We start from the raw sequence: 54,737 nt of genomic DNA, 5'->3' as shown, positions 1-54,737 counted from the left end.
ACCCCCGGCTGGCCGACCCCGACGCGATCCTCGAAGGCCTGCGCGCGACGGTCCGCCAGGCCCACGCCCGCGGCATCAAGGTCGTCGGCGCCACCCTGATGCCCTTCGGCGGCCACCGCGGCTACACCGGCGCCCGCGAGTCGGTACGGCAGCAGATCAACGCCGAGATCCGCGCGGGCAGGGTCTACGACGCCGTCGTCGACTTCGACAAGGCGGTCCGCGACCCCTACAACCCGCGCAGGTTCCGCTCCGACTACGACTCGGGCGACCACCTCCACCCCAGCGACAAGGGGTACGAGCGCATGGCGGCGGCCTTCGACCTGGACGACCTGAAGGGGACGGCACCGGCGAAGCTCTGACGCGAGGTCCGGGGCCAGGGATCCGGGGCCAGGGATCCGGGATCCGGGGCCAGGGGCCAGGGATCAGGGGCCAGGGATCAGGCATCCGGGATCCGGAGTCAGGGATCCGGGATCCGGGGCCAGGGGCCAGGGATCCGGGGCCAGGGGTCAGGGGTCCGGGGCCAGGGGTCAAGGGTCAGGCATCCGGGGCCAGGGATCAGGCATCCGGGATCCGGGGCCAGGGGCCAGGGATCAGGGGCCAGGGATCAGGCATCCGGGATCCGGAGTCAGGGATCCGGGATCCGGGGCCAGGGGCCAGGGATCCGGGGCCAGGGATCAGGCATCCGGGATCCGGGGCCAGGGGCCAGGGATCAGGGGCCAGGGATCAGGCATCCGGGGCCAGGGGCCAGGGATCAGGCATCCGGGGCCAGGGATCAGGCATCCGGGATCCGGGGCCAGGGGCCAGGGATCAGGGGCCAGGGATCAGGCATCCGGGGCCAGGGATCAGGGATCAGGCATCCGGGGCCAGGGGTCAAGGGTCAGGCATCCGGGGCCAGGGATCAGGCATCCGGGATCCGGGGCCAGGGGCCAGGGATCAGGGGCCAGGGGTCAGGCATCCGGGGCCAGGGATCCGGGGCCAGGGGTCAGGGATCCAGGGTGCGGGGGTCAGGGATCCAGGGTGCGGGATCCGGCAACCCGAGAGGGCTGGTTCCGGTGGTGTGCCGGGTGCGGGCGCGTGGGGGCTGGTCGCGCAGTCCCCCCGCGCCCTCGAGGGGCATCCACTCATCCAGGAGGGATCAGTACCCCCCGCGCCGCCGGTCCCGCTCCTCCCGGCGCTGCTCCCGGCGCTCCTCGCGACGCTCACGACTGCGGTCCCGCAGAAGGTCGTGGCGGCCTTCGAGCATCCTGCGGTGGGCGTCGCGGACGTCGTCCCGGACGGACTCACCCAGCTCCCGAAGCGACGCCTTGCGGTCCAGCTTCTCCTGGCGGCGCTCCTCCTTCAGCCGCTGCCGCTCGGACCGCGTGAGCTTGCGCTCCACACCGACCCCGCCCCAGAAGGCGAAGCCCGTCACGATCACCCGCGGGGCGCCCGGATCACCCGGCACGCCCTCCTCACGCTGGTCGAAGCCGCCCATGATGCCGATGCCGCGCACGACGACCTCGACGCCGGGCGGCACGATCACCTGCATCCCGCCCATGATCGCGATGCAGTTGATCTCGACCACGCCGGCCGCGAAGTCCGCCTCCCGCAGGTCGATCTCGCCGCCGCCCCAGAAGGCGAAGGAGTTGAACCGCTTCGGCACCGTCCAGCGTCCCTTGCGCTGGAACCCCGACATGATCGCCACGGCCCACGTCGACGACTCTCCCCCGCCGACGATCCGCCCCGCCCAACCCCCGCTCTGCACGGGCCCCTTGGTCATCGAGATCCGAGGAGCGGAGACGACGCCCGCGCCGGACGGCAGGTCCCGGGTGATCGGCGCGAGTTCGCCGTACGTGCGCGCCTGATACGTCGCGTCCAGCCGTTCCCCGAACTCCTCCATGTCAAGGCGCCCCTCCGCGAGGGCGTCCCGCAAAACCTCGGCGACTCGTTCACGATCGGCGTCGGAGGCGCGCAGCTCCGGGGCATCCTCGGTCATACCCGCCAGCCTACGAGTTCCGGGCGACGGGCACTACGGCAACGCTGTCGCAGCCACTACGCGGTCGCCGTCCGCTCCGCGTACATCTTCGCGATCACCGCCTCGATGTCCGGCTCCCGCACGGACAGGTCCACCAGCGGATACTCCGCCGCGATCCGCGCCACCAGCGGCGCCGCCGACGCCGCCGCCGGGAACGCCAGCCACTGCCGGGGCCCCTCCACCTTCACCACCCGCGCGGGCGGCGGCGCCTCGATCGGCGGCAGTTCGCGCTCCAGGTCGACCACCAGGACCCGCTCGCTCTCCCCCACCTCGTGCAGACCGGTGAGCGGACCGTCGTACATCAGACGCCCGTGGTCGATGACCATCACCCGCGAACACAACTGCTCGATGTCCTGGAGATCGTGCGTGGTCAACAGCACCGTCGTGCCGTTCTCCGTGTTCAACTCCCGCAGGAACTCCCGCACCTTGCCCTTCGACACGACGTCAAGACCGATCGTCGGCTCGTCCAGGTACAGCACCTCCGGATCGTGCAACAGCGCCGCCGCGATGTCCCCGCGCATCCGCTGACCGAGCGACAGCTGCCGTACCGGAACATCCAACAACTCACCCAGTTCCAGGAGTTCGACGAGCCGGTCCAGGTTCTCCCGGTACCGCCCGTCGGGGATGCGGTACATGCGGTGCATCAGCCGGTACGAGTCGATCAACGGCAGGTCCCACCAAAGCGTCGTACGCTGCCCGAACACCACCCCGATACGGTGCGCCAGCCGCGACCGCTCCCGCGACGGATCGATGCCCGCGACCCGCAGCCGGCCACCGCTCGGCGTCAGGATGCCGGTGAGCATCTTGATCGTCGTCGACTTCCCGGCACCGTTCGGACCGATGTAACCGACCATCTCCCCCCGCGGCACGGTGAACGAGATCGAGTCGACCGCCCGCACCTCACGCCGCTCCCGCTTCATGAAGCCGGTCTTCTTGCGCACGTCGAAAACCTTCTCGACGCGATCCAGCTCGATGAACGCACGGTCCACTTCTAGCTCCCTGTACTCCGATACGACCGAAGCCCCGTCCGCCACACCACACCGGCCAGCGCACAGCACACGGCCGCCACCAGCGGCGAGACGAACGCCGTCCACGCGGGCAGCCCGAGCGGCAGCGGCCGCCCCAGCACATAGGCCGCCGGCACCCAGTTGACGAAGGCGAGCGGCAGCACGAACGTCACCCCCCGCACCAGATCCTTCGCGAAGATGGTCGGCGGATACTGCAACAGCGTCGTACCGCCGTACGTGAACGCGTTCTGCACCTCGGAGGCGTCCTGCGCCACGAACTGGAACGCGGCACCCCCGACGAACACCGCGCAGAAGATCCCGGCACCGCCCAGCACCATCACCGGCATCAACACCAGTTTGAGCGGCGTCCACTGCAGGTCGAGCTCCATCAGCGCATACCCCAGCACCAGCGCGCCCTGCGTCACCCGGCCCAGCCGCCGCAGCCCGAACCGGTCGGCGGCCACCTGCGCCAGCACCGGCGCCGGCCGCACGAGCAGCGTGTCGAGCGTGCCGTCACGCACCCGGCGGCCCAGCCGGTCCATCGAACCGATCGCCAGATCGGCCAGCCCGAAGGACACCGACGACAGGCCGTACAGGAAGGCGACCTCCGGCAGCGGATACCCGCCCAGCGCGTCCACCTGCGAGAACATCAGCAGGATCGCCACGAAGTCGAGCGCGGTCGCCGCGAAGTTGCCGACCGTGGTCATCACGAAAGAAGCCCGGTAAGCCATCGTGGAACGAATCCACATCGCCGCGATCAGACGGTACGTCCGCACCCCGTCCGCGACCCGGCCGGCCGGGGCCGCGTCCACCCGCCACCCACCCTCAGCCACCCTGAACCACCACCCGCCGCGTCGCCACGACCTGCACCAGCCGCCCCAGAGCCAGCAACGCCACCGCCCACCCGGCCTGGAACAGATACGTCCCCCACGGGTCCGCCTCCCCCAGCAGCACGTCCGCGGGGGCCTGCAACAACGACGACCACGGCAGAGCCCGCACCACCTCACCGAGCGCCCCCGGGAAGACGTTCAGCGGAAAGAGCATCCCCGAACAGAAGAACCCGACGAGCCACGCCATCTGCACCACACCCGTCCCGTCCAGCAGCCAGAACGCGCTCAGCGCCACCAGGAACCGGATGCCGTACCCCACCACCATCGCCAGCAGCACCGCGAAGAGAAAGGCACACCACGTCCCCACGTCACCCGGCACCGCGGCCGGGAAGACCAGCACCCCGAACGCGAACGGCACCACACCCCGCCCCACCAGCTGGAACACCGCCCGCCCCAGGTCCGCGGCCAGCCACCACAGTTGCAGATCCGCCGGCCGGTAAAGATCGATCGCGATGTCACCCGTCCGGATGCGCTCCATCAGCTCGTCCTCGACCCCGCCGCCCCCGATCGCCAGCGTCGACAACAGCGCCTGCCCCACCCACACATAGGTGACGGCCTGCGCCTGGTCGTACCCGCCCAGATGCGGCCGCTCCTCCCACAGCGCCAGATACGTGTAGACCAGAATCAGACCGAAGACGGTGTTGGTGAACACCCCCGCGGCCGTCGCCACCCGATACGTCGCGTACCGTCGAAAACCCCCCGCCGCGACGGCCAGGTACAACCGCGCCGTATCCACGGCAAACCGCCCTCCTCGCCCGCCCAGCCCGCACCGACACCGAAGCGCAGGAGCCTAGTCCGCGGGCTGTGGGCCACGCCACGCATTTTCCGGGCAAGCGCGTGCCGATTGTCGGGAACGGAACACGCGATGCGAGAGTCTTCATCCGGGGGCGCAGAAGGCGTACGAGGCGTACGGGAACGTAAGACGCGAAACAGGAGTCCGTGCACGACATGAGCGACGAGCCGCAGCCGCAACAGCCGACCGAGGGCTGGGCACCGAGAGAGCCCGAAGCGGCAGCCGAAACCGCAGGCAAGCCCAAGCGGCCCAAGCGCACCGGCTGGCGACGGATCATCCCCACCTGGCGCATGGTGCTCGGCACCTTCGTCATCGGCGTGCTGCTCCTGGCCGGCCTGTTCTTCCTCGGCTACTCCCTGGTCAAGATCCCGTCGGCCAACGCGTTCGCCATCAAGCAGAGCAACGTCTACCTCTACGCGGACGGCAGCCAGCTCGCCCGCGACGGCGAGGTCAACCGGGAGATCATCCCCCTCGCCCAGGTCTCCAAGGACGCCCAGCACGCCGTCCTGGCCGCCGAGGACCGCGATTTCTACAGCGAGTCCGCCATCGACCCCAAGGCGATGCTCCGCGCCGGCTGGAACACCGCCACCGGCAAGGGCAAGCAGTCCGGCTCCACGATCACCCAGCAGTACGTGAAGAACTACTACCTGGCCCAGGAGCAGACCGTCACCCGCAAGGTGAAGGAGTTCTTCATCTCGATCAAGCTCGACCGCACCGAGAGCAAGAGCCAGATCCTCGAGGGCTACCTCAACACCAGCTACTTCGGCCGCAACGCCTACGGCATCCAGGCCGCCGCCCAGGCCTACTACGGCGTCGACGCCACCGAGCTGGACCCCGCCAAGGGCGCCTACCTCGCCGCCCTGGTCAACGCCCCCAGCGAGTACGACGTCGTCGCCCACCCCGAGAACAAGGCCGCCGCCCAGGCCCGCTGGAACTACGTCCTCGACGGCATGGTCACCAAGGGCTGGCTCAGCGCCTCCGACCGCGCCGGCATGAAGTTCCCGATGCCGAAGGAAGCCACCGTCTCCACCGGCATGTCCGGACAGCGCGGCTACATCGTCGACGCGATCAAGGACTACCTCACCGAGAACAAGATCCTCGACAAGGACCAGCTCACCGCCGGCGGCTACCGCATCACCACCACCCTCGAGAAGAGCAAGCAGGACGCCTTCGTCGACGCGGTCAACGACCAGCTGATGGACAAGCTCGACAAGAAGAACCGCAAGGTCGACACCTACGTCCGCGCGGGCGGCGCCTCCGTCGACCCCAAGACCGGCAAGGTCGTCGCCATGTACGGCGGCATCGACTACGTGAAGCAGTACACGAACAACGCCACCCGCGGCGACTTCCAGGTCGGCTCCACCTTCAAGCCGTTCGTGTTCACCTCCGCCGTCCAGAACGACTCCGTGACGCAGGACGGCCGCACGATCACCCCGAACACCATCTACGACGGCACCAACAAGCGGCCCATCGTGGGCTGGGACGGCGGCACCTACGCCCCCGAGAACGAGGACCAGGGCTCGTACGGCAACATCACCGTCCGCGAGGCCACCGACAAGTCCGTCAACTCGGTGTACGCACAGATGGCCGTCGACGTCGGCTCCGACAAGGTGAAGCAGACCGCCATCGACCTCGGCCTCCCCGCCGACACCCCCGACCTCACCGCGTCCCCCTCCATCGCGCTCGGCCCCTCCACCGCCAGCGTCCTCGACATGGCCGAGGCCTACGCCACCCTCGCCAACCACGGCAAGCACGGCACGTACACGATGATCGAGAAGATCACCAAGGACGGCAAGGACGACATCCGGCTGCCCGCGAAGAAGACCAGCCAGGCCGTCAGCCGCGAAGCCGCCGACACCACCACCTCCATCCTGCAGAGCGTCGTCGAGGGCGGCACCGCCACCGCCGCCCAGGCCGCCGGCCGCCCCGCCGCGGGCAAGACCGGCACCGCCGAGGAAGACACCGCCGCCTGGTTCGCCGGCTACACCCCCGACCTCGCCACCGTCGTCTCCGTCATGGGCCAGGACCCCGTGACCGCCGCCCACAAGTCGCTGTACGGCGCCATGGGCCTGCAGCGGATCAACGGCGGCGGAGCACCCACCGAGATCTGGGCACAGTTCACCAAGACCGCCCTCGAGGGCGAGCCCGTCACCGACTTCGACCTCGAACTCCAGCCGGGCGCCGACGTGGTCCAGCCCCCCGTCACCGACATCCCGTCCGACCCCGCCACGGGCGACGAGAACACCGGCGGCACCACCGGAGACACCACCGGCGGCCAGGACGCCGAGGGCCAGACCGAGGGCCAGACCGGCGACCCCGCCACCGACGGCGGCACCACCGACGGCACCACCGGAGACACGACCACGGGCGGCACCACCGGAGACACGACAACCGGCGGCGACCCGACCACCGACGGCGGCACCACGGACGGCACCACCGGAGACACAACCGGCGGCGAAACGGCCACCGGCGGCACCACGGGAGACACCACAGGCGGCGACACTGGAGGCACGCCGGGCGGCGCGACGACCGGGGTGGGCCCGCAGCTCACCACACGGAGACAGTGACCACGCACATGACAGAAGTGGGGCTGGTGACCACGGTCACCAGCCCCACTTCTTTGCCGCTGTCCTACAGATACAGGCCGGTCGAGTCCTCGGACCCCTCGAACCGGTCCGCGGCCACCGCGTGCAGATCACGCTCACGCATGAGCACGTAAGCGATGCCCCGCACCTCCACCTCGGCCCGGTCCTCAGGATCGAACAGCACCCGGTCACCCGGCTCCACGGCCCGCACGTTCTGCCCCACCGCCACGACCTCCGCCCACGCCAGCCGACGACCGACGGCCGCGGTGGCCGGAATCAGAATCCCGCCACCCGAACGCCGCTCGCCCTCACTGGTGTCCTGCCGCACGAGCACACGGTCGTGCAGCATCCGGATGGGCAGCTTGTCGTGCTGGTCGCTGTGCTGGCTTCTCTTGGCGCTCACGCCTCTGAACCTACCTGCCTTCACCGGCCCGGAGGCCGCTGGGTCGGCCCCCACTCAGCTCCTACGCCGCCGAGTCCCCAGGGCGAGCAGCCCCACGACCCCGACGACAACCAGCGCGACCGGCACGACCCGCTCCAGCCGCGGCGCGCCTTCCTCGTCGACGAACCGCGCCTTCACATCACTCACGACCCGATTGGCCCCGACATAGGCCCGACCGAGCGTGTGATCGATATTGGAAACGACCTTGGCCTTGGCATCGCCCACGATCGTCTTCGGGTGCACCCGCACCCCGATCTCGTCGAGCGTCTCGGCCAGCAATTCGCGGCGGCGCTTGATGTCCGCCTCGATCTGCGCCGGGGTTCTCGTGTCCGACGTGTCCGCCACCGTACGGCCTCCGAAGTCAGCTGATGCTTGCTCCGGACAGTCTGTCAGCTCTGGGCCGGAACGCACCGTCTGGACCCCCCGTTACGCTAGACCGATGAGCGAGCGACTCCAGCCCGGGGACGTGGCCCCCGCCTTCACCCTCCCCGACGCCGACGGCAACCCGGTGTCCCTGTCCGACCACAAGGGCCGCAAGGTCATCGTCTACTTCTACCCGGCGGCCCTGACCCCAGGCTGCACCAAGCAGGCGTGCGACTTCACCGACAACCTCGAGCTGCTGGCCGGCGCGGGCTACGACGTCATCGGCATCTCCCCCGACAAGCCGGAGAAGCTGGCGAAGTTCCGCGAAAAGGAATCCCTGAAGATCGCCCTCCTCGCCGACCCCGACAAGACCGTCACCGAGGCCTACGCCGCCTACGGCGAGAAGAAGAACTACGGCAAGACCTACATGGGCGTCATCCGCTCCACGATCATCGTGGACGAGGAGGGCAAGGTAGAACGCGCCCTCTACAACGTCCGTGCGACCGGCCACGTGGCGAAGATCATCAAAGACTTGGGTATCTGAACGAAACCCAGACGTCAGGAGCCAGGTCGGGCCGCCGGGGCACCGGCCTGCGCTCCTCGCTCCACTCCCCCGGCGCAAGCCCCTCGGCCACCCACCGCCAGAAACGCACGGCACCGCCATTGGCGTCCTGAAACGCCACCTCCCACTCCCCCGGATGCCGCCCGACGACTTCCCGCACGGCCCGCATCCCCACCCCGCTCCGCCGGACCCCCCGCACGACGAAGAAGCTGTTGAGCACGCGGGTGCCCCCACTGAGCCCCCGCACAAAGGCAAACCCGACGGGACGCTCGCCGAGGCGGAAGAGATACGGCGCCCAGTCGACGTCACCGGAAAAGGCAGCCTCCAACCGCTCCTTCCGGAACGTCCCGTCGGCGTGGGGCAGTTGCCCCCCGAACTCGGACAGATCATGCCGGAAGAGAAGCCAGAGGCGTTCGACGGTGTGGCGGTCGGCGGGGGTTGCTGGGCGAATATCCAACGCTGCTGAGGTCATGAAAAAAGCCTCCCGAGCGGACAAGAGTCCGCACCTGGAAGGCCTCGCGGGTAAGCATATCAACCGTCTTTACGTTCCGAGCGTGACTGTCGAATAACCGCTCCGTTATTCCGTACGAGCCACGAACGTGTGGCCGAGATCGGAGGGGATCGATGGGGACCAGTGCGTATCCGAAGGAGCGGCTGGAGGAGGCTGCTCGGGGGGCGCGGACGTTGTCGGAGGCGTTGGAGAGGCTAGGGGTGGATCCGCGGAGCTCGACGCGGCGGTACATCTTCGAGCGGATGAAGAAGCTGGGCGTGGATGTCTCGCACTTCGAGCGTGAAGGGGTGCGATGGACCAAGGGAGTCCTTCAGGCAGCGGTCTCAGCCTCGACGAACATGTGCGAGGTACTGCGCCGCCTCGGGCTCGTGGCGGTCAGCGGACACCACACGCACATCAGCCGCCGGATCAAGGCGTACGGCATCGACACATCGCACTTCCAGGTACCGACACAGCGGGGCAAGGCATGGCGCCCGCGAACGCCGGAGGGGCTACTCGTCATGCAACCGACCGGCCAGGCCCGGCGCATCCCGAGCGATCGGCTCAGGTGGGCATTGACGACGACGGGCATGCCGGAGCGATGCGCCATGTGCGGCACGGAAGGGGTTTGGCGAGGGCACCCGCTCTCCCTGGAGGTCGACCACATCGACGGAAACTGGCGCGACAACCGCATCGAGAATCTGCGGTTTCTGTGCCCCAACTGTCACTCGACAACAGACAGTTACCGGGGTCGCGGCAAAGGCAGGGCTTCATGAGCAGCGGCATGAAGTACACCCGGGAACGTCTGGCCGAAGCCGCAGTGCGGTGTTCCGACATCGACGAGGTCATCGCCTACTTCGGCACCCGGCCATACGGCCAACTTCGCCGTCATCTCTTCCGGCGCTTCGACCACTTCGGGATCGATGTCTCGCACATGCCCCGCCAGAGGCGGGTGAGCCAAGCTCCTGCCAGACCAGCCACCGACGAATTGCGCCGAGCGGTCGAGGGAGCAACCTCCACCGCGAGTACGCTCCGCGCTCTGGGGATGGAGCCCTACAACAGCAGGTTGCGCGCTCAGCTCCGCTACTGGGTGGCTGAGGATGGTCTCGACACCTCTCACTTCCTGGGGCAGGCACATCAACGCGGCGGGCAAGGGACTGTGCCCCTCAGGCGGGCCGGGGACATCCTGGTCCAGCATGACGGCACCCGCCGGACAAAAACCCACCTGCTGCGCAGGGCGCTCTTGGAGGTGGGCGTGCCTGAGGAGTGCGCCGAGTGCGGAACGGGTCCCGAGTGGCTGGGCAAGCCCATGACCCTGGAGGTCGATCACATCAACGGTGACTGGAGCGACGACCGACAAGAGAACCTGCGGTTGCTGTGCCCCAACTGCCACGCGATCACCAGCACCTGGTGCCGAGGCGGCCGCAGGGCCTCAAGTCCTCGACTACGAGGCCGCCTCGCCGGGTAGCATGAGCGCGCGGGCGGCCGTGGCGGAACTGGCCTACGCGCAACACTTAGGATGTTGTGGGAGAAATCCCTTGAGGGTTCGAGTCCCTCCGGCCGCACACCTTTGATTCGAAGGCCCACCCAGTGCCGGGTGGGCCTTCGCCGTTATCAGCCCAACAGCTCCCGCACCACTGGCACCAACCCCCTGAACGCCTGCCCCCGATGGCTGATCGCGTTCTTCTCCTCCGCGGTCAGCTCGGCGCACGTCCGCGTATCCCCCTCCGGCTGGAGGATCGGGTCGTAGCCGAAGCCGTTCGTGCCCACCGGGGTGTGGCGGAGTACGCCTCGGAGCCGGCCCTCGACCACCCTCTCCGTGCCGTCCGGCAGGGCCAGCGCCGCCGCGCAGGCGAAGTGGGCGCCTCGGTGTTCGTCGGCGATGTCGGAGAGCTGGGCCAGGAGGAGGTCCAGGTTGGCCTTGTCGTCGCCGTGGCGGCCGGCCCAGCGGGCGGAGAAGATGCCGGGGGCGCCGTTGAGGACGTCCACGCAGAGGCCGGAGTCGTCGGCCACGGCGGGCAGGCCGGTTGCCTGGGCGAGGGCGTGAGCCTTGAGCAGGGCGTTCTCGGCGAAGGTGACGCCTGTTTCCTTGACGTCGGGGATGTCGGGGTACGCCTCCGCGCCGACGAGGTCGTGGGGCAGGGAGGCGTCGGCGAGGATCGCGCGGAGTTCGGTGATCTTTCCGGCGTTGCGGGTGGCGAGGATCAGGCGGGTCATGGGGTTCAGTATCCCGGCCCCATGGCCCTCGCTGCTTCCCGGTTTCCCGGCTGACCTACGGCGTGCAGACCTTCGTCAGTTCGCCCGCCGCGTCCGTGATCGGGCTGAGGTCGGGGGTGTTGTCGCCGTTCTCGACGGAGGTGCGGACGTTGGTGACTGCCGCGCCGAGGTCGTCGACGGCCTTGTTGACGTCGGCGTTGTCGGTCTTGTCGCCGATTTCGTCGAGGTTCTTGTCGATGGAGTTGAGGGACTCCTCGAGCTGCGTCGGGTCGTTCGACGCGCTCTCCACGGCCTGTTGGAGGTCGGTGACGCTGTCGGCGATGGCGTCGGCGGTCTGGACGCAGTCCAGTGCCTTGCTGACGGCGTCGCAGCCGGTGGTGAGGCCGGTCGTCAGTCCGACGGCGGCCACCGCGGCGACGATGGCGATTCGGCGACTTGGGCGGCGTCGGCTCGCGGCCATGGATCTGTTCCCTCCGTTGGCAGGGCCCCAGGTCGTGTCCTGGCCGGCCCTCGTGCTGGCCGGGCGCACGGCGGTGAGCCGTACGCCCGTACCGGTAGTGACGCGAGGACGGTCGGCGGGGTTGCGCCCTGTGGCCGTCCTTCTTGGTGCGTCCTTTACTTTTCGAGGACGCTATCAAGTGCCTTGTGCTGGAGGGCTGCCAGGTCGGTGCAGCCGGCGACGGCGAGGTCGAGGAGGGCGTTGAGTTCGTCGCGGGCGAAGGGTTCGGCTTCGGCGGTGCCCTGGACCTCGACGAAGCGGCCGTCGCCGGTGCAGACGACGTTCATGTCGGTCTCGGCGCGGACGTCCTCTTCGTAGCAGAGGTCCAGCAGGGGGACGCCTCCCACGATGCCGACCGAGACCGCGCTGACGGTTCCGGTGAGGGGCTGGCGGCCGGCTTTGATGAGTTTCTTGCCCTGGGCCCAGGTGATGGCGTCGGCGAGGGCGACGTAGGCGCCGGTGATCGCGGCGGTGCGGGTGCCGCCGTCGGCCTGGAGGACGTCGCAGTCGAGGACGATGGTGTTCTCGCCGAGGGCCTTGTAGTCGATGACGGCGCGCAGGGAGCGGCCGATGAGGCGGCTGATCTCGTGGGTGCGGCCGCCGATCTTGCCGCGGACGGATTCGCGGTCGCCGCGGGTGTTGGTGGCGCGGGGGAGCATCGAGTACTCGGCGGTGACCCAGCCTTCGCCGCTGCCTTTGCGCCAGCGGGGGACGCCTTCGGTGACGGAGGCGGTGCAGAAGACTTTGGTGTCGCCGAAGGAGACGAGGACGGATCCTTCGGCGTGCTTGCTCCAGCCGCGTTCGATGGTGACCGGGCGGAGTTGTTCGGGGGTGCGGCCGTCGATTCGAGACATGGTGTTGAGCCTAGCCGTACAGGGGGGAGGGGCCCGTCCCGTGGTGGGAATGGGCCCCTGCCGGGTGAGCGCGCGGCCTTTGGCGGGCGCGCGGACTCACATCAAATCTTCGATTTCCGCGGCGATGGGGTCGGCGTCGGTGCCGATGACGACCTGGATGGCGGTGCCCATCTTGACGACGCCGTGGGCGCCGGCGGCCTTCAGGGCGGCTTCGTCGACCTTGCTGGCGTCGACGACTTCGGTGCGGAGGCGGGTGATGCAGCCTTCGACCTCTTCGATGTTGTCGATGCCGCCGAGCCCGGCAACGATCTTCTCAGCCTTGGTGGCCATGTTCTTTCTCTCCCTGATCCGAACCGCTTTGTCGCAGTAACCCACAGTTGGCTCGCCTTCGCGAGCGATCGTGCCGCGCATCCGGACGGATGGCGCCGCGGCGTCGAAATCGCCCGCAGTTGGTCTACACCACTTGACAGGCAGCCGACAAACCGTGAGCTCTGGGGGCCGATTCAGGAGTGCGCGCGACGCGGTAGGCGGCGGTGCGAACGGTCGGCCGGAGAGGTAGCCGACAGTAGCTTTCCGGTCACGGGAATCGCGGGTTCCTTATGCGTCCTTCATCGTGCTAGAACAGGTCTACACCACTGAGTGGTGTAGACCACCACCCGATGGAGGAAGCATGAGTTCCGCCACCGCTACGGCGGCCCCCGCGAAGAAGCGGGGATCCGGCCTTTTCCAGGGCCTGCAGAAGGTCGGCCGTAGCCTACAGCTCCCGATCGCCGTACTGCCGGCGGCGGGCCTCATAGTCCGTCTCGGCCAGCCGGACGTCTTCGGGGCCGACGGCCTCGGCTGGGACAAGGTCGCCCTGGTCTTCGACAAGGCGGGCGGCGCCATTACCGGCAGCCTCCCGATGCTCTTCTGCATCGGTGTGGCCATCGGCTTCGCCAAGAAGTCCGACGGCTCGACCGCCCTCGCCGCGCTGGTCGGTTTCCTGGTCTACAGCAAGGTCCTCGAAGCCTTCCCAGTGACCGGCGCCAAGGTCACCAAGGGCGCGGACATAGCGGCGACCTACAACAACCCCGGTGTCCTCGGCGGCATCATCATGGGTCTCCTCACCGCCGTCCTCTGGCAGAGGTTCCACCGTACGAAGCTGGTCGACTGGCTCGGCTTCTTCAACGGCCGTCGACTCGTTCCGATCATCATGGCCTTCGTCGGCATCGTCGTCGGTGTCTTCTTCGGTCTGGTCTGGGAGCCCATCGGCGAGGGCATCGGGAACTTCGGCGAGTGGATGACCGGCCTGGGCTCCTTCGGTGCCGCCCTCTTCGGTCTGATCAACCGTGCGCTGATCCCCGTCGGCATGCACCAGTTCGTGAACACGGTGGCCTGGTTCCAGCTCGGTGACTTCACCGACGCCGCCGGCCAGGTCTTCCACGGCGATTACGGCCGCTTCCTCGCCGGCGACCCGACCGCCGGGATGTTCATGTCCGGCTTCTTCCCGATCATGATGTTCGGTCTGCCGGCTGCCGCGCTGGCCATCGCGCACACGGCTCGCCCCGAGCGCCGCAAGGCCGTGACGGGAATGATGGTCTCGCTCGCCCTGACGTCCTTCGTGACCGGTGTGACCGAGCCGATCGAGTTCTCGTTCATGTTCATCGCCCCGCTCCTGTACGTGATCCACGCGGTGCTGACCGCTGTGTCCATGGCCGTCACCTGGGGGCTGGGAGTCCACGCGGGCTTCAACTTCTCCGCGGGCTTCATCGACTACGCCCTCAACTGGAACCTCGCCACCAAGCCCTGGCTGATCATCCCGATCGGCCTGGTCTTCGCGGCGATCTACTACGCGGTCTTCCGCTTCGCCATCACCAAGTTCGATCTCCCCACCCCGGGCCGCGAGCCCGAGGAGGAGGTCGAGGACCTCACCAAGGCGTGAGACCTCGGCTGTAGCAGGCGTACGGTACGCAGCCACACGGCACGACGAAGGCCCCGGATCCGCCCGACAGGTTCCGGGGCCTTCGCGCGCACAGAGCTTCAGATCTCGTACGACTTCCTCGGCGCCGCCAGTTCCACCGGGCCGTCGTACACCGCGCGGGCGTCGGCCAGGTTGGTCTGGGGGTCGGTCCACGGGGGGATGTGGGTGAGGATCAGGCGGCGGGCTCCTGCCCTGCTCGCCGTCTCGCCCGCCTCGCGGCCGTTGAGGTGCAGGTCGGGGATGCTCTCCTTGCCGTGCGTGAAGGCGGCCTCGCACAGGAACAGGTCGGCTTCGCGGGCGAGTTCGTCCAGGGCCGGGCTGATGCCGGTGTCGCCGGAGTACGTCAGGGACTTCCCGGCGTGCTCGACGCGGATGCCGTACGCCTCCACGGGGTGGGCCACGCGTTCGGTGTGGACCGTGAACGGGCCGATCTCGAAGGTGGACGGCTTGACCGTGTGGAAGTCGAAGACCTCGCTCATAGAGGAGGCGGTGGGGGTGTCGGCGTAGGCCGTGGTGAGGCGGTGCTCGGTGCCTTCGGGGCCGTAGACCGGGATCGGGTCGCAGCGGCCGCCGTCGTGGCGGTAGTAGCGCGCGACGAAGTACGCGCACATGTCGATGCAGTGGTCGGCGTGCAGGTGGCTGAGGAAGATCGCGTCGAGGTCGTAGAGACCGCAGTGGCGCTGCAGCTCGCCAAGGGCACCGTTGCCCATGTCGAGAAGCAACCTGAAGCCGTCGGCCTCGACGAGGTAGCTCGAGCAGGCCGATTCCGCGGACGGGAACGACCCCGAGCAGCCGACGACGGTGAGCTTCATAAAGCAGAAACCTCCGCTGGCGGGAACTTTTCTGGGAAGGAGACGGGGGTCGTGCGGTCCGTCGAGCGTAAGGCGCAAAACTCATGGTCGCTCCTCCACCAGGGGCTGTTGTGGGGGAACTCACCTGTGGTGTCACCGGTTCGGCTGGACCCGGGGGCGTGCGGCGCACAGGAAGGGCGCGCAGAGGTGATCGCACGCCGGTAACGTCGGGCCCATGGATACGTCCTGGCTCGCGCTCGCCGCGGTGGTACTGCTCGCGGTGGTCGCCACGCTCGTCGACGGCTGGGGGCGCGGCCGGCGTCCGGCAGGGCGGCGGACGCGTCCGCCGGGGCGGCGGACGCGTCCGCCGGGGCGGCCGGCGGGGCCGCGCGGGCGCGGCGGGGCGCGGCCGCGGCCTGCGGAGATCTGGTGGGCGAACGTGCCGTACGAGGACGGGCCCGGGAGTAAGGACCGGCCCTGTCTGGTGCTGGTGGTGCACGGTGAGCGGGCGACCGTCGCGAAGATCACCAGCAAGGGCCGCGACGAGCGGGCCGGGGTGATCCCGTTGCCGCCGGGGTCGGTGGGCGACGCCCACGGGCGCGCGAGCTTCCTGGAGACGGACGAGCTGCGCGAGGTGCCGGTGCGGGAGTTCCGGCGGAGGGTGGGGGTGGTGGACCCGGTCCTGTGGGACCAGGTCCGTCACCTGGCTGCGTAAGGGCTGCTCAAGCGCTTAAGCCCGTCAAGGGCTCAGGCCCAGAGCTGGCCCTGGAGGGTTTCGATGGCCTCTTCCGTGGTGGCCGCCGTGTAGACACCCGTGGACAGGTACTTCCAGCCGCCGTCGGCGACGACGAACACGATGTCCGCGCCCTCGCCGGCCTTGACGGCCTTGTTGCCGACGCCGATCGCCGCGTGCAGGGCGGCGCCGGTGGAGACGCCCGCGAAGATGCCCTCCTGCTGGAGGAGCTCGCGGGTGCGGGTGACCGCGTCGGCGGAGCCGACGGAGAAGCGGGTGGTCAGGACGGAGGCGTCGTACAGCTCCGGTACGAAGCCCTCGTCGAGGTTGCGCAGCCCGTAGACGAGGTCGTCGTAGCGCGGCTCGGCGGCGACGATCTTGACGTCCGGCTTGTTCTCGCGGAGGTAGCGGCCGACGCCCATGAGGGTGCCGGTGGTGCCGAGGCCCGCGACGAAGTGGGTGACCGAGGGGAGGTCGGCCAGGATCTCGGGGCCGGTCGTCGCGTAGTGGGCGCCGGCGTTGTCCGGGTTGCCGTACTGGTAGAGCATCACCCAGTCGGGGTGTTCGGCGGAGAGCTCCTTGGCGACCCGTACGGCGGTGTTGGAGCCGCCGGCGGCGGGCGACGGGATGATTTCGGCGCCCCACATGCCGAGGAGTTCGCGGCGTTCCTGTGAGGTGTTCTCGGGCATCACGCAGACCATGCGGTAGCCCTTGAGCTTGGCGGCCATGGCGAGGGAGATGCCGGTGTTGCCCGAGGTGGGCTCGAGGATGGTGCAGCCGGGCGTGAGGCGGCCGTCCTTCTCGGCCTGCTCGATCATGTGCAGGGCGGGGCGGTCCTTGACGGAGCCGGTCGGGTTGCGGTCCTCCAGCTTCGCCCAGATGCGGACGTCGGCGGACGGCGAGAGCCGCGGCAGGCGCACCAGGGGGGTGTTGCCCACCGCGGCCAGCGGGGAGTCGTAGCGCATGGGGGGCAGCGGGCCTTAGACCATGCCGCCGGCCACGGCCGGCAGGATCGTGATGCTGTCGCCGTCGGTGAGCTTGGTGGTGATGCCGTCGAGGAAACGGACGTCCTCGTCGTTCAGGTAGACGTTGACGAAGCGGCGCAGTTCCCCGCCGTCCACGATGCGGGCCTGGATGCCCGCATGCCGGGTCTCGAGGTCGGTGAAGAGCTCGGCGAGGGTGTCCCCGGTGCCCTCCACGGCCTTCTGGCCGTCGGTGTACTGGCGGAGGATGGTCGGGATGCGGACCTCGATGGCCATGGCTGTGGGCTCCTGTCGGAAGGTGTCTGGTCGGTGGGCGCGCGGCAGCGCTGTACAGCGGGGGTGGTGCGGGTCAGGCGCCGCGGCTCACGGCCGTACGGCGGCAGGGCAGCGTCAACAGATGGCGCTGGCGAGCCTGCACAGGTCGACGTGCAGCCGCGCCACGAGCAGCATGCCCGGCGTCTTTTCGCTCACGTCGTGGGAAACCATGGGGTCATCGTATCGATTCCCGGTCGGGGTCCCGGAATGTGATCCCACATTCCGGACGGTTTCCGGCCGGGGAGTGAGACCGCACTGTTCAGGCGGACCCGCGCAGGACGAGGCGGGTCGGTACGACGACGGTGGCGGGGGCCTTGATCCGCTCGGCGTCGAAGAGCAGGCGAGCCATCAGGCGGCCCATGCCGTCGACGTCCTGGTGGATGGTGGTCAGGGGCGGGTCGGTCGATTCCGTGATGCCGGTGAGGTCGTCGAAGCCGACGACGGCCACGTCCTCGGGCACGCGACGTCCGTGGGCCCGCAGGGTCTGCAGGGCGCCGGAGGCCATGAGGTCGGAGGCGACGAAGGCGGCGTCCAGGTCGGGGCGCCGGCCGAGGAGGGCGGCCATGGCGTCGGCGCCGGCCTGGCGGGTGTAGTCGGCCCGTTCGGTCAGGTCGGGCGGGGCGTCGGGGAGGACGTCCCGGTAGCCGGCGAGCCGGTCGGCGGCGGAGGTCTCCTGGTCGTAGGGGCCGGTGACGGTCGCGATGCGTGTCCTGCCGAGCGAGACCAGGTGCTGGACGGCCTGCCGGGCTCCCCCGCGGTTGTCGCCGTCGACGTGGGCGTGGCGGTGCGCCCTGTCGCCGTCGCGCAGCAGCGGCCGGCCGCCGAAGACGGCGGGCAGGCCGATCCGGTCGATCATCTCGTGCAGCCCGTCGCCGGGACGCAGGGAGAACACGATGGCGCCGTCGACGTGGCCGCCGCCGAGGTAGTCGGCCACGCGCGGGTAGTCGTCCGCCTCGTCCAGGAAGAGCAGGACCGCCTGGGCGCCGTGCTGGGCGAGCTCTCTGCGGATGCCTCGCAGGAGGCAGTCGAAGAAGGGGTCGAGGAAGAGCCGGTTGTCGGGTTCGGTCACCACGACCGCGATCGCGTGGGTGCGGTGGGTGACCAGTTGGCGGGCGGCCTGGTTCGGGACGTAGCCGAGTTCACTGATCACTTCCCGGACGCGGTCGGCGACCTCGGCGCGCACCTTGGGCTCGTCGTTGATTACTCGTGACACCGTGGACTTGGAAACGCCCGACCGGCGGGCGACGTCCTGCAGGGTGGGGCGCCGTGGGTTCGGCCGCTGCGTCAACACCATCTCCGATACGGCGAGTTGTTCGCGGGCATACGGCGGTCAGTATGCCTCGACGACCTTGATCTCCTCCTCGGTCACCTCGCCCTCCACGATCCGGAACGACCGGAACTGGAAGGGGCCCGCCTCGTCGGTGTCGGCCGTGGAGACGAGGACGTAGTGGGCGCCCGGCTCGTTGGCGTAGGAGATGTCCGTGCGGGAGGGGTAGGCCTCGGTCGCGGTGTGGGAGTGGTAGATGACCACCGGCTCCTCGTCGCGGTCGTCCATCTCGCGGTAGAGCTTGAGCAGGTCCTGCGAGTCGAACTCGTAGAACGTGGGCGAGCGGGCGGCGTTCAGCATCGGGATGAAGCGCTCGGGGCGGCCGGTGCCCTCCGGGCCCGCGACCACGCCGCACGCCTCGTCGGGGTGGTCCTCGCGCGCGTGGGCGACGATCTGGTCGAACAGGGCCTGGGTGATGGTCAGCATGCTGGTCAGCATAAACAGAAGGGCCGCCCCGTACCGGAGGGTGGTACGGGGCGGCCCACATCGTGAGCGGAGGGGTCAGCCGACCTTCTCGAACTCCGGTTCGCCGCCGCGCTCGGCGATGTGCGGGTCGCGGCTCTTCAGGATCCGCCAGCCGATGGCCAGGGCGGTGAACCAGCCGGCCATCACGTAGAGGCAGACGCGGGCGTCGGCGTCGTACGCGATCAGGCCGGTGACGAAGAGCAGGAAGGCGATCGCGACGTAGCTGCACTTGGAGCCGCCCGGCGCCGGGAAGGGCGAGGCGGGCAGGCGGCCGGCCACGACCGCGCGGCGGTACAGGACGTGGCTGATGAGGATCATGAGCCAGGTCCAGATGCCGGCCGCGGTGGCGACGGAGACGACGTAGCCGAAGGCCTTCTCCGGGACGATGTAGTTGAGGATCACGCCGATGCCCATGAAGAGCACGGAGACGGTGATGCCGACGGCGGGGGTCTTCGTCGAGGACAGCTTCTTGAAGGCCGCGGGGGCCTCGCCGCTCTCGGCCAGGTTCCGCAGCATGCGGCCCGTGGAGTACATGCCGGAGTTGCAGGACGACAGGGCGGCGGTGAGCACGACGAAGTTCACGATGGCGGCGCCCGCCGGGATGCCGATCTTCGCGAAGGCCTCGACGAAGGGGCTCACGCCCGGTGCGAACTCGGTCCACTTGACCACGCACAGGATGACGGTGAGGGCACCGACGTAGAAGAGCGCGATGCGCCAGGGCAGGGTGTTGATCGCCTTGGGGAGGGTCTTCTCGGGGTCCTCGGACTCGCCGGCCGTGACGCCGACCAGTTCGACGGCGAGGTAGGCGAACATGACGCCCTGCAGGGTCATCAGGGACGAGCCGACGCCCTTGGGGAAGAAGCCGTCGAAGGCCCAGAGGTTGGAGACGGCCGCGGTGTCACCGGCGCTGCTGAAGCCGAAGGTGAGGACGCCCAGGCCGATGACGATCATGCCGATGAGGGCGGTGACCTTGACCATCGAGAACCAGAACTCGAGCTCGCCGAAGACCTTCACGGAGATCAGGTTGACCCCGAAGAGGATCACCAGGAAGACCAGGGCGGTCACCCATCGCGGGATGTCGGGGAACCAGTAGTTGACGTAGATGGCGGCGGCCGTCAGTTCGGCCATGCCGGTGACCACCCACATCAGCCAGTACGTCCAGCCGGTGAAGTAGCCGAAGAACGGGCCGAGGAACTCGCGGGAGTACTCCGCGAAGGAGCCCGAGACCGGGCGGTAGAGCAGGAGCTCGCCGAGCGCCCGCATGATGAAGAAGATGATCACGCCCGCGAGGGCGTACATGAAGATGAGGCTGGGTCCGGCCTTGGCGATGTTCGCCCCGGCTCCCAGGAAGAGGCCGACGCCGATGGCGCCGCCGATGGCGATCATCTGGACCTGGCGGCTGCCGAGCCCGCGTTCGTATCCCTCTCCCTCGGGGGTCTTCTCCGTGTCGACCTGCGCTGAGGTCATGTGTGGTGCGCCTTCCTCCATGCCGAACCGGGCCTCTCGTCGGCCTCGGATCGGGTTCCGATCCCCCCGGACTGATGGAGCTGAGCGGGCCTCGCGGCCCGCTCGTGCCTGGCCGGCGATCCGCCGGCTCGGTGGCGCACCCGGCCGAACATTCGGGTGGTGTTCGCCGGGCGGTCGTGAAGATTTATCACGGCCGCAATGATGATCGCCTGAGCGACGTGTGGCGCAGCACACAGGGAGAGTTGGACAAAAGCCACCCTGGAGGGGCATAGGTGTCCGTCACGGTGACGCGATCGTTATCCGGATTTGAGTGTCCTCTGAGCGAACACAGAACCCTCACAAGTCAGGGCATGAGTGTCGAAACGAGGGTCTCCTGGAGCCCTCCGAGCCACAGATACGCCATCACCATCGGCTTGCGCGGGTCCTCGTCCGGCAGTCGGTAGAGGAGGTCGGTGTCCTCCTCGGCCGCGATGTCCAGCCGGGACCCGATCGCCAGGCGCAGGTCGTTGAGGGCGCCGAGCCACTGCTGGGACTGCTCCGGTGACAGCTTGAGGACGGACCCGCCCGCGCGGCTGAGCTCGTCCAGCGTGCGGATCACCGCGAACGCGTTCTCGCGCTTGCCGGCCCGCAGGTCGTTCTCGGTGTAGCGGCGGAACTCGGAGGAGTACGCCCGCTGCTGCTCGGTCTCCTTGGGCCCCGGGGTGCCCTCGGGGTCGCTGTAGGCGTCCGGGAAGAGGCGCATCAGGACCGGGTCGGCGGGCGGCTCGCTCGGGCCGTCGGCGAAGAGCTCGGCGAGCGGGTCGTCGGGGGCGTCCTCGGCGGGGCCGGGGCCGATGAGCTCCAGGAGCTGGGCGGCCAGCGACCGGATGATGGAGATCTCGACGTCGTCGAGGGCGACGGCCGCGCCGCCGCCGGGGAGCGGTTCGAATTGTCCTGACATCAGGGGATATCGCTACTTCCGGTCCTGTTGGAGGGTGGCCCACAGGCCGTAGCCGTGCATCGCCTGCACGTCGCGCTCCATCTCCTCGCGGCTGCCGCTGGAGACGACGGCCCGGCCCTTGTGGTGGACGTCGAGCATGAGCTTGGTGGCCTTGTCCTTGGAGTAGCCGAAGTACGACTGGAAGACGTACGTCACATAGCTCATGAGGTTGACGGGGTCGTTGTGGACGATGGTGACCCAGGGAACGTCCGGCTCGGGGACGGCGAAGACCTCTTCCGCCGACTCGGTGCGTTCGATCTCTACGGGAGCGGGTGACGTCACATGGCCATGCTGCCACGCACGCCACAAATCGTCACACTGACACAAATGGGGGTAGCATCTGTTGCCATGAACACAGCGGATCTTGGGCTGCCGGTGGACGTTCCCTCGACAGCGCTCTTCACGGACCAGTACGAGCTCACGATGCTGCAGGCCGCCTTGAAGGCGGGTACCGCCGAACGGCGCAGCGTGTTCGAGGTCTTCACCCGGCGGCTGCCGGAGGGGCGCCGCTACGGCGTCGTCGCGGGCACCGGCCGGGTGCTGGACGCGGTCGAGAACTTCCGTTTCGACGCGGACGTCCTCGGCTTCCTGCGCGACGGCGGCATCGTCGACGACGAGACTCTGGACTGGCTCGCCTCCTACCGCTTCTCGGGTGACATCTGGGGCTACCCCGAGGGCGAGGTGTACTTCCCGGGCTCGCCGATCATGCGGGTCGAGGGCTCCTTCGCCGAGTGCGTGCTCCTGGAGACCGTGATCCTTTCGATCCTCAACCACGACTCGGCGATCGCCGCGGCCGCCTCGCGGATGTCCTCCGCCGCGGGCGAGCGCCCCCTCATCGAGATGGGCGCCCGCCGCACCCACGAGCTCGCCGCGGTCGCCGCCGCGCGCGCCGCCTACGTCGGCGGCTTCACCACCACCTCCGACCTGGCGGCCGGCTTCCGGTACGGCATCCCCACGGTCGGCACGTCCGCCCACGCCTTCACCCTCCTGCACGACCAGGAGCGGGACGCCTTCCAGGCCCAGGTGAACTCCCTCGGCCGGGGCACCACGCTGCTCGTGGACACCTACGACGTCACCGAGGCCGTCCGGACGGCCGTCGAGGTCGCCGGGCCCGAGCTGGGCGCGGTGCGCATCGACTCCGGCGACCTGCTGCTCGTCGCGCACCGGGTACGGGACCAGCTGGACGAGCTGGGCGCCACGAACACGCGGATCATCGTGACCTCGGACCTCGACGAGTACGCGATCGCCTCGCTGGCGGTGGCCCCCGTGGACGCGTATGGCGTCGGCACCCAGCTGGTGACCGGCTCCGGGCACCCGACGGCCGCGATGGTCTACAAGCTGGTCGCCCGCGCCGAGTCCGCCGACCCGAAGGCCCCGCTGGTGCCGGTGGCGAAGAAGTCGACCGGCGGCAAGACGTCCGTCGGCGGCCGCAAGTGGGCCGCCCGGCGCCTGGACGAGCACGGGGTCGCGGAGGCCGAGGTCGTCGGCACCGGGCCGGTGCCGGGCGAACTCGTCGAGAGGCAGCTGCTCGTCGAGCTGGTCAAGGGCGGCGAGGTCGTCGCGCGGGAACCGCTGGACGTCGTACGCGACCGGCACACGGCCGCCCGGGCCGGGCTGCCGCTGTCGGCGACGCAGTTGTCGCGCGGAGAACCGGTCATCCCGACGGAGTACGTCCACGGGCGCTCGGGTAGCTAGTGCCCCAACAGACAACGTTCGCCCCGTCGCGACGCCCGGCACGTACTCTCGCCGCGCCGGCCGAAAGCCCAAGTACGTCCGGTCCATCGACGGGGCCTTCCGGCCGGCACTCCCCCAGAGCGCGCACCGGACGCCGCTCCTTGACGGCCAAACGTTGCCTGCCGGGGCACTGGAGCAGGTGCCCCGCTTCCCGCACCCGCCGTACCGGCGCCGCCCTCGCGCCGTACCGTTCCCGCCCGTCCGCCCTGCCGTGCGCCCCCTCCCGCCCCGGCTCGCGAGTCCGTAGGCTCGGTAGCTCACCGGCCGGGCTCGCACCCCTCCCCCCCGACCCCATAGTCGAAGGACACCGACCATGCGCCGCGCCTTGATCGTCGTTGACGTGCAGAACGACTTCTGTGAGGGGGGCAGCCTCGCGGTGGCCGGGGGCGCCGATGTGGCCGCCGCCGTCACCGAGCTGATCGGACAGGCGGCCGGCTCCGGCTACCAGCACGTGGTGGCCACCCGCGACCACCACATCGCCCCCGGCGGCCACTTCGCCGACAACCCCGACTACACCCACTCCTGGCCCGCGCACTGCGTGGCCGGCACCGAGGGCGTCGGCTTCCACCCGAACTTCGCCCCGGCCGTCGCCTCCGGCGCCATCGACGCCGTCTTCGACAAGGGGGCGTACGCGGCGGCCTACAGCGGCTTCGAGGGCGCCGACGAGAACGGCGTGACGCTCGCCGACTGGCTGCGTGCCCGGCAGGTCACCGAGGTCGACGTCGTGGGCATCGCCACCGACCACTGCGTCCGCGCCACCGCCCTGGACGCGGCCCGCGAGGGCTTCCGCACACAGGTGCTGCTCGACCTCACGGCCGGGGTGGCCGAGCAGACCACCGACCGGGCGCTGGAGGAGCTGCGCACGGCGGGCGTGGAGCTGACCGGGAAGCCGATCGTCTAGGGCCGGTCCGGCGGATCATGCCGCAGACGCGGGGCCTGGCACGCCGATCTGCGTCGATGAGGCGCCGCGGATGTCCTGCGCCCTGATCCGCCGGACCGGCCCTAGAGACCCGGGAGCCCGGCGGAGTCAGCCGGTGTCGCGGGGCGCCTCAGCAGGGCCCTGATCGGGTGCCAGAGCTCCTGGACCAGGTCCGCACCGACACCGTTGTCAGGTGCCGTGCGCCATATGAGGCCGTCCGGATGGTGCAGAACCGCCGTGATCTCGTCCGGCGTCGGCGGGGCGGAGTTTCCGCGCAGGTAGACCGCGCGCATGCCCAGGTTGCGCAGCCTGGTCAGGGCGCGCGCCCGGTTCTGGGCGTGCACGAGGACGCGTACACAGCCCGTGCCGTGCGTGGTGGGGCTGGGCAGGTTCAATGCCACCACCACGCTGCCGGTCGGCAGCTTGCAGAAACCTCCTACGGCCATGCGGTCACACCCCCGTGCGAGTCGACGTCAACATCCGTGTCAATAAGACAGCCACAGGACGCACCTAAACACGATCGGCGGCAACCCGCCAGGGGGTCACCGCCGATCGCCTTCTGACCAGCGAAAACGTTGACTACTTCGCGGACGGTCCGACCTGGAGCGTGATCGTCGAGCCGCTCAGCGGCTCCTTGACGATCTTGATTCGGGTGTTGGTGTCAGTGACCTTGACCCCCGCGAGCGGGGTCGACGCGTCGTAGTACGTCGACCTGCCGTCGTCGAAGACCGGAACACCGGGACGCGACTTGATCTTCGTCGCGACGTCCGCGTTGTGGAGCGTGAGCGCGTCCGTCGGGTACCAGCTGAAGGTGGAGTCGAAGGACTGGATGCGGTTGCGCATCAGCGAGCCGTCGGACCACTTCAGCGGCGTCGGGTGCGAGTCGACCGGCAGGATCAGACCCTCACCGGGGTGCTGGCTGGTGTTGTCGTCGGCCTGGGAGGTGTCCCACTTCCAGATCAGCAGGCCGTTCTGGTACGCGTAGTGCTCCACCCAGTCCGGACGGGTCGTCGAGAAGCCGTAGTTGTACGGGCCGACCTTGAGGGTCTTGTCGTACGACACGTACTGGCGGTTCTCGGCGATGTAGTACTGCGCGTAGTCGTCCGAGATGGACGCGCCGATGCGGGAGAAGCCGTTCGCCGTCCAGGCCGCGTCCGCAGACTCGGCGTTGTCGGAGAAGAGGGCCGCGCCGTCCGCGGTCACGGTGATCTCGTCGGCCGCGAAGCCCATCTGGGACACGCCGCCGTCGGTGGCGTAGCGGAAGCGCACGTCGACCTTCCGGCCCGCGTAGGCGTCGAGCGGGTAGGTCAGCTTCTGGTGGGCGTCCACCGTGCCGGTGAGGGCGGGCTTGCCGCTGCCGTCGCGCGTGATCGCGGTGCCGTCGGCGAGACTGCCGTCGATCGGCGTCCAGTTGGTGCCACCGTCGGTGGAGACCTCGGTGTAGAGGTAGTCGTAGTCGGCCTCGATGTCCCACCAGCCGTCGAGGGTCAGCGACGCCGACGACGTGCCGGTCAGGTCGACCGTGCGGGCCAGGGTGTTGCGGAGGTTGTCGGCGCTGCCGCTCCACCACTGGGTGGCGCCCTGCGCCGGGGTGACCACGTCGGTGGTGACCGCCTTGTCGGGCAGCTGGACGATGAGGGCCTGCGGGTTCTTCGTGTTGTACGCCGAGACGCCCAGCGTGTGGACGGACTTGGTGCCGGCCTTGGCCACGTCGTAGTCCAGCCAGCCCAGTTGCAGCTTGTCCCAGGCGTTCATGTCGCCGGGCAGGTCGCCGATGGAGTCCTTGCCGGTGCCGAGCCAGGAGCCGGACGACATCAGCGTCCAGAAGCCGGTGGAGTTCTCGCCGCCGCCCGAGGTGTCGTACTCGTCGGGCAGGCCGAGGTCGTGGCCGTACTCGTGGGCGAAGACGCCGAGTCCGCCGTTCTCCGGCTGGATGGTGTAGTCGCCGACCCAGATGCCGGTGTCGCCGATCTGGGCGCCGCCGAGCTTGTTGGTGTCAGGGCCGGTGGAGCCGGCGTCGGTGCCGAAGGCGTACCAGCGGTGGGCCCAGATCGCGTCCGCGCCCTGGGCGCCGCCGCCGGCGGACTCGTCCTCGCCGGCGTGCACGATCTGGAAGTGGTCGATGTAGCCGTCGGCCTCGTTGAAGTCACCGTCGCCGTCGAAGTCGTAGCGGTCCCACTGGTCGAACTCGGCCAGCTCCGCCTTGATCTCGGCGGCGGTGTCACCGGCTGCCTCGCGCTCGGCGACCCAGGCGTTGACGCCGTCCTGCACGGCGTACCAGGCGCCGGTGGCGGCGTCGTTGGAGCCGTAACGGGCCTCGTTGTAGGGGACCTTGACCCAGTCGGTCACCTTGCCCTCGACCGAGTAACGGCCCGAGGACTGCTTCTCGTAGTACTTCTTCAGCGACTCGGTGTTCTTGCCGGTGCCGAAGTACAGGTCCTGGAAGTGCGCCTGGTTGTAGTCCGCCTGCCAGGCCGTGCTGTTGTTTACCGCACGGTCCGGCTGGGCTATCTCGTTGTGCAGCGGGCCGGCCGTGCCGCCGTAGCGGCTGTCGACCTGGTCGCCGAACTCGACGAGGATCGTGAAGATCTTGTCGGTCTTCTCGCGGCCGAGCTCGACGTACTTGCCCTTGCCCTTGGAGCCCTTGAGCTGGACGACCTTCGAGCCGTCCCGGTCCTTGACCGTGGCGGCGCCGGAGATGACCTGGTCGAGCGCCTCTTCGCGCTGCGCCTCCCGGGTCTTGGACAGGGGTCCGTCGAGGTCGTGCTCCCTGCTCTTCGCCGGTTGCGGGTCGTGCCCGTCGACGGCTGCGGGTGCGTCGGCCGGATCGGCCTGCGCCACCGCGTAGGTGGAGAAGGTGGCGGTCGCCGCGGCGAGTGCGACGGCTGTGGCCGCCACTCTGAACTGCCAGGGTCTGCTGGTCACTTGAGATCCTCCCCCGCGTCCGGGCACACGGAAGGAAGGGGGGCCTGTCTGGGGGGTCCGCGTGCGCCTGATCAACGCGTGTAGTCAAGTGACGTCATTTGACTAGACGTTGAGGAGAAAAGACAGATCTTGACTTGAGCACGCCAAGTACGTTATGCGGAAGTGGAGTTCACTTTGCGGACGCATGACGGCCGACCGAACAGGCGCGCGGATCCGTCCGCCTGGTGGACGTCATGACTCCGTGCGCCCCCCGTGCTCCGGCACTGTTGGTCAGGTCACGCTTACCGTTCGTTCCACTCGGGCATGCAGGCGATTAGAGTCGATTGGCGGAACGCCCGGAATACGGCGGAAAGCCAGGCCGACACCCCCCGTGGACCCCACTTCCGAGGACACGATTGACATGCCTCGTCCGACTGTCACGCCTCGCCCGACGGCCGCACAGCTCGCCTACGGTTCGTGCACCGTGATTTTCTCGACGCTCGCCATGCTGCTGCTGTCACAGACGAGTTCGGGCGTGGGGATCGCGGTCATCGCCGTCTCGGCACTCGCCCTCGGGCTGCTGGTGGCCATGACCGTTCCGAAGCCGAAGTCGCGCGTCATCGCGATGCACCGACCCGTCACGGAAACGGCACAGGCGCCCGTGCCGGCCTCGGTCGCCTCCATGGCCTCCGAACAGCCCGTGCACGAGCGCGCTGCGTCCTGACCTCTGCCCGTCGTTGCCCTCATCGGTGCCGGCGTCGGTGGTCAGTCGGTCCTGACCACCACCGTCTTCGCCGCCTTGTCGTGCAGGCCCTGCTTGTAGGGCTTGTCGAAGAAGCTCCAGCCGCCCGAGATCGCGGTCCAGACACAGGCGCAGCAGAACGCGAACGGAATCCACAGCACCGCCGAGCGGATCAGCGTGCTCTGCACCGACGGCGTGGCGATGTTGTCGAGGTTGGCCACCCGCATGCCCAGCCACTTCTTGCCGAGCGTCTGTCCCGACTTGACGATCATGAAGGTGTCGTAGCCGATGTAGAGCAGGGCGGCGACCAGCGACTGCCCGAGCGACTCGCTGTACTCGACGTCGTCGTTGCCCACGTCGTACTCGTTGACGCCGAAACCCCAGGTGAGCAGCCAGACGACGATGCCGACGAGGATCATGTCGATGATCCGGGCGAGCGTGCGCCGGCCACTGTCGGCGAGCGGGGGCATTCCGGCCAGCGGATCGCCGGGGTACCCACCGCCACCGCCGTACGGGCCGCCGCCACCGCCGCCGTAGGGGTCACCGCCGCCCTGTTGGGGCGGTGACTGGCCGCCGTACGGCGATCCCGAGCCCTCGGCCGGCGGGGGCTGCTTCCTGAACGGGTCGTCTTCCGGCGGCTGCTGACCGGAGCCGGCAGGCGGTTCGCTGCTCATGGCCCGAGTCGACCGCGAACCCTCCCGTGCCGCATCCGGCGAGCGGCCGTCCGGGCTACGGAATCGGGTACGGCGTTCGCCGTACGCCGTCAGCCCGCCACGAACGTATGGGCCGCCTTGTCGTGCCAGCACTGGTGCCACGGCCTGTCGAACAGGCCCCACGCGACTCCCACGATCCCGATGCCGAGCAGACCGGGCACGCTGTAGACGAGCCAGCGGCGCAGGGCCCCGCCGAAGGTCGGGGGCTCGCCGCCCTCGATGTCCCGCACCTCCAGGCCGAACAGCTTCTTGCCGAGGGTGCGGCCCCACTTGGCGGTGGGCAGCGCCTCGTAGAGGACGCCGAAGAGCAGCAGGACGGCGAGGATGATCCCGAGGTAGACCGACGTCGTGCCGTCCAGCAGCCAGACCGTGACGGTCTCGCCGGACAGCTTGGCCGCGTCGATCTTCTCGTTGACGTGGTCCATCGCCCTGGTGCCGAGCGGTACGGCGGCCCCGGCGGTGACCGCTCCGAGGACCAGGGTGTCCACCAGGCGGGCGGCCAGCCGCTTGCCGAGGTTCGCGGGGCGGGCCGACGCCTGGCGCCGGGCGGCCGCCTGGAAGATGTCCTCCACCGGCGGCTTCCAGGGCGTGACCGGCTGCTCCTCGTCGGACGCGAGCCGGTGCACCTGCTGCGCCCAGGAAGGCTGGCCGCCGCCCGAGCCGCTCGTCATCGGGGCGCCGGAGGAAGCGGCGGCGACGGGCTGGGGCGCGCCGGACTGCTGGGGCACACTCGGGGCGGCCTGCTGCTGCGGACCGCTCGCCGGGGGCGCCTGCTGAGGGCCGGAGGGAGCGGCGGGAGCGGCCGCCTGGGCGGCACCCGGACCGGCCGTGGCCCGCGCCGCGGCGGCCTTTCCGGCACCGAAACCGGGCGCCCCGGGGGTGTCTCCGGACGCGACGGGCCCGGCGGGCGGACCGTAGCCCTGCGCGGAGCCTCCGGCCGCGGACGGGGCACCGCTTCCCGGCGTGGACTGGGGGCCGTAGCCCTGTGCGGGAGGTCCGGCGGAGGGCTGGGGGCGGAGGCCTGCCGCCTCCGCGTCGGCCGCTGTCGTGCCCGTGCTCCCCCGCTGCGCCCCCGCCGCCCCGTGCTGCTGCGCCGTGCGCGGGGAGAGCGCGCGGAAGGTCATGGTGCCGTCGTCGTCGCGCGGCCCTCCGGGGCCCGGGACGCCGGGAGTCGCCGGGGCCGTACGGCCTGTCGTGCCCTGGCCGGAGCCGTCGGCGGAGTTGCCGGCCGCCGCTCCCGCGGGCCCCGCCGTGGCCCGGCGGAAGACGAACGTGTTGCCGGAGGCGACATCGCCCTGGTCCGGCTCGGCGGGCGGGATCGTCGCCGTGCCGTCCGTGCCGACGGAGCGGCCGTCCGGCCGGGCCGGGCCGTCGCCGGGCTGCGCGGCGTGCGGCAGCCTCGGGTCGGCACCCTGAGGGGCACCCGCCTCCTGCGCGCCCTGCGGCGAACCCCACGAGACGCGGCGGTCCTGGTCGCCGCCGAAGCCCGACTGGCGGGAACGGTCGGCACCCCAGGCGGACGCGGGCTCGGGCCGGCTGCCGTGCTGGGCGTCGGCCGCCGAGGACGGGCCGGGCTCGCCGGGGCCGCCGGAGGGCTCCTCGTCGAAGAAGTGCGGGCCCGTCTCCTCGACCGGGGCCCGGCCGGGGCCGGACGCGGGCCGGGCGCCCGCCGGTGGGGCGAGCGGCTCGCCGTCCGCGGGGGCCGGGCGGCTGGTGCCCGGAACCCAGGCGGCACCGTTCCAGTACCGGACATATCCAGGAATGGACGGGTCCGGGTAATACCCATCGCGGGGCCTGTCGTCACCGGGGGCCGGGGTTGGGGCGCTCATGTCCGTCGTCCCGTATCTGCTCGGGGGTCAACTGGGGGCCTCCACATCTATCAGACCGGCGCAACCCCCACCGCCAGTCCCACGGGACCCACTCCTTTTGAGCACCCTCGTGACGCTGCCGGGAAAAAGTTCCGCGAACCCGCGTAATGGTTCCGGCGCCACCTCCTCTCTCCTCGTACGGGCCCACCGCGGGCCCCCGCACGAGGCGCGAGGAAGGACACACGCCATGGATCACACCGTTGTGGAGCGCGAACTCGAACTCAGGCTCATCCTGTCGCCGGAGCGCAGCATCCCGGTCCCGGCCCTGCTGAGCTACCACACCGACGACCCGTACGCCGTCCACATCACCTTCCACATCGACTCCGGTCACCCGGTGGACTGGACGTTCGCCCGCGAACTCCTCGTGGAGGGGGTGTTCCGGGCGTGCGGGCACGGGGACGTGCGGGTGTGGCCGGCCAAGGTGGAGAGCCGCAGCGTCGTCCTGATGGCGCTGAGTTCACCTGATGGTGACGCGCTCCTGGAGGCGCCGACGCCGCAGGTGTCCGCCTGGCTGGAGCGGACGCTGAGGGCGGTGCCCCCAGGGGCCGAGGGGGAGCAACTCGGCATCGACGATGGCCTGGCCGAGCTGCTCGCCCCGACCCCGGCCGACGGCCTCCGGCTGCGCGCCCCTTGGCCGAGCGACGAGTCGAAGGACGGAGGTGAGTGAGCCGCAACCATCAATTGAGGAACCACGACGGCGATCAGCCAGGTCCGCGAGAGCGGCGGCGGTTCAGCCGCAAAGAGGTGTCAGAACAGCTTGCCCGGGTTCAGGATTCCCAGCGGGTCGAACGCCGCCTTGATCGCCCGCTGCATCTCCATGCCGACGGGGCCGATCTCGCGGGCCAGCCACTCCTTCTTCAGGACGCCCACGCCGTGCTCGCCGGTGATCGTGCCGCCCAGTTCCAGGCCGAGGGCCATGATCTCGTCGAAGGACTCGCGGGCGCGCCGGGACTCGTCGGGGTCCTGGGCGTCGAAGCAGACGGTCGGGTGGGTGTTGCCGTCGCCGGCGTGGGCGACGACGCCGATGGTGAGCTGGTACTTCTCGGCGATCCGCTCGGTGCCCTCCAGCATCTCGGCGAGCCGCGACCGGGGCACGCACACGTCGTCGATCATCGTCGTGCCCTTGACCGCCTCCAGGGCGGAGAGGGACAGCCGCCGTGCGTGCAGGAGGAGTTCGGACTCGGCCGCGTCGTCGGCCGGGACGACCTGGGTGGCGCCCGCGGCCTCGCACAGCACGCCGAGGGCGGCGAGGTCGGCGGCCGGGTCAGCCGTGTCGAAGGCGGCCAGCAGCAGGGCTTCCGTGCTCTCCGGCAGCCCCATGTTGGCGAGGTCGTTGACGGCCTTGACCGTCGTGCGGTCCATCAGTTCGAGGAGGGACGGCACGTGGCCGCCCGCCATGATCCGGCACACGGCATCGCAGGCGGCGGCCCCGGAGGCGAACTCGGCCGCCAGCACCAGCTGCTCGGGCGGCTGCGGCCGCAGCGCCAGGGTCGCCCGTACGACGATGCCGAGCGAGCCCTCGGAGCCGACGAAGAGGCGGGTGAGGTCGTACCCGGCGACGCCCTTCGCGGTGCGGCGGCCGGTGGACATCAGGCGGCCGTCGGCGAGGACGACGTCGAGCCCGAGGACGTACTCCGCCGTCACCCCGTACTTCACGCAGCACAGCCCGCCGGAGGCGGTGCCGATGTTGCCGCCGATCGTGCACATCTCCCAGCTGGAGGGGTCCGGCGGATAGCAGAGGCCGTGTTCGCCCACCGCGCGGGAGAGCGTGGCGTTGACGACCCCCGGTTCGACGACGGCGATGCGGTCGACCGGGTTGATCTCCAGGATCCTGTCCATCTTGGTCAGGGACAGCACGATGCAGCCGTCGGAGGCGTTGGCCGCGCCGGACAGGCCCGTGCGGGCGCCCTGCGGGACGACCGGGACGCGCAGCTCGGTGGCGGTGCGCATGACGTGCTGGACCTGTTCGACCGTGCGCGGCAGCACGACCACCGCCGGGACGCCGGCCGGGCAGAAGCTGGCCATGTCGTTGGCGTAGGAGGCCGTGACGTCCGTGTCGGTGAGGACCGTCTCGGCCGGCAGAGCGCTCAGCAGACGGTCGACGAGGTTGCCGGTCGCCGCTGTGTCTTCGGCGCGGGACGCTTCGCTACGGCTCATGATCACAGCTTCGCACCGGGGGCCATCGGTGTGAACCCCGTGTACGGCAGCCGCCGTACGGCGGATCGTGCTCGTCGTGTTGACGCACAGTGAGCGCCATGGAGAACCAGCAGGAGGCTCCGGAGCAGGCCCCGGAGGAAACGGCGGTACGTCGCTCGCGGCTCGACCGGCGGGCGCTGATCGCCTCCGTCGCCGGGTGTGCCGTGCTCGGCGGGGTACTGATGCTGCTGCCCTGGGAGCGGACGGTGACGCGGGCTCCCGCGCCCGCCCCGGGCGCGCAGGCGCTGACGGCGGTCACGGCCGGGGTGCCCGCCGCGCTGCCCGACCTGGCGGAGCTGATCGACGACCGCGAGAGCCATCTGCGGGCGCATCCCCGGGACGCGCAGTCGTGGGCGGTGCTCGGGTCGGCGTATGTGGAGCAGGGGCGGCGCACCGCCGAGCCCGGGTACTACCCGCGGGCCGAGAAGGCGCTGCGGACCTCGCTCAAGGTCGTCGCGAAGGGGAACGCCGAGGCCCTCGGCGGTCTCGCGGCCCTCGCGAACGCGCGCCGGGACTTCCGGGCGGCGCGGACGTGGGCGGAGGCCGCGCGGAAGCTGGAGCCCAAGCGGTGGACCACGTATCCGCTGCTGATCGACGCCCACACCGGCCTCGGCGACTACAAGGCCGCCCACGCCTCCCTCGAGCGGCTGCTGGAGCTGCGGTCCGGGCCGGCCGTGATGGCGCGGGCCGCGGCCGTCTACCGCGACCGGGGCTGGCGCGAGGACGCGGCCGCCCAGCTCGCGGACGCGGCGGCGGGGGCCGAGGCGCCGGCCGAGCAGGCGGCGTACCTGGAGCGGGCCGGGCAGCTGGCCTGGGAGCGCGGCGACCGCGAGGTCGCGCTGCGGCACTTCCAGGAGGCGGTGCGCATCGACCCCGACCAGCGGGCCGCGCAGGCCGGGCAGGGGCGGGCGCTGGCGGCACTGGGCCGGCCGACGGAGGCGCTGAACGCGTACCGGGCGGCCCTCGCCAAGCAGCCCTGCCCGCAGTACGCCCTGGAGCTGGGCGAGTTGTACGAGACGCTGGGGCTGGGGCAGGCCGCGCGGGTGCAGTACGACCTGCTGCGGGCGCAGGTGCGCAGCGCGGCCGTCGGTGGAGCCGACGAGGAGCTGGTGCTGGGGCAGTTCGAGGCGGACCACGGCGATCCCCGGGCGGCGGTACGGCGGTTGCGGGCCGAGTGGGCCCGTCAGCCGGGGATCGCGGTGGCCGACGCGCTGGGCTGGGCGCTGCACCGGGCCGGGGCCCACGAGGAGGCGCTGCGGTTCGCCGTGACGGCCACGGACAAGGCCAAGGGGGGTGGCGTACGAAGTGCGCTGTACGCGTACCACCGGGGCATGATCGAGCGGGATTTGAAGCGGCAGGGGCCCGCGCGGCGGCATCTGGAGGAGGCGCTGCGGATCAATCCGTACTTCTCGGCGGTGCGGGCGCGGGCGGCCCGGGCGGCGTTGGCGGAGTTGGGTGAGCCGTCCTCGGAGGAGTTGCCGGTGATGGACGCGAAGGCCGGGTGAGCCGTCAGGTCAGCGGCTTGTAGTAGATCGAGAACTTGCGCGCGCCGGCCGCGCCCGAGGCGAGCCCCAGGCACAACCGCGGCTCGGGGGTCGGGCGGATCGCGAGGCCCTCCGGCTCCCGGTAGTCGAGGGAGTGGCCGGCTCCCGTGCGCTGTCGCTGGACCAGCTTGCCGGTGCGGAGGTCGAGGCAGGACAGGTAGGCATTGCCGCGTTCGGCGGGCGGGTTGGTGCTGTCGTCATAGGCCGTGCCGGCGAGTTGGTAGACGTGCTCGCCGTGCAGGGCCCACCCCTGGAACGCGATCGCGGGGTCGGGGTGCGCGCCCGGCTGGGGGATGTCGGCGATCGGGTCGGAGTAGTCGTGGGCGGCGAAGGCGTCGAGGTCCCAGACGCGGTAGCGGGGCTTGCCGCCCATGCGGTGGCGGACGGCGATGCGGTTCGAGACCGTGCAGACCGAGGGCTGGTTGCTGGTGGAACCCGGTATCGGCTTGCGTATCTCGACGTCCTCGGCGGTGCGGACGGCCCCGTCGACGAAGCGGAAGCGGGTGACGCCGCGGCCGTAGCCGCCGCGTGAATCGGCCTCGGTCCAGATCCAGACGGTGCCGTCGGCGGCGTGCTGCACGCCCATGCTCACGCCGTGTCCGAAGCCGTGCAGGTACATGTGGCCGAGGCGGTTGCCGTCGTAGTCGAGCTTGTTCAGGCACAGGTTGCCGGCGGCGCCGCCGCCCCGTCTGACCTGAAGGACGTACAGCCGCTTGTGCACTTCGTCGAAGGCGAAGGACTGCAGGACCGTGGACTCGCGTAACGATCCCTTCTTCCACAGCCAGCGGACGGCCGGCGCGGCCAGGTCGATGCGTTCGTCCACGGTCCCCCCTGATACCGGCGGGGTCCAGGTCCGTCCCTAGAGGTTGCCCCGCTTCGCCTGCTCACGTTCGATCGCCTCGAAGAGGGCCTTGAAGTTGCCCTTGCCGAAGCCCATCGAGCCGTGTCGTTCGATCAGTTCGAAGAATACGGTCGGCCGGTCCTGGACCGGCTTGGTGAAGATCTGCAGAAGATATCCGTCCTCGTCGCGGTCCACCAGGATCTTCAGCTCGCGCAGGGTCTCGACGGGGACGCGGGTGTCGCCGGCCCACTCGCCGAGGGTGTCGTAGTACGAGTCGGGGGTGTCGAGGAACTGCACCCCGGCCGCGCGCATCGTCCGTACCGTGGCGACGATGTCGTTGGTGTTGAGCGCGATGTGCTGGACGCCCGCGCCGCCGTAGAACTCCAGGTACTCGTCGATCTGGGACTTCTTCTTGGCGATCGCGGGCTCGTTGATCGGGAACTTGACCTTGAGGGTGCCGTCGGCGACGACCTTCGACATCAGGGCGCTGTACTCGGTCGCGATGTCGTCGCCCACGAACTCCTTCATGTTCGTGAAGCCCATGACGTTGTTGTAGAAGCCGACCCACTCGTTCATCCGGCCGAGCTCGACGTTGCCGACGCAGTGGTCGATCGCCTGGAAGGTGCGCTGGGCGGGCGGTTCGACGATGGGGGCGGCGGGGACGTATCCGGGCAGGTAGGGGCCGTCGTAGCCGGTCCGCTCGACGAGCGTGTGGCGGGTCTCGCCGTAGGTGGCGATCGCGGCGAGGACGACCGTGCCGTGCTCGTCCTTCAGCTCGTAGGGCTCGGTGACCGGGCGGGCGCCGTGCTCGATCGCGTAGGCGAACGCGGCGCGCGCGTCCGGGACCTCGATGGCGAGGTCGACCACGCCGTCGCCGTGCTCGGCCACGTGCTGGGTGAGGAAGTGGCCCCAGGGGGTGGCGGGCTTGATGACGGAGGTGAGGACGAAGCGGGCGGAGCCGTTCTCGAGCACGTACGAGGCGGTCTCTCGGCTGCCGGTCTCCGGTCCGGAGTACGCGACCAGCCGCATGCCGAAGGCGGTGGAGTAGTAGTGCGCCGCCTGCTTGGCGTTGCCCACGGCGAAGACGACCGCGTCCATTCCCTTGACCGGGAAGGGGTCGGCCTGCCAGGCGGTGTCGGGAGTGTGGTGTGTGGTCTGCGTCATGCCGGAAGCGTCACCCGCCGAGGCAAGGTGCGCAATAGTTTGCGAATGTGCTGGGCAATCTGCTCAGTGTGCTGCCCGTTCCCGCGGGCCTTCTGTACAGGATGACCAGCGCCGGGAGGCTGCCGTGGTGACGACCGACGGGATCGACGGGCTCGACGGACGGATCATCGTGCTGCTGGCGCGGGAACCGCGGATCGGGGTGCTGGAGATGTCCCGGCGGCTCGGGGTGGCGCGAGGGACCGTGCAGGCGCGCCTGGACCGGCTTCAGTCGAATGGCGTCATCCGCGGATTCGGTCCGCAGGTGGACCCGGCGGCGCTCGGCTACCCGGTCACCGCCTTCGCCACCCTGCAGATCCGGCAGGGGCAAGGTGCCGACGTGCGGGCGCACTTGGCGACCGTGCCGGAGGTGCTGGAGTTGCACACCACCACCGGCAGCGGGGACATGCTGTGCCGGCTGGTCGCCCGCTCCAACGCCGATCTCCAGCGGGTCATCGACCGGGTTGTCGGTTTTGATGGGATCGTCCGGGCCTCCACCGCGATCGTGATGGAGAACCCCGTTCCGCTGCGGATCATCCCGCTGGTGGAGCAGGCGGCGGAGGACCGGGAGCGATCCTGACGGCGACCTGAGGTGAGCGCTGGTGAACTTCTGGGAGTACCTCGGCAACCGGCACCAGCAGTTGCTGACGGACGCCTACCAGCACGCGAGCGCCGTGTTCCAGTGCATGGTCGTGGCGACGCTGCTCGGGGTCCTGATCGGCGTCGCCACGTATCGCAGCGAGTGGGCGGGCGCCTTGGCGACGACGACCACCTCGACCATTCTGACCGTCCCGGCGCTCGCGATGATCGGTCTGCTCATCCCGATCGTCGGCCTGGGCGTCCCGCCCACGGTGATCGCCCTGACCCTGTACGGGCTGCTGCCCATCGTGCGGAACTCGATCGTCGGCCTGCGCGGGGTCGACCCCTCGCTCGTGGACGCCGCGAAGGGCATCGGCATGTCCCGGCTGCTGCGGCTGGTGCGGGTCGAGCTGCCGCTGGCCTGGCCGCCGATCCTGACCGGGATCCGGGTGTCGACACAGATGCTGATGGGCATCGCGGCGATCGCCGCCTACGCCTCCGGACCCGGCCTCGGCAACGTCATCTTCCGCGGTCTCGGTTCCCTCGGCAGCAAGAACGCGCTCAACCAGGTGCTCGCGGGCACGCTCGGGATCATCATCCTGGCCCTGCTGTTCGACGCCGCGTACGTCCTGCTCGGACGGCTGACCATTCCCAGGGGGATCCGTGTCTGAGACATCGACGAACGGGGCGACGTACGGGACCTCGACGAGCGGGGCGACGACCGGCGCCACCATCGAGCTGGTGAACCTCACCAAGCGGTATCCCGGCAACCCCGGCCCCGCCGTCGACAACGTCAACATGGAGATCAAGGCGGGCGAGATCGTCGTCTTCGTCGGCCCGTCAGGATGCGGCAAGTCCACGACACTCAAGATGATCAACAGGCTGATCGAGCCGACCGGCGGCCGGATCCGCATCAACGGCGAGGACGTCACCGACATGGACCCGGTGCAGTTGCGCCGCAAGGTCGGGTACGCGATCCAGGCGTCCGGCCTCTTCCCGCACATGACCGTCGCACAGAACATCGCGCTCGTACCGAGGATGGCCGGCTGGCCGAAGGCGCGGATCAGGAACCGGGTCGAGGAGATGCTCGACCTGGTCGGACTCGACCCCGGCGAGTTCCACGGCCGCTATCCGCGGCAGCTCTCCGGCGGCCAGCAGCAACGCGTGGGCGTGGCGCGGGCGCTCGCCGCCGATCCACCCGTGCTGCTGATGGACGAACCGTTCGGCGCGGTCGACCCGATCACCCGCGATCACCTCCAGGACGAGCTGATCCGGCTCCAGCACGAACTGCACAAGACGATCGTCTTCGTCACGCACGACTTCGACGAGGCGGTCAAGATCGGTGACCGGATCGCCGTGCTGCGCGAACGCTCGCACATCGCCCAGTTCGACACCCCGGAGGCGATCCTGACCAACCCGGCGGACGACTTCGTCTCCGGGTTCGTGGGCGCGGGGGCGGCCCTGAAGCGGCTCAGCCTCAGCCGCGTACGGGACGTGGAGATCACCGACTACCCGACGGTGGCCGTCGACGACCCGCTCCAGGAGATCTTCGGCAAGCTCCGCTCCAGCCACACGAACGAGATCCTGCTGCTCGACAAGCGGGGCCGGCCCTACAAGTGGCTCAGACGCGGCGACCTGATGCGCGCCAAGGGCTCGCTGGCCCGTGCCGGGACGCTGGTGAGCGACACGGTGACCCGGGACGCCACCCTGCGGGACGCGCTGGAGGCGGTGCTCACCGACAGCTCGGGGCGGGTCGCGGTCACCGGGCGGCGCGGCGAGTACACGGGCATGGTCGACATGGAGACGCTGACGAACTCCGTGCACGACCTGCTGGAGGCGGACCGGCTGGAGGCGAGGGAGCACCGGCACCACCTGGAGGAGCTGCGGGCCGCCCAGACGCACGCCGAGCAGGAGGGCGCCGGAGGGGGAAAGAAGGCGTGACCACCCCCGAGCTGGACGAAGAGGACCGGGGCGAGGTCGAGGTCGAGGCCGAAGCCCCGCCACCACCGCCGGCCGCCCCGAAGCCGCGCATCACCTGGCAGAAGCTGACGCTGCTGCCCGCCGTCCTCGTCGCCGTCCTGCTGGCGACCTGGCTGTGGTTCCGGCAGGCCGACCTCGACCCGCTCACCGAGAACGCGCTGTCGGACGGCCAGGTGTCGAAGGCACTGTGGCAGCACATCGAACTCACGGCGATCTCGACGTTCTTCGTTCTGATCATCGCGATCCCGCTGGGGATCCTCCTGACCCGCAAGGCCTTCCGGAAGGCGACCCCGGTGGCGATGACGTTCGCCAACATGGGCCAGGCGACCCCGGCGATCGGCCTGCTCGCCCTGCTGGTCATCTGGCTCGGCACGGGCATGAAGGCGGCCCTGATCGGCATCATCACCTACGCCGTGCTCCCGGTGCTGTCGAACACGATCACCGGACTGAAGGAGAACGACCCGACGCTGCTGGAGGCGGCCCGAGGCATCGGCATGTCCCCCACGGGGGTGCTCAGGAAGGTGGAGCTGCCGCTCGCCGTCCCGCTGATCCTCGCGGGCGTCCGCACGGCCCTGGTCCTCAACGTCGGTACGGCGACCCTCGCGACCTTCGGCGGAGGCGGCGGCCTGGGCGTCCTGATCACCACCGGCATCACCAACCAGCGGATGCCGGTGCTGGTCCTCGGCTCGATCCTCACCGTCGCCCTCGCCCTGCTGGTCGACTGGCTGGCGTCGCTCGCCGAGCTGCTGCTGCGGCCGCGGGGGCTGGAGGTGGGGACATGAGAGGGCGGACGGATCTGCTGCTGGCCGCGACGCTGGTGTCGGCGAGTGCCTGCGGGCTGACCAGCGGCTCACCGATGGTCGACGACGTGCGGCCCGGCTCGATCGGCAAGGGGCTGCCGCTCGAGGGCGCCGACCTCACCGTGACCTCGAAGGAGTTCACCGAGCAGCTGATCCTCGGCGCGATCATGGGCATCGCCTTCGAGGCGGCCGGCGCGGACGTGCTCGACCGCACCGGCATCCAGGGTTCCATCGGCGCCCGCGAGGCGGTCAAGTCCGGTGACGCCGACGGCATGTACGAGTACACGGGCACCGCGTGGATCACGTACCTCGGCAACAGCGACCCCGTCACCGACCCGCGGGAGCAGTGGCAGGCGGTCCGCGACGCCGACCTGGAGAACGGCCTGACCTGGCTGGCTCCGGCGTCCCTCAACAACACCTACGCCCTCGCGACGAACCAGGCCAACCACAGGAAGTACGGCACGAGGACCCTCTCGGACGTCGCCGCCCTGGTCAGGAAGAACCCCGGCGCGGTGACCCTGTGCGTGGAGAGCGAGTTCGCCAACCGGGCGGACGGGCTGCCGGGCATGCAGAAGGCGTACGGCATGAACGTCCCCGCCGGGAACATCACGCAGATGGACACCGGGATCATCTACACCCAGGCCGCCAAGGGCAGTTGCGCCTACGGCGAGGTCTTCACCACCGACGGCCGCATCAGGTCCATGAACCTCGCGGTGATGCGCGACGACGAGAAGTTCTTCCCCAACTACAACGCGGCGCCCGAGATCAACACGAAGTCCCTGAAGAAGTGGCCGGCCATCGCCGACGTCCTCGGCCCGATCACGAAGAAGCTGGACAACGCCGTGGCCCAGGAGCTGAACGCGAAGGTGGACGTCGACGGGGAGGACCCCCACCAAGTGGCGCTGGACTGGCTGACGGAGGAGGGGTTCGTCAAGGAGGGGTGAGGACGTACGGACCAAGGGTGACGAACGCCTGGCCGGTCGTCCGGTCTGCCGGTCGTCCGGTCTGCCGGTCAGCCGGTCAGCCGGTCAGCAGCTCGGTACGGAGCCTTTCCCGCTCTCCAGTGCCGTCAGCGCGTTCACCGCGCCCTTCAGCGTGGTCACCGGGATCAGCCGGAGGCCCTTGGGCAGTTCGGACTTCGCGTCCGAGCACTCGGCCTTCGGCACCAGGAACACCGTCGCCCCGTCCCGTCGCGCGGCCTGCGTCTTCAGGGCCACTCCCCCGACCGCGCCGACCTCGCCGTTCGCGTCGATCGTGCCCGTGCCCGCGATGGTGCGGCCGCCCGTGAGGTCGCCCCCACTGCCGTCGCCGTCCAGCTTGTCGATGACACCGAGGCTGAACAGCAGACCGGCGCTCGGGCCGCCGACGTCGGCGAGCTTCAGGGTGACCTTGATGTCCTGGTCGGCGAGGTCCAGGTGGTTCAGGGCGGCCTCGGTCGCGGCGTCCTGGGACTCCTTCATCTGCGCGGTGTTGTGCTGCTCGATCTCCTTGACACTCTGACCGCTCGGATAGACCGCGTCGCGCGGCATGACGGCCCGGTCCGTGGCGAACCAGGCGTCGAGCACGTCACCCAGGAAGACGTCGGTGTCCGGATTGGTCGCCTCGATGGTCGTCATGCGCAGCTGACCGGACGTGTCCCGGGTCGGGGCGCCGGAGATCGTGATCACCGGGGTGCCCTCGTTCTCACCGAGGACGTTCGCCGTCATCCCGGGCTGCGTCAGCGAGAACGGCAGCGGCGCGAAGGCCGCCGTGGCGAGCAGGCCCACGACGGGCAGGGCGCAGACGGCGACGGCCCGGGGGCGCGTGAGGCGAGAGAGCACAGGATCAATCTAACGCGACGACCATGTCCGGCCCGGGGCCGGTCAGCCCGCCCCGGTAGCCGCGAGGCAGCCGCGCCCGTGGCTGCGGGCAGTCGTGCCGCTGGGGCGGCACGGGTGGGCGCAGCTACGGGCAGTCGTGCCGCTGGGGCGGCACGGGTGGGCGCAGCTACGGGCAGTCGTGCCGCTGGGGCGGCACGGGTGGGCGCAGCGGCACCCCGCGAGCACGGGCGAGCGAACCCACCCGCCCGCCCACCCGCACCAGCCACTGCTCAGCGCACGTCAGCGCAAAGCCTCCGCAACCTCCCGCGCCGCATCCACCACCCGCGGCCCCACCCGTTCCGGCACCGCATCGGCCAGCATCACCACTCCGACGCTGCCCTCCACCCCCGTGACCCCGATCAACGGCGCGGCCGCCCCACTGGCACCCGCCTCCAACTCCCCATGGGTCAGGGTGTATCCGGCGTCGTCCACGGCCTGCTGCCGGGCCGCGAGAATCGCCCGCCCCGCGGCCCCCCGGTCCAGCGGGTGCCGGAACCCGGCCCGGTACGCCACGTGGTAGTCCGTCCACGTCGGCTCGACCACGGCGACGGCCAAGGCCTCCGCCCCGTCCACCAGCGTGAGGTGCGCGGTCGCGCCTATGTCCTCCGCCAGCGATCGCAAGGCCGGCAACGCCGCCTCACGTACCAGCGGATGCACCTGGCGGCCCAGCCGCAGCACGCCGAGCCCGACCCGGGCGCGACCGCCCAGGTCACGCCGTACGAGCGCGTGCTGCTCCAGCGTGGCGAGCAACCGGTACACAACGGTCCGGTTGACGCCCAGTCTGTTGGATAGCTCGGTGACGGTCAGCCCGTGGTCCGTATCGGCCAGCAGCTTGAGGACCCGCAGTCCCCGGTCGAGCGTCTGAGAGGTCTCCGCGGTCACGACGCCCACTCCTCCAAGTGGTGAGGTCGGCAGCCCCCTGGCTGGTCAGATGCGTCACCGAGTCCCGTCGGCGACGCGCTTCAGAGGCCGCCGATCGGCCGGCGGCCCGGCCAGTTGCCGGACCGCGTCGCTTCACGGCTGCGCTCCGCGGCGGCGCTGCCACGGGGCGTGTGCGTAGCCGGACAGTAGCGAAGGCGGTTCGCTGAGCGGAAGGCTACGTCCAGAATCCGGGCACTGCACGGCAGGGACTGCGTCACTTTGTCCGCATACGTCCGGCGCATAGCCCCCGGCGTGCACCACACCCGCACAGAGCGCACACGCCCGCACACGCCACAGCACACGCCCGCACCGAGGCGAGCGCGTCGGACCTGACATCCCCGAGCGGCCCGCGTCCGGCGTCACCGCATCCGCGTGGCCCACTCCTGCACCTTGGCGATCCGCTGCCGCAGTTGCCCGGCCGTGGCCTCGGCGCTGGGCGGCCCGCCGCACACCCGCCGCAGCTCGGTGTGGATCACGCCATGAGGCTTGCCGCTCTGATGGACGTACGCGCCGACCATCGTGTTGAGCTGCTTGCGCAGCTCCATCATCTCCTTGTGCGAGACGACCGGACGCCGCTCGGCGGGCAGTTCCAGCAGGTCGGCCTCCTCGTCCGGCTTCTTGCGGCTGTGCGCGATCTGCCGGGCCTGCCGCTTCTGGAGGAGGAGCTGCACCTGGTCGGGCTCCAGCAGTCCGGGGATGCCGAGGTAGTCCTGCTCCTCCGCACTTCCCGGGTGGGCCTGCATGCCGAACTCGGCGCCGTCGTAGAGGACGCGGTCGAAGACGGCCTCGGACTCCAGTGCCTCGAAGGAGAACTGTTCCTGCTCGCCGGTGTCCTCGTCCTGCTCCTTGTTCGCCTCCTCCATCTCCTTCTCGGACTCGGCGTACGGGTCCTCCTCGCCCTCCTTCTTCGGCTTGTCGAGGGCGTGGTCCCGCTCCACCTCCATCTCGTTGGCGAAGGTGAGCAGGTCGGGGACTGTCGGGAGGAACACGGAGGCGGTCTCGCCGCGCCGCCGGGACCGTACGAAACGCCCGACGGCCTGCGCGAAGAAGAGGGGAGTCGAGATGGTGGTGGCGTACACGCCGACGGCGAGCCTCGGGACGTCGACGCCCTCCGACACCATCCGCACCGCGACCATCCACCGGTCGTTGCTACTGCTGAACTCGTCGATCCTGTTGGACGCCCCGGCGTCGTCGGACAGCACGAGTGTCGCCTTGTTGCCCGTGATCTCCCGGATGAGCTTGGCGTAGGCGCGGGCGGAGTCCTGGTCGGAGGCGATGACGAGCGCCCCGGCGTCCGGGATGCCCTTCCTGACCTCGGTCAGCCGCTGGTCGGCGGCGCGCAGAACGCTGGGCATCCACTCGCCGCGCGGATCCAGGGCGGTACGCCAGGCCTGGCTGATCGCGTCCTTGGTCATGGGCTCGCCGAGCCGGGCGGCGATCTCGTCGCCCGCCTTGGTCCGCCACCGCATGTTGCCGCTGTAGGACAGGAAGATGACCGGCCGGACGACCCCGTCGGACAGAGCCGACCCGTAGCCGTAGGTGTAGTCGGCGGCGGACCGCCGGATCCCGTCGTTGCCCTCCTCGTAGGCCACGAAGGGAATCGGGTTGGTGTCCGACCGGAAGGGCGTACCGGTCAGCGCGAGCCGTCGGGTCGCCGGCTCGAAGGCCTCCAGACACGCCTCACCCCACGACTTGGAGTCACCGGCGTGGTGGATCTCGTCGAGGATGACGAGGGTCTTGCGCTGCTCGACCCGGTTGCGGTGCAGCATGGGCCGCACGCCGACACCGGCGTACGTGACCGCGACACCCTGGTAGTCCTTGCCGAGCGGGCCCGCGCTGTACTCCGGGTCCAGCTTGATCCCTATCCGGGCGGCCGCCTCGGCCCACTGCTTCTTCAGGTGCTCGGTCGGCGCGACGACGGTCACCTGCTGCACGACGTGGTGGTGCAGCAGCCAGGACGCCAGCGTCAGCGCGAACGTCGTCTTCCCGGCGCCGGGCGTCGCGACGGCGAGGAAGTCACGCGGCTGCTCCTGGACGTATCTCTCCATCGCACCCTGCTGCCAGGCACGCAGCTTGCCGGCGGTGCCCCAGGGGGCCCGGCCGGGGAAGGCGGGGGAAAGGTGGTGGGAGGAGGAGGCGGCGGTGGTAGTCACGGTCTCCGTCGGTGGGTGGTCGGGCGGCTCGGCGGAACTACTGGGACAGCTGGGCTACGTATGACAACCGGGCCACCCTACCGGCGGCCCGGTGGTGTCAACGTGCGGACAAGGCCGGGTAGCCCGTGGGTGGGACCCACGTCACAGCAGTCGCAGCCGCCCCGCGATCGCGGAGACCTCGCTCTCGTTCCCGGAGGCGACATCGATGACCAGGTCGTACGCGGTGTCCTGGTCGCAGTGTTCGAGATCGACTCCGTTGACCGCGAGGAAGGTCGCGGCGGCGAGCCAGGCGGTGCGCTTGTTGCCGTCGACGAGGGGGTGGTTGGTGGCGATGGCGTGGAGGAGGGCGGCGGCCTGCTCGTACAGGTCGTCGTACGCCGTCGTACCGAACATGCGGGCGCGTGGCCGGTGCACGGCGGAGGCGAGCAGCCCGGGCTCCCTGGCCTCGGGCGGCCGCCCGCCGAAGGCGACCTCGGCGAGTGCGGTGACCTCCGCGACGGTGAGGTGCCGGGTCATTCGCCGAGCCTCTGCAACAGACCGGCGTGCGCCGAGGCGAGCCGCTGTCCGGCTGAGCGCACGCGCCGGGCCTCGTCGTCCAGATGGCGCCGTACGGCCTCCCGCGCGAGGTCCTCGGGGAGGCGCCCGGTGGCGTCCGCGAGGTCGTCGAGATCCCGCCGTGTGTCGGGCGGCAGGGAGAGGGGCAGGGGGAGGCCGAACTCGTGCATGCCGGTCAGGATAGGAGTGCGCCCGGGAACCGGCGAGCGCATTACGGCTCACCTCTCCCGCACCCGTGTGGTCACCGCTCCCGCACCCGCGTGGTCACCCAGGCCCCCAGCAACGCCACCCCCGCCATCGGCAGGAACACCGCGGCGAAGGCCGCCGGATGGGACCCCGACGCCTCCGTGGCCGTGTGGCTCACCGTCCCTCCTCCCAGGGCAGCGAACGCCGCGCCGCCGATCGCCAGGAGGATCACGTTGGACAGGCCGTCGGACATCTGGAGGGCGGCGGAGTTGGTGCCGGCCTCCTCGGGGGCGGAGAGGTGGAGCAGGAGCACGCTGGTGGAGGAGATCACCAGGCCCATCCCGAAGCAGCCGAATGCCCAGGCCACGGCGAGGACCCAGGCGGGCACGGCCGGGATCAGCACACTCGGCGCGGCGGCGATCGCGGCGGCGACCAGCACCATCCCCGCCGTCATCAGACGCTCCCGGTACGGTTCCACCCGCCGGCGCGACTGCACCCACGACCCCAACGCCCACGTCCCCCCGCCCGCCGCGAGGGAGAAGCCGGCCGTCGTCGGCGACAACCCCCGCTGGGTGACCAGCATCAGCGGCACGAACGACTCGGCGGCGATGAAGGACCCCGCCGCGACGCCCCGCAACAGCACGACGGAGGGCAGCCCGCGCGCCGCCCGGTAGGTGCCGCGCGGAAGCAGCCCGAGAACGGCCGGCACGAGCAGTGCGACGCCGACAGCGGCGGGGAGGAGCGAGAGGGGGCGCAGATCCTGGGCCGCGTACTGGAGGAGTCCGGCGCCGAGCGAGATCCCGAGGGCGAGCCGGATGCGGCGCCGGTCGACCGAACCGCTCCCCGCGCCCCTCTGCACCGCCCCGGAGGCCAGCCGCCGTATCTGCGGCAGCGCGAGCGCCAGCGGAAACACCACCAGCACCGGTATCCCGACGAACACCCACCGCCACCCCAGATGCTCGGTCACCGCCCCCGAGGCGAGCGGGCCCACGATCGACGGCACGACCCAGCTCGCCGCGAACGCCGCCATGATCGCGGGTCGCAACCGCTCGGGATAAGCCCGCCCCACCACGACGTACAGCGCGACGATCACCAGCCCGCCCCCGAGCCCCTGCACCGCCCGCCCGAGGATGAACAGCCACATCACCCCCGCCGTCCCGGACAGCACCAGCCCCGCGGCGAAGGCCCCGATGCCGGCGGTCAGTGGTCCGACCGGCCTCCCGCGGTCGGACCACTGCCCGGAGAGCACCATCCCGAACAGAGAGGTCGTGAAGTACCCGGAGAACGCGAACGCGTACAACGAGACCCCGTCCAACTCCCGCGCGGCAACCGGCATCGCCGTACCGACCGCGGTCGCCTCGAAGGCGATGAGCAGGACGACGGAGACGATCCCGACGCTGAGCGCCCGGTACGGCCGGCTCAGCACCGTCTCGTCGACGCGGGGCAGGTCAGGGCTTTCCACGACGCCGTTGTCACGCGGCTCCAGAACGGTCATGGTCGCCAGCGTAAGGGCCACGGGGGTGTTTGACCCCTGTCGGGAGAAGGTCCCGACCCGGGACCTTGGTCGTACGACCACCCCCACGCACCGCCCGTTCATGAACGGCGTATGGCAGTCCCGTTGCGGCACCCGCGATTCCCTTGAGCCCCCTGCCCGCCCCGCCGTACGGTCGTCTCACCAAGTCCGGAACGGAGCACCACGCTCCACCGACACGGCCGTATGCCCGAGTGGTTCAGGGGCTCGCCTGCAAAGCGAGTTACGTGGGTTCGAATCCCGCTACGGCCTCTACCGCCTTCACCAGGTAAAACGATAGGGCGGCACCCCTCCGGGGGTGCCGCCCTATCGGTCGTCCGTCTCAGTTCCCGTCTCAGTTAGCGGATTCGAGCGAAGAGAGCACGGCACCCCTTGCCGCAGGTAAGGGGCAGGGCACCGCGCCTGTTGGGACTACTCGAAGATGTTCGGGATGGGGAGACGGTTAGTGCGGCGGCTACCATTCCAGGCGGAGGCGACCGCGATGTGAGCAGCCTTGAGGCGACCCTTCGTGCCGTCAGCGCGGGTGTTGCCGTTGGTGGCCAGGTTATGGATTTTCTGCCGGAAGTTAACCGGGTTCCCCTGCCGCTGGAGCCTCTCCGCCAGGACCTTGGGCTTGACCACGCCGGAGTGTTTGGACATCACCGTGGCGATGCCACCGAGGATGACGGAGTCCCAGGTGTCGGGGGTGCGGCCCCAGGCGTCCTCGGCGATGGTGAGCGCCTCATCGAGGCTCTCAGGGCCGTACTCGATGACGATGCCGAGGATTCCCTTGATACCGCGCAGGCCGTTGACGCTGCGACTGCCAACCTTGAGCTGATGCTTCTCCAGAACGGTGTTCGTGTCCACGAAGAGCGGGTGCCCCGCCAGCCGGCCAATCCTGAACTCGTCGTTCGCGCCGACCTTCGAGGACTCCTTGTTCTTGATGATGAACAGTGACGCCTCGTTGGCCATCGACAGGCCGGAGTGGACCTCGCAAGTGATGGTCTGGACAGCCTTGCGCACCTCCTCCGAGACCGAGACCTTCCCGGACAGGATGAGCTGGCAGGCGTAGACGCGGTGCATGCCGTCCACCGCGTACAGACCGTCCTCGCGGTGCGAGAGGATCGGCGTCCCGAGGGCCGTGGGGACAAGCTTCTCAGCAATGGCTTGCGCACGGGCCTTGTTGAGATTGCGCTGCGCGCGGGGGTCGAACTTGATAGTCATCGGATCCACCTTGATGTACTCGATCGGGTGGTCCGGGATGTCGTAGCTGTAGTCCTTGCCGGACAAGGCTTCCCCCCTCTGTGTCAGCACCCCAATGGGGGTGCTGACGACACATGTCTGCTCCCGAATGCGGGAGACTGCGACCAAGCGGCGATCAGAGTATCGGACAACTGGGCCATTCGGAGGCCAAGTTCACTTGCTAGGGCAAGCCCTCGCCGTCGTGGTCCGCTGGCCGAATTGCATCGGACTTCCAGATGAGGCCGTCCACTTGCCTCGCGACGTCGGCCCGCACGGCATCCACCATGTGCTGATATCGAGCGGCCATGGCGGTGGTCGACCACCCCATGAGGCCCATGACGGCACGCTCGGGGACACCGAGGATGAGCAAGACCGTCGCTGCCGTGTGGCGCGCGTCGTGAAGGCGTCCGTCTCGGACGTTCGCCTCCGTGAGGAGTGCCTTCCACTCGGCCCAGTCCCGACGGTGGGACGGACTACGGCCGTGTTCATCCGGGAAGACCAGTTGGTTCTCCTCCCAGCGATTCCCGGCCGTCGCCCGCTCCCCTTCCTGCGCCTTGAGGTGGGCACGGAGTAGGTCGACGAGTTGCTCGGGAAGACCGACGGCGCGGCGGCCGGCGCGCGACTTGGTGGTGGCCAACTCCGGGTTCGTGCGACGCCTCTGCGGGCAGTATCCGGCGGCCTTGCGACCGCAGGGGTCCGCGCACCCGTGGGTGTACTGCGGCCGGTGACGACTACGGCGGACCACGAGGAATCCACCGTCAAGGTCCACGTCGTCCCACCTCAGACCAAGCACTTCCCCTTGTCGCAGTCCGAGCGCGAGGGCGATGGCCCAGCGAGCTGAGTTGCGCTGCTGGTCAGCAGTTTTGAGCAACCGCTGTACCTCTTGGACGTTGTAGGGCTCTACCTCGTGTTCCCCCGTTTTCGGTGCCTTGGCCAACTGGACGGGGTTCTTGCCGAGATGCCCGCGCCGTACGGCTTCGTTGAGGGCGGTGCGGAAGGTTCGGTGCACCTGGTGAGCGGTCGCGGGCTTACTGCCGTTGGCCTGCATCTTGGCGTAGAACGCCTCGATGTGCTCAGGCTTGAGCCTGTCGAGACGGTGAGCACCCAAGCCGGGGATGAGGTGCTTTCGCACGGCGACGCCGTACCCGACCATCGTGTTGTCGTTGACGGCGAGGGGCGCGACGTTCTCAATCCAGTGCGTCAGCCAGGCCTTGACCGTCCACGCCTTGCCGGGCTTCTTCACGGTCTTGGCGTCGCGTTGATTCTCCAACTCGCGTACGGCGCCCGTCACTTCGGCGCGGGTCTTGCGTTCCACGTGGCGGCGGTCCGGGGTGCCGTCGTCTCGGATGCCGACGGTGACGCGGCCGTGCCACTTACCGTCTTTGCCCAAGTAGATCGAGCTACGGCCGTTGGGCTGTCGAGTGCGCTTCTGTTCCTCTGCCACGGGCAGACTCCTGATTCTCGGTGTCGGGATAGAGACCGGAGCGGCGGGCTGTCCTGTCCGGGAGTGCCGCCGCCCCGGGCGTCGTCAAGCGGCTTGGTGGGCGGTGCGGAGACGGGTGACATACGCGGCCGGCGCGTCGGCGGGGACGCGGCGGAGACCGCCGACCATGACGGACTCCAGTTCGCCGGTGCGGATGAGCGCGAAGCATGTGGTCCGGCCGATGCGGAGTCGACGGGCGGCCTCTTCAACCTTGAGGAGAACCAACGTGGCGTCGTCGTCTGCGGGGGTCGCGAGGGTGCCGTGTTCGTCCAAGGCTCACTCCGATGAGGCTGATTTCACGGGCAGATGCCGCCGCACAAACCGCAAAATCCGCAGAAAAGCCGGGGATGGGTGCTGACCTGAGGTGATGTGATGTGCGGGCGGTGGTGGACAGTGCTCCGCAGAAACCCGCGATATTCCGCAAAAATCAGGGGCGGCCAGTGACCGGCCCCGGTGGGTGGGGTGGTGCTCGGTTTTTTTGCGGAATATCGCGGGATTGTGCGACGGGCCCCGGCCGGGATGGGGCGGGGGCCGCGTCGCAGGTCAGCGGGGGCGTCCAGGGTTATTGCGGATTTCGCGGTTTGTGCGGGAGGGGTCTGGGCGGGTAGGGGTCACCGGCCGCCGTGGCGCAGGGACGGGTGGGCGGCGAGGCGGGGGGCCGGCGGGCGTCCGCGCTTGCCGGTGCGCTCCGGCTGGTAGGACCGCAGATAGCCGTGGTCTTCCAGCAACGCGAGGGCCGGTTCGAGATCCGCGACGGTGGGGACCTCGCTGCGGGACAGGACGGTGAACACATCCCGTCGGCTGACGTCCTCCCATCCGTTGTCCCTCAGCGCTTCCAGGACGCTGCGGGCGCGGGACAGGACGGGGTCGGCGCCCATGACGTCGAACACGGCGAGGGCGTGAGCGGTGTAGTACTCCCCCAGCTCAATCGCCGCATCCATGGTGGCGGCGGTGACCGGGTGGGCGTAGCCGTTGCCGCCATGTTCGGCGAGGTGCAGCAGCGCGGCCATGCGGGCGGTCGCTCCGGCTAGTTTTCCGGCCCAGTTGGAGATGTGACCCAGCTTGCCGCCACGTGCCTTGAGCTGCGGTTCGATGCGCTTCTGATACGTGATCAGGGCCGCGTCGGCTTCTGAGGTGAGCTGGATGACGGCCGGGTCGGTCCACTCCGCCAGGGACAGGGTGAGGTCGATGACCTTCGCGGTGTAGGTGGCGGCCGTCTGCTCGGGGACCGGGTCGGTGATGATCTCGCGTTCGCCGACCGTGGACACCGGGAGGGAGTACAGGAAGCGGGCCAGCAGTCCGCGTCCCTCGAACCCCTTCACCTTGCCGATGTCGCGCAGCACATCCGGCTGTACGGCGAGGCCGATGGTGAGGGCGGGGGCGTCAATGTACTCGCGGCGGGTCTGCCGGTTGACCCGCAACCGGTCCCCGGCATGGCCTTTGAGGAAGACTTCCATGTTGGGGGCGCCGGAGTAGCGGCCGGCGATGATGTCGAAGATGCCGCCCTCGGCGCTCATCACCGACAGCCGGCCGCCCTGTTCGGCCATGAGCGAGGTGACCGTCTCGGGTGTCGAGTCGTCCGCCAACAGCACGGGTTCAGCGGGGATGGTGAGCGTGTCGGCCGTCTGCGCGAGGCCGACGGCCGTGGCCACCATCTCTTGCCGCTTGTCGCCGTCGGCGGACGCGGCCTTGGCGGCGGCTTTGTCCGCCGCTTCCTTGGCCAACCGCGCTGTCAGCTCCGCTTCGACGATGACGGGCTGCATCGCGGTCTTGAGCTGTTTCTCAGCCTCATAGAGGGGGTTGGCCAACAGCGAGAAGACGGCGGACTTGCGGTTGGCGGGCGGGAGCGCGACCACCGTGAAGAGGTTGGTCGGCTCACGCCAGTTCCCGCGCACGTGGACCACCGACCGACCACCGGCCGCCGTGGCGAGCACGGCGAGGGCGACCGAACCTGCAAGGTCCACCGGGGTCTGCGTCTCCTCCGCGACGGCCACCACGAACTCCCCCAGCCAGGTGGGGAACACCTGGGCGGGGAACGGCGGACGCTCACGGCGGCCGGTGAGGGGAATGGGGTCCTCCCACACGTCGGGGGCCGTGTCGTCCTCGCCGGGCGGGTCTTCCAGGGTGGGCAGTCCGACCCACAGGTCGGGGCTGTCCACAGGCTGTGGAGTCATGAGGCCGCCCTCCCTTCGGCGGTGGCGGTGTGCGGGCAGGCGCCGACGCGGAGGCGGACGGTGAGCCTGATGACGGCGGCACGCCCCCGGGCGCGTTCGTGATGCCCGCAGGCACACAGCGAGTCCGCGACCGGTACGCCCTCGCACTGGATCTGAAGCCCCGGGGTGATGCCGGTGACGGTGACCGTCTGCGGGTCAGAACCAAGGACAGAAAGGACGCCCTTGCGGGCGGCGACCTTCGGTTCGCCCACCGACGGCCGTGGCAGGCGCCGTACGGCGCCCTGAGGGCCGTTCGAGGGGGTTCGGGATGCTTTGTTCATGCCGCACGCTCCACAGCCGCCTCAAGGCCGTTGGCGACCGCGCGGCGGGCGTAGGTCTCCGGGACGCCCACGGAGACGGCGACGGCGACGATGGCGTCCCCGAGTACGGCCAGTCCGCACGGCCCCGGGCACCCGGTGTGCTGGGCGGCGAGGAACCTCGCGACCCCGAAAGCCTGCGAACCGGCGCCGGATTCGGTCCGGGCCCGCACGAGGGCGAGGCCGCGTTCCAGGCCAGTGCGGACGTAGCGCTCGGTGTGGCGGCACCCGGTGGCCACCGACCGGTCCCACGTGGCGCGGGCGGGAAGGGAAGATGCCACCTCCCCGGGCGCGGGGGTGGTCTCTTCCTTCACCACCATGGCGCGCACGGCCGCCGGGAGAACGGCCATACCGCCCGTCCCGGCTCCCAGCCAACGGGCATACTGCGTAAGGGACTTGATGTCGACCCCCGGCCGGACCGCGTTGGACGACGCCATGGCGCCCCGGTAGAGCCAGTGCTCACCGCGCGTCGTCGGCACGGTGCGGGTGGCGGGCAGGGTCTCGCGGGCCCATGCGACGGCCGCCGCGTTGTCCAGGTCGACGACCGTCAGCCCGGCCCCGCCGGGGTGGTAGGCGACAGCCACCGCCTCACGCCACACCGGCGCCCACACGGGCGAGGTGAGGGCGTGCGCGTCGGTGGTCGCGGCGGCCCACGCGTGACACGGCGCGGGACATAGGCAGGGGCCCGCCGCCTTCATATTGGGTCGACCGCCGCAAGCGCCGTCCTTGCAGGAACGGCAGTTGCCGAACGGGACCTTGCCCCGCAGCGGCAGGACCGGGACACCGGCCGCCGCGAGGGCGAGGGCAACCCGCAGAGGTTCGGGCGTCGCGCTCATGCCGCCGCCCTCAATGTCCGGTGGCAGCGAGGTAGGCGCGGCCGGGGCACTCGCCCCGATCGGGTGGCAGGGGCCGAAGGGCCCTCGCCGAAAACGCGCGGTTGGGTCATGCTGAAGGTCTCCTGTTCTGCTACGTCGGGATTGGGAGACCGTGAGCGGCGGGCTGTCCTGTCCGGGAGTGACCGCCGCCCACGGGCGTAGCTACTTCGTGGTGCCACCCGCGCGGCGGATCAGACTCGCGATGGTTGCCACGGTGGGGTAGTCCCACCGGGCGATCCAGTCGACGATCAGCCGGTCGTACGTGCCCAGTTCGACGCCCGCGTTGTCGAGTTCGGCGAACAGGGCCTCACGCTGCAAAGGCTCGGGCGAGAAGCCGAACGGGGCGCTGTCGAGCGGGCCGTCAGAGATGGGGTCGTTGTTGCGGTCGGTCATGAGACTCCCGTCGGATCAGAAGGGCGGTTCGTTGCTGTAGCCGGGCCCCCACGGGTCGCGACCGTTGTCACGACGGCGCAGCCACCGGGGCAGGCGCGGGAGCGGCATCAGGCCCATGCGCCACTCCGTCCAACAGGGGCAGGGCTCCCACTCGGTGCCGGCGTACTCGCCGGTGTGGTCGCCGTGGTCGTGCGGGATGCCGCCCACACCGTCGCAGTCACGACAGTCGGGGCGAGGCGTGTCCGTCAGGATCACGGCGTTGCGAGGCAGCGCGGTGCGCTGGATACGCAGTCGGATCACAGGTGTCGATCTCCTTCTCAGCCGTAGAACTTGTTCCGCTTGATCACGGCCTTGCGGATGTTCACCGTCGTCCCGCCGCCGTGGCCGCTCGCGCTGAACATCTGCACGGCGATCCAGCCGCCGAAGATGACGGCGGCGAGGATGACGAGCTGGGTGACCAGGGCAGTCAGGGCGGTGATGAATGCGGTGAGCATGAGCAGTCCGCCGCACACGGCGAGGAACCCCACGCCGCCGAGCGCGATGTTCACCGCCGCACGGGAGACGGCCGGCTTGTGCGCGACCGGTTCGGGCTTGGCGGGCTCGATGGCGTAGCCGGTGACGACGCGGCCGTCGGGGAGGACGATGCTCGTCACGGCCGGGATGGTGCCCGGCTGCACGGGCATGAGCGGGGCGGTGTGGGCGGGGACGATCGGGGTGGGGGTGTGGACTCCGACAGCCGCCGTCTCGTGTCGGGCCGGGCGGCCGTACGCGGTGGGTTCGTTCACGGTGCTGGTCTCCCTTCTAGCGGCCAGCGTCGGCGAGGGCGCCGGTGACGGCGGTGACGAGCTGGTTGACGGTGTCGCTCGGGTCGGTGCCGGCGAGGTAGAAGCCGAAGAGCGCGATGACGACGGCCGCACCGGCACCGACGGCCTTGAAGCGCAACAGCAGCGCGACGCCGACGGCGAGCAACAGAACGAGCGAGATGGTGATGTCCACGGGGCCTCCGGACGGGGTCAGCGGGTGCCGGCGCGGTAGGTGCGCGCGGCGCGGTTGTAGATCCAGCGGCCGACGCGTATGCGCTTGCCGGTGGCGTCGCAGCGGCGGCAGTCACGGCCGCGCTTGGTCTTGCCCTTGCGGTCGGTCTTGAAGCCGTGGCCCATGCCGTCGCACTTGCGGCAGTCCCCGAACGGGCTCAGCCAGCACTTGACGACGTAACCGAGGGTGACGGTCAGTAGGAATGCGGTAGCCAGCACTGCAAGGCTCATCAGGGGCCT

The 54,737-nt window shown here is 70.0% G+C and carries 61 protein-coding genes and 2 tRNA genes (1 of these 63 only partly in view); 19 read left to right on the top strand and 44 right to left on the bottom strand.

All coding sequences use genetic code 11. The features are described 5' to 3' along the window. Nucleotides 1-359, top strand: partial view of an SGNH/GDSL hydrolase family protein gene (locus tag KUM49_RS22655; RefSeq protein WP_217238727.1) — the end only. 976 nt of this gene lie to the left of the window's left edge; the window shows 359 of its 1,335 coding nt (coding positions 977-1,335); the start codon falls outside the window, past its left edge; the stop codon is at nt 357-359. Between the two features lie 776 nt (nt 360-1,135). Here KUM49_RS22655 and KUM49_RS22650 read toward each other — a convergent pair. From KUM49_RS22650 to KUM49_RS22635, 4 genes are read right to left on the bottom strand one after another with little or no spacing between them, the layout of a single operon-like run. Beyond that, nucleotides 1,136-1,975 carry a DUF1707 domain-containing protein gene (locus KUM49_RS22650; RefSeq protein WP_217238726.1) on the bottom strand — a complete coding sequence of 280 codons (840 nt, stop codon included), beginning with the start codon at nt 1,973-1,975 and terminating at the stop codon, nt 1,136-1,138. Between the two features lie 56 nt (nt 1,976-2,031). Further along, nucleotides 2,032-3,048: an ATP-binding cassette domain-containing protein gene (locus KUM49_RS22645; RefSeq protein ID WP_217238725.1), complete on the bottom strand. Its 1,017-nt coding sequence runs from the start codon at nt 3,046-3,048 to the stop codon at nt 2,032-2,034. After that, nucleotides 3,006-3,854 carry an ABC transporter permease gene (locus tag KUM49_RS22640; RefSeq protein WP_308406700.1) on the bottom strand — a complete coding sequence of 283 codons (849 nt, stop codon included), beginning with the start codon at nt 3,852-3,854 and terminating at the stop codon, nt 3,006-3,008. The genes KUM49_RS22645 and KUM49_RS22640 overlap by 43 nt, the downstream gene beginning before the upstream one ends. Next, the gene (locus KUM49_RS22635; RefSeq protein ID WP_308406699.1) at nt 3,847-4,647 is read right to left on the bottom strand and encodes an ABC-2 family transporter protein; all 801 of its coding nucleotides are present in this window, start codon (nt 4,645-4,647) and stop codon (nt 3,847-3,849) included. Before KUM49_RS22635 ends, KUM49_RS22640 begins: the two co-directional genes overlap by 8 nt. Nucleotides 4,648-4,859: 212 nt before the next feature. Between KUM49_RS22635 and KUM49_RS22630 the strand changes: the two genes are divergently transcribed. Beyond that, nucleotides 4,860-7,271: a transglycosylase domain-containing protein gene (locus KUM49_RS22630; RefSeq protein ID WP_217238724.1), complete on the top strand. Its 2,412-nt coding sequence runs from the start codon at nt 4,860-4,862 to the stop codon at nt 7,269-7,271. A 64-nt stretch (nt 7,272-7,335) separates the two neighbouring features. On the opposite strand, the gene KUM49_RS22625 is transcribed toward KUM49_RS22630, so the two are convergent. Then, nucleotides 7,336-7,692, bottom strand: coding sequence for a co-chaperone GroES (locus KUM49_RS22625; RefSeq protein ID WP_217238723.1), 357 nt, complete (start codon nt 7,690-7,692; stop codon nt 7,336-7,338). Between the two features lie 54 nt (nt 7,693-7,746). Continuing rightward, nucleotides 7,747-8,076, bottom strand: coding sequence for a DUF3618 domain-containing protein (locus KUM49_RS22620; protein ID WP_217238722.1), 330 nt, complete (start codon nt 8,074-8,076; stop codon nt 7,747-7,749). Nucleotides 8,077-8,170: 94 nt separating this feature from the next. On the opposite strand from KUM49_RS22620, the gene bcp reads away from it, so the two are divergent. Further along, nucleotides 8,171-8,638, top strand: coding sequence for a thioredoxin-dependent thiol peroxidase (gene bcp / locus KUM49_RS22615; protein WP_217238721.1), 468 nt, complete (start codon nt 8,171-8,173; stop codon nt 8,636-8,638). Here bcp and KUM49_RS22610 read toward each other — a convergent pair. Beyond that, the gene (locus KUM49_RS22610; protein WP_217238720.1) at nt 8,619-9,128 is read right to left on the bottom strand and encodes a GNAT family N-acetyltransferase; all 510 of its coding nucleotides are present in this window, start codon (nt 9,126-9,128) and stop codon (nt 8,619-8,621) included. The two genes, bcp and KUM49_RS22610, sit on opposite strands and share 20 nt — an antisense overlap. Nucleotides 9,129-9,280: 152 nt before the next feature. On the opposite strand from KUM49_RS22610, the gene KUM49_RS22605 reads away from it, so the two are divergent. The 3 genes from KUM49_RS22605 (at nt 9,281) to KUM49_RS22595 (ending at nt 10,711) form a co-directional block, all read left to right on the top strand. Beyond that, the gene (locus KUM49_RS22605) at nt 9,281-9,922 is read left to right on the top strand and encodes an HNH endonuclease signature motif containing protein (RefSeq protein WP_217238719.1); all 642 of its coding nucleotides are present in this window, start codon (nt 9,281-9,283) and stop codon (nt 9,920-9,922) included. Next, a complete protein-coding gene (locus tag KUM49_RS22600; RefSeq protein WP_217238718.1) occupies nt 9,919-10,614 on the top strand; it encodes an HNH endonuclease signature motif containing protein in 696 nt (231 codons plus the stop codon). The genes KUM49_RS22605 and KUM49_RS22600 overlap by 4 nt, the downstream gene beginning before the upstream one ends. 13 nt (nt 10,615-10,627) lie before the next feature. Beyond that, nucleotides 10,628-10,711 (top strand) — tRNA-Leu (locus tag KUM49_RS22595). A 49-nt stretch (nt 10,712-10,760) separates the two neighbouring features. Here KUM49_RS22595 and rdgB read toward each other — a convergent pair. From rdgB to KUM49_RS22575, 4 genes are all read right to left on the bottom strand, one after another. Next, the gene (gene rdgB, locus KUM49_RS22590) at nt 10,761-11,363 is read right to left on the bottom strand and encodes an RdgB/HAM1 family non-canonical purine NTP pyrophosphatase (RefSeq protein ID WP_217238717.1); all 603 of its coding nucleotides are present in this window, start codon (nt 11,361-11,363) and stop codon (nt 10,761-10,763) included. 55 nt (nt 11,364-11,418) lie between these two features. Then, nucleotides 11,419-11,823, bottom strand: a complete 405-nt coding sequence (locus KUM49_RS22585) for a hypothetical protein (RefSeq protein ID WP_217238716.1) — start codon at nt 11,821-11,823, stop codon at nt 11,419-11,421. Between the two features lie 155 nt (nt 11,824-11,978). Continuing rightward, nucleotides 11,979-12,716, bottom strand: a complete 738-nt coding sequence (gene rph, locus KUM49_RS22580; RefSeq protein WP_217238715.1) for a ribonuclease PH — start codon at nt 12,714-12,716, stop codon at nt 11,979-11,981. A gap of 96 nt (nt 12,717-12,812) precedes the next feature. Then, a complete protein-coding gene (locus tag KUM49_RS22575; RefSeq protein ID WP_152775393.1) occupies nt 12,813-13,046 on the bottom strand; it encodes a glucose PTS transporter subunit EIIB in 234 nt (77 codons plus the stop codon). Nucleotides 13,047-13,386: 340 nt separating this feature from the next. Here KUM49_RS22575 and KUM49_RS22570 point away from each other — a divergent pair, with 340 nt between their 5' ends. Beyond that, on the top strand, nt 13,387-14,637 hold the full coding sequence (locus KUM49_RS22570) for a PTS transporter subunit EIIC (RefSeq protein WP_217238714.1): 1,251 nt from the start codon (nt 13,387-13,389) through the stop codon (nt 14,635-14,637). Nucleotides 14,638-14,735: 98 nt separating this feature from the next. On the opposite strand, the gene KUM49_RS22565 is transcribed toward KUM49_RS22570, so the two are convergent. Beyond that, the gene (locus tag KUM49_RS22565) at nt 14,736-15,488 is read right to left on the bottom strand and encodes an MBL fold metallo-hydrolase (RefSeq protein WP_217238713.1); all 753 of its coding nucleotides are present in this window, start codon (nt 15,486-15,488) and stop codon (nt 14,736-14,738) included. 214 nt (nt 15,489-15,702) lie between these two features. On the opposite strand from KUM49_RS22565, the gene KUM49_RS22560 reads away from it, so the two are divergent. After that, the gene (locus KUM49_RS22560) at nt 15,703-16,182 is read left to right on the top strand and encodes a type II toxin-antitoxin system PemK/MazF family toxin (RefSeq protein WP_217238712.1); all 480 of its coding nucleotides are present in this window, start codon (nt 15,703-15,705) and stop codon (nt 16,180-16,182) included. Nucleotides 16,183-16,214: 32 nt separating this feature from the next. Here the strand turns inward: KUM49_RS22560 and KUM49_RS22555 are convergent, their stop codons facing one another. The 8 genes from KUM49_RS22555 to clpS form a co-directional block, all read right to left on the bottom strand. Further along, nucleotides 16,215-17,165: a PLP-dependent cysteine synthase family protein gene (locus tag KUM49_RS22555; protein WP_217238711.1), complete on the bottom strand. Its 951-nt coding sequence runs from the start codon at nt 17,163-17,165 to the stop codon at nt 16,215-16,217. A 15-nt stretch (nt 17,166-17,180) separates the two neighbouring features. Beyond that, a complete protein-coding gene (locus KUM49_RS22550) occupies nt 17,181-17,459 on the bottom strand; it encodes a MoaD/ThiS family protein (protein WP_217238710.1) in 279 nt (92 codons plus the stop codon). Nucleotides 17,460-17,573: 114 nt separating this feature from the next. Then, a complete protein-coding gene (locus KUM49_RS50745; RefSeq protein WP_019759525.1) occupies nt 17,574-17,669 on the bottom strand; it encodes a putative leader peptide in 96 nt (31 codons plus the stop codon). Between the two features lie 88 nt (nt 17,670-17,757). Further along, nucleotides 17,758-18,792 (bottom strand): LacI family DNA-binding transcriptional regulator, encoded by a 1,035-nt coding sequence (locus tag KUM49_RS22545; protein ID WP_217238709.1) that lies wholly within the window; start codon nt 18,790-18,792, stop codon nt 17,758-17,760. Nucleotides 18,793-18,828: 36 nt separating this feature from the next. After that, on the bottom strand, nt 18,829-19,251 hold the full coding sequence (locus KUM49_RS22540) for a Mov34/MPN/PAD-1 family protein (RefSeq protein ID WP_217238708.1): 423 nt from the start codon (nt 19,249-19,251) through the stop codon (nt 18,829-18,831). A 75-nt stretch (nt 19,252-19,326) separates the two neighbouring features. Continuing rightward, complete coding sequence (locus tag KUM49_RS22535; protein ID WP_217238707.1) at nt 19,327-20,757, bottom strand: amino acid permease; 1,431 nt, start codon at nt 20,755-20,757, stop codon at nt 19,327-19,329. 343 nt (nt 20,758-21,100) lie between these two features. Continuing rightward, a complete protein-coding gene (locus KUM49_RS22530; protein ID WP_217238706.1) occupies nt 21,101-21,697 on the bottom strand; it encodes a DUF2017 domain-containing protein in 597 nt (198 codons plus the stop codon). A 12-nt stretch (nt 21,698-21,709) separates the two neighbouring features. After that, a complete protein-coding gene (gene clpS / locus KUM49_RS22525; RefSeq protein ID WP_053749283.1) occupies nt 21,710-22,018 on the bottom strand; it encodes an ATP-dependent Clp protease adapter ClpS in 309 nt (102 codons plus the stop codon). Between the two features lie 66 nt (nt 22,019-22,084). Between clpS and KUM49_RS22520 the strand changes: the two genes are divergently transcribed. Both KUM49_RS22520 and KUM49_RS22515 read left to right on the top strand, forming a co-directional pair. Continuing rightward, nucleotides 22,085-23,431 carry a nicotinate phosphoribosyltransferase gene (locus KUM49_RS22520; protein ID WP_217238705.1) on the top strand — a complete coding sequence of 449 codons (1,347 nt, stop codon included), beginning with the start codon at nt 22,085-22,087 and terminating at the stop codon, nt 23,429-23,431. Between the two features lie 352 nt (nt 23,432-23,783). Continuing rightward, complete coding sequence (locus tag KUM49_RS22515) at nt 23,784-24,371, top strand: isochorismatase family protein (protein WP_217238704.1); 588 nt, start codon at nt 23,784-23,786, stop codon at nt 24,369-24,371. A gap of 101 nt (nt 24,372-24,472) precedes the next feature. Here KUM49_RS22515 and KUM49_RS22510 read toward each other — a convergent pair whose 3' ends face one another. Both KUM49_RS22510 and KUM49_RS22505 read right to left on the bottom strand, forming a co-directional pair. Beyond that, entirely contained in the window at nt 24,473-24,835 is a 363-nt protein-coding gene (locus tag KUM49_RS22510; RefSeq protein ID WP_217238703.1) for a hypothetical protein, read from the bottom strand. A gap of 133 nt (nt 24,836-24,968) precedes the next feature. Then, complete coding sequence (locus KUM49_RS22505; RefSeq protein WP_217238702.1) at nt 24,969-27,314, bottom strand: immune inhibitor A domain-containing protein; 2,346 nt, start codon at nt 27,312-27,314, stop codon at nt 24,969-24,971. 400 nt (nt 27,315-27,714) lie between these two features. Here KUM49_RS22505 and KUM49_RS22500 point away from each other — a divergent pair, with 400 nt between their 5' ends. Continuing rightward, complete coding sequence (locus tag KUM49_RS22500; RefSeq protein WP_217238701.1) at nt 27,715-28,017, top strand: hypothetical protein; 303 nt, start codon at nt 27,715-27,717, stop codon at nt 28,015-28,017. Nucleotides 28,018-28,058: 41 nt separating this feature from the next. On the opposite strand, the gene KUM49_RS22495 is transcribed toward KUM49_RS22500, so the two are convergent. Then, entirely contained in the window at nt 28,059-28,709 is a 651-nt protein-coding gene (locus KUM49_RS22495; RefSeq protein ID WP_217238700.1) for an RDD family protein, read from the bottom strand. Nucleotides 28,710-28,798: 89 nt separating this feature from the next. Then, entirely contained in the window at nt 28,799-30,577 is a 1,779-nt protein-coding gene (locus KUM49_RS22490; RefSeq protein WP_217238699.1) for an RDD family protein, read from the bottom strand. Between the two features lie 226 nt (nt 30,578-30,803). Between KUM49_RS22490 and KUM49_RS22485 the strand changes: the two genes are divergently transcribed. Next, complete coding sequence (locus KUM49_RS22485) at nt 30,804-31,283, top strand: SsgA family sporulation/cell division regulator (RefSeq protein ID WP_217238698.1); 480 nt, start codon at nt 30,804-30,806, stop codon at nt 31,281-31,283. An 80-nt stretch (nt 31,284-31,363) separates the two neighbouring features. Here the strand turns inward: KUM49_RS22485 and KUM49_RS22480 are convergent, their stop codons facing one another. Beyond that, complete coding sequence (locus KUM49_RS22480) at nt 31,364-32,779, bottom strand: FAD-binding oxidoreductase (protein WP_217238697.1); 1,416 nt, start codon at nt 32,777-32,779, stop codon at nt 31,364-31,366. Between the two features lie 92 nt (nt 32,780-32,871). Between KUM49_RS22480 and KUM49_RS22475 the strand changes: the two genes are divergently transcribed. After that, nucleotides 32,872-34,317 (top strand): lipopolysaccharide assembly protein LapB, encoded by a 1,446-nt coding sequence (locus KUM49_RS22475; protein WP_217238696.1) that lies wholly within the window; start codon nt 32,872-32,874, stop codon nt 34,315-34,317. 4 nt (nt 34,318-34,321) lie between these two features. Here KUM49_RS22475 and KUM49_RS22470 read toward each other — a convergent pair whose 3' ends face one another. Continuing rightward, the gene (locus tag KUM49_RS22470) at nt 34,322-35,179 is read right to left on the bottom strand and encodes a Teichoic acid biosynthesis protein C (Precursor) (RefSeq protein WP_217238695.1); all 858 of its coding nucleotides are present in this window, start codon (nt 35,177-35,179) and stop codon (nt 34,322-34,324) included. 36 nt (nt 35,180-35,215) lie between these two features. Next, complete coding sequence (hppD, locus tag KUM49_RS22465) at nt 35,216-36,361, bottom strand: 4-hydroxyphenylpyruvate dioxygenase (RefSeq protein ID WP_217238694.1); 1,146 nt, start codon at nt 36,359-36,361, stop codon at nt 35,216-35,218. 124 nt (nt 36,362-36,485) lie between these two features. On the opposite strand from hppD, the gene KUM49_RS22460 reads away from it, so the two are divergent. Genes KUM49_RS22460 through KUM49_RS22440 form a run of 5 tightly spaced genes read left to right on the top strand, consistent with a single transcriptional unit; the run spans nt 36,486 to nt 40,700 of the window. Continuing rightward, on the top strand, nt 36,486-36,977 hold the full coding sequence (locus tag KUM49_RS22460; RefSeq protein WP_308406698.1) for an Lrp/AsnC family transcriptional regulator: 492 nt from the start codon (nt 36,486-36,488) through the stop codon (nt 36,975-36,977). A gap of 22 nt (nt 36,978-36,999) precedes the next feature. Next, nucleotides 37,000-37,647, top strand: a complete 648-nt coding sequence (locus tag KUM49_RS22455; protein ID WP_217238693.1) for an ABC transporter permease — start codon at nt 37,000-37,002, stop codon at nt 37,645-37,647. Beyond that, on the top strand, nt 37,640-38,917 hold the full coding sequence (locus KUM49_RS22450) for an ABC transporter ATP-binding protein (RefSeq protein ID WP_217238692.1): 1,278 nt from the start codon (nt 37,640-37,642) through the stop codon (nt 38,915-38,917). Before KUM49_RS22455 ends, KUM49_RS22450 begins: the two co-directional genes overlap by 8 nt. After that, nucleotides 38,914-39,738, top strand: coding sequence for an ABC transporter permease (locus KUM49_RS22445; protein ID WP_217238691.1), 825 nt, complete (start codon nt 38,914-38,916; stop codon nt 39,736-39,738). Before KUM49_RS22450 ends, KUM49_RS22445 begins: the two co-directional genes overlap by 4 nt. Next, the gene (locus KUM49_RS22440; RefSeq protein ID WP_217238690.1) at nt 39,735-40,700 is read left to right on the top strand and encodes a glycine betaine ABC transporter substrate-binding protein; all 966 of its coding nucleotides are present in this window, start codon (nt 39,735-39,737) and stop codon (nt 40,698-40,700) included. The genes KUM49_RS22445 and KUM49_RS22440 overlap by 4 nt, the downstream gene beginning before the upstream one ends. Nucleotides 40,701-40,784: 84 nt before the next feature. On the opposite strand, the gene KUM49_RS22435 is transcribed toward KUM49_RS22440, so the two are convergent. From KUM49_RS22435 to KUM49_RS22410, 6 genes are all read right to left on the bottom strand, one after another. Further along, the gene (locus tag KUM49_RS22435) at nt 40,785-41,576 is read right to left on the bottom strand and encodes a S16 family serine protease (protein WP_217238689.1); all 792 of its coding nucleotides are present in this window, start codon (nt 41,574-41,576) and stop codon (nt 40,785-40,787) included. A 279-nt stretch (nt 41,577-41,855) separates the two neighbouring features. After that, complete coding sequence (locus KUM49_RS22430) at nt 41,856-42,497, bottom strand: IclR family transcriptional regulator (protein WP_217238688.1); 642 nt, start codon at nt 42,495-42,497, stop codon at nt 41,856-41,858. A gap of 398 nt (nt 42,498-42,895) precedes the next feature. Then, nucleotides 42,896-44,689 carry a DEAD/DEAH box helicase gene (locus KUM49_RS22425; RefSeq protein WP_217238687.1) on the bottom strand — a complete coding sequence of 598 codons (1,794 nt, stop codon included), beginning with the start codon at nt 44,687-44,689 and terminating at the stop codon, nt 42,896-42,898. 141 nt (nt 44,690-44,830) lie between these two features. After that, the gene (locus tag KUM49_RS22420; RefSeq protein ID WP_217238686.1) at nt 44,831-45,205 is read right to left on the bottom strand and encodes a type II toxin-antitoxin system death-on-curing family toxin; all 375 of its coding nucleotides are present in this window, start codon (nt 45,203-45,205) and stop codon (nt 44,831-44,833) included. After that, nucleotides 45,202-45,414 carry a hypothetical protein gene (locus tag KUM49_RS22415; protein WP_217238685.1) on the bottom strand — a complete coding sequence of 71 codons (213 nt, stop codon included), beginning with the start codon at nt 45,412-45,414 and terminating at the stop codon, nt 45,202-45,204. Before KUM49_RS22415 ends, KUM49_RS22420 begins: the two co-directional genes overlap by 4 nt. A gap of 71 nt (nt 45,415-45,485) precedes the next feature. After that, a complete protein-coding gene (locus tag KUM49_RS22410; RefSeq protein ID WP_217238684.1) occupies nt 45,486-46,925 on the bottom strand; it encodes an MFS transporter in 1,440 nt (479 codons plus the stop codon). Nucleotides 46,926-47,141: 216 nt separating this feature from the next. Here KUM49_RS22410 and KUM49_RS22405 point away from each other — a divergent pair. After that, nucleotides 47,142-47,213: transfer RNA gene (locus KUM49_RS22405), tRNA-Cys, on the top strand. 159 nt (nt 47,214-47,372) lie between these two features. Here KUM49_RS22405 and KUM49_RS22400 read toward each other — a convergent pair. The 11 genes from KUM49_RS22400 to KUM49_RS22350 all read right to left on the bottom strand — a co-directional run bounded on the left by KUM49_RS22400 (nt 47,373) and on the right by KUM49_RS22350 (nt 54,728). Beyond that, on the bottom strand, nt 47,373-48,230 hold the full coding sequence (locus tag KUM49_RS22400; protein ID WP_217238683.1) for a DUF6551 family protein: 858 nt from the start codon (nt 48,228-48,230) through the stop codon (nt 47,373-47,375). 133 nt (nt 48,231-48,363) lie between these two features. Beyond that, entirely contained in the window at nt 48,364-49,626 is a 1,263-nt protein-coding gene (locus KUM49_RS22395; protein ID WP_217238682.1) for a site-specific integrase, read from the bottom strand. 84 nt (nt 49,627-49,710) lie between these two features. Then, on the bottom strand, nt 49,711-49,938 hold the full coding sequence (locus KUM49_RS22390; protein ID WP_217238681.1) for an excisionase family DNA-binding protein: 228 nt from the start codon (nt 49,936-49,938) through the stop codon (nt 49,711-49,713). A gap of 338 nt (nt 49,939-50,276) precedes the next feature. Next, the gene (locus tag KUM49_RS22385) at nt 50,277-51,824 is read right to left on the bottom strand and encodes a YfjI family protein (protein WP_217238766.1); all 1,548 of its coding nucleotides are present in this window, start codon (nt 51,822-51,824) and stop codon (nt 50,277-50,279) included. Between the two features lie 11 nt (nt 51,825-51,835). Next, entirely contained in the window at nt 51,836-52,159 is a 324-nt protein-coding gene (locus KUM49_RS22380; protein WP_254401622.1) for a hypothetical protein, read from the bottom strand. Further along, nucleotides 52,156-53,031 carry a bifunctional DNA primase/polymerase gene (locus tag KUM49_RS22375; RefSeq protein WP_217238680.1) on the bottom strand — a complete coding sequence of 292 codons (876 nt, stop codon included), beginning with the start codon at nt 53,029-53,031 and terminating at the stop codon, nt 52,156-52,158. Before KUM49_RS22375 ends, KUM49_RS22380 begins: the two co-directional genes overlap by 4 nt. Before the next feature lie 201 nt (nt 53,032-53,232). Continuing rightward, a complete protein-coding gene (locus KUM49_RS22370; protein WP_217238679.1) occupies nt 53,233-53,463 on the bottom strand; it encodes a hypothetical protein in 231 nt (76 codons plus the stop codon). Between the two features lie 15 nt (nt 53,464-53,478). Next, nucleotides 53,479-53,763 carry a hypothetical protein gene (locus KUM49_RS22365; RefSeq protein WP_217238678.1) on the bottom strand — a complete coding sequence of 95 codons (285 nt, stop codon included), beginning with the start codon at nt 53,761-53,763 and terminating at the stop codon, nt 53,479-53,481. Between the two features lie 17 nt (nt 53,764-53,780). Beyond that, complete coding sequence (locus KUM49_RS22360) at nt 53,781-54,248, bottom strand: hypothetical protein (RefSeq protein WP_217238677.1); 468 nt, start codon at nt 54,246-54,248, stop codon at nt 53,781-53,783. A gap of 16 nt (nt 54,249-54,264) precedes the next feature. Continuing rightward, on the bottom strand, nt 54,265-54,459 hold the full coding sequence (locus tag KUM49_RS22355; protein ID WP_217238676.1) for a hypothetical protein: 195 nt from the start codon (nt 54,457-54,459) through the stop codon (nt 54,265-54,267). A 17-nt stretch (nt 54,460-54,476) separates the two neighbouring features. Then, nucleotides 54,477-54,728 carry a hypothetical protein gene (locus KUM49_RS22350; protein ID WP_217238675.1) on the bottom strand — a complete coding sequence of 84 codons (252 nt, stop codon included), beginning with the start codon at nt 54,726-54,728 and terminating at the stop codon, nt 54,477-54,479. Nucleotides 54,729-54,737: the final 9 nt, after the last annotated feature.

This window comes from Streptomyces sp. AC555_RSS877, assembly GCF_019049245.1.
GTDB lineage: Bacteria > Actinomycetota > Actinomycetes > Streptomycetales > Streptomycetaceae > Streptomyces.
Note: the sequence above shows the minus strand (reverse complement) of the source record. Positions and strands in the feature narration are given on the sequence as shown.

What these genes read in the sequence shown, in the direction of transcription:
- KUM49_RS22650 (WP_217238726.1), bottom strand. Translation starts at nt 1,975, where the DNA reads ATGACCGAGGATGCCCCGGAGCTGCGCGCCTCCGACGCCGATCGTGAA.
- KUM49_RS22630 (WP_217238724.1), top strand. Translation starts at nt 4,860, where the DNA reads ATGAGCGACGAGCCGCAGCCGCAACAGCCGACCGAGGGCTGGGCACCG.
- bcp (WP_217238721.1), top strand. Translation starts at nt 8,171, where the DNA reads ATGAGCGAGCGACTCCAGCCCGGGGACGTGGCCCCCGCCTTCACCCTC.
- KUM49_RS22610 (WP_217238720.1), bottom strand. Translation starts at nt 9,128, where the DNA reads ATGACCTCAGCAGCGTTGGATATTCGCCCAGCAACCCCCGCCGACCGC.
- KUM49_RS22605 (WP_217238719.1), top strand. Translation starts at nt 9,281, where the DNA reads ATGGGGACCAGTGCGTATCCGAAGGAGCGGCTGGAGGAGGCTGCTCGG.
- KUM49_RS22600 (WP_217238718.1), top strand. Translation starts at nt 9,919, where the DNA reads ATGAGCAGCGGCATGAAGTACACCCGGGAACGTCTGGCCGAAGCCGCA.
- rdgB (WP_217238717.1), bottom strand. Translation starts at nt 11,363, where the DNA reads ATGACCCGCCTGATCCTCGCCACCCGCAACGCCGGAAAGATCACCGAA.
- KUM49_RS22585 (WP_217238716.1), bottom strand. Translation starts at nt 11,823, where the DNA reads ATGGCCGCGAGCCGACGCCGCCCAAGTCGCCGAATCGCCATCGTCGCC.
- rph (WP_217238715.1), bottom strand. Translation starts at nt 12,716, where the DNA reads ATGTCTCGAATCGACGGCCGCACCCCCGAACAACTCCGCCCGGTCACC.
- KUM49_RS22575 (WP_152775393.1), bottom strand. Translation starts at nt 13,046, where the DNA reads ATGGCCACCAAGGCTGAGAAGATCGTTGCCGGGCTCGGCGGCATCGAC.
- KUM49_RS22570 (WP_217238714.1), top strand. Translation starts at nt 13,387, where the DNA reads ATGAGTTCCGCCACCGCTACGGCGGCCCCCGCGAAGAAGCGGGGATCC.
- KUM49_RS22565 (WP_217238713.1), bottom strand. Translation starts at nt 15,488, where the DNA reads ATGAAGCTCACCGTCGTCGGCTGCTCGGGGTCGTTCCCGTCCGCGGAA.
- KUM49_RS22560 (WP_217238712.1), top strand. Translation starts at nt 15,703, where the DNA reads ATGGATACGTCCTGGCTCGCGCTCGCCGCGGTGGTACTGCTCGCGGTG.
- KUM49_RS22555 (WP_217238711.1), bottom strand. Translation starts at nt 17,165, where the DNA reads ATGCGCTACGACTCCCCGCTGGCCGCGGTGGGCAACACCCCCCTGGTG.
- KUM49_RS22550 (WP_217238710.1), bottom strand. Translation starts at nt 17,459, where the DNA reads ATGGCCATCGAGGTCCGCATCCCGACCATCCTCCGCCAGTACACCGAC.
- KUM49_RS50745 (WP_019759525.1), bottom strand. Translation starts at nt 17,669, where the DNA reads ATGGTTTCCCACGACGTGAGCGAAAAGACGCCGGGCATGCTGCTCGTG.
- KUM49_RS22545 (WP_217238709.1), bottom strand. Translation starts at nt 18,792, where the DNA reads ATGGTGTTGACGCAGCGGCCGAACCCACGGCGCCCCACCCTGCAGGAC.
- KUM49_RS22540 (WP_217238708.1), bottom strand. Translation starts at nt 19,251, where the DNA reads ATGCTGACCATCACCCAGGCCCTGTTCGACCAGATCGTCGCCCACGCG.
- KUM49_RS22535 (WP_217238707.1), bottom strand. Translation starts at nt 20,757, where the DNA reads ATGACCTCAGCGCAGGTCGACACGGAGAAGACCCCCGAGGGAGAGGGA.
- KUM49_RS22530 (WP_217238706.1), bottom strand. Translation starts at nt 21,697, where the DNA reads ATGTCAGGACAATTCGAACCGCTCCCCGGCGGCGGCGCGGCCGTCGCC.
- KUM49_RS22520 (WP_217238705.1), top strand. Translation starts at nt 22,085, where the DNA reads ATGAACACAGCGGATCTTGGGCTGCCGGTGGACGTTCCCTCGACAGCG.
- KUM49_RS22515 (WP_217238704.1), top strand. Translation starts at nt 23,784, where the DNA reads ATGCGCCGCGCCTTGATCGTCGTTGACGTGCAGAACGACTTCTGTGAG.
- KUM49_RS22510 (WP_217238703.1), bottom strand. Translation starts at nt 24,835, where the DNA reads ATGGCCGTAGGAGGTTTCTGCAAGCTGCCGACCGGCAGCGTGGTGGTG.
- KUM49_RS22500 (WP_217238701.1), top strand. Translation starts at nt 27,715, where the DNA reads ATGCCTCGTCCGACTGTCACGCCTCGCCCGACGGCCGCACAGCTCGCC.
- KUM49_RS22495 (WP_217238700.1), bottom strand. Translation starts at nt 28,709, where the DNA reads ATGAGCAGCGAACCGCCTGCCGGCTCCGGTCAGCAGCCGCCGGAAGAC.
- KUM49_RS22490 (WP_217238699.1), bottom strand. Translation starts at nt 30,577, where the DNA reads ATGAGCGCCCCAACCCCGGCCCCCGGTGACGACAGGCCCCGCGATGGG.
- KUM49_RS22485 (WP_217238698.1), top strand. Translation starts at nt 30,804, where the DNA reads ATGGATCACACCGTTGTGGAGCGCGAACTCGAACTCAGGCTCATCCTG.
- KUM49_RS22475 (WP_217238696.1), top strand. Translation starts at nt 32,872, where the DNA reads ATGGAGAACCAGCAGGAGGCTCCGGAGCAGGCCCCGGAGGAAACGGCG.
- hppD (WP_217238694.1), bottom strand. Translation starts at nt 36,361, where the DNA reads ATGACGCAGACCACACACCACACTCCCGACACCGCCTGGCAGGCCGAC.
- KUM49_RS22440 (WP_217238690.1), top strand. Translation starts at nt 39,735, where the DNA reads ATGAGAGGGCGGACGGATCTGCTGCTGGCCGCGACGCTGGTGTCGGCG.
- KUM49_RS22420 (WP_217238686.1), bottom strand. Translation starts at nt 45,205, where the DNA reads ATGACCCGGCACCTCACCGTCGCGGAGGTCACCGCACTCGCCGAGGTC.
- KUM49_RS22415 (WP_217238685.1), bottom strand. Translation starts at nt 45,414, where the DNA reads ATGCACGAGTTCGGCCTCCCCCTGCCCCTCTCCCTGCCGCCCGACACA.
- KUM49_RS22410 (WP_217238684.1), bottom strand. Translation starts at nt 46,925, where the DNA reads ATGACCGTTCTGGAGCCGCGTGACAACGGCGTCGTGGAAAGCCCTGAC.
- KUM49_RS22380 (WP_254401622.1), bottom strand. Translation starts at nt 52,159, where the DNA reads ATGAACAAAGCATCCCGAACCCCCTCGAACGGCCCTCAGGGCGCCGTA.
- KUM49_RS22375 (WP_217238680.1), bottom strand. Translation starts at nt 53,031, where the DNA reads ATGAGCGCGACGCCCGAACCTCTGCGGGTTGCCCTCGCCCTCGCGGCG.
- KUM49_RS22370 (WP_217238679.1), bottom strand. Translation starts at nt 53,463, where the DNA reads ATGACCGACCGCAACAACGACCCCATCTCTGACGGCCCGCTCGACAGC.
- KUM49_RS22350 (WP_217238675.1), bottom strand. Translation starts at nt 54,728, where the DNA reads ATGAGCCTTGCAGTGCTGGCTACCGCATTCCTACTGACCGTCACCCTC.